Annotated in this window: 54 protein-coding genes (1 of these 54 only partly in view); 22 read left to right on the top strand and 32 right to left on the bottom strand. The window is 66.7% G+C overall.

The window, feature by feature from the left end:
- Positions 1-677, top strand: partial view of an SDR family NAD(P)-dependent oxidoreductase gene (locus tag ACNQVK_RS23100; protein ID WP_418031384.1) — the 3' portion only. Its footprint begins 127 nt before the window's first position; the window shows 677 of its 804 coding nt (coding positions 128-804); the start codon falls outside the window, past its left edge; the stop codon is at positions 675-677.
- A gap of 22 nt (positions 678-699) precedes the next feature.
- On the opposite strand, the gene ACNQVK_RS23095 is transcribed toward ACNQVK_RS23100, so the two are convergent.
- Complete coding sequence (locus tag ACNQVK_RS23095) at positions 700-1,512, bottom strand: SDR family NAD(P)-dependent oxidoreductase (RefSeq protein WP_418031383.1); 813 nt, start codon at positions 1,510-1,512, stop codon at positions 700-702.
- Positions 1,513-1,604: 92 nt separating this feature from the next.
- On the opposite strand from ACNQVK_RS23095, the gene ACNQVK_RS23090 reads away from it, so the two are divergent.
- On the top strand, positions 1,605-2,765 hold the full coding sequence (locus tag ACNQVK_RS23090; RefSeq protein WP_418031382.1) for a cytochrome P450: 1,161 nt from the start codon (positions 1,605-1,607) through the stop codon (positions 2,763-2,765).
- A gap of 6 nt (positions 2,766-2,771) precedes the next feature.
- Here the strand turns inward: ACNQVK_RS23090 and ACNQVK_RS23085 are convergent, their stop codons facing one another.
- From ACNQVK_RS23085 to ACNQVK_RS23070, 4 genes are read right to left on the bottom strand one after another with little or no spacing between them, the layout of a single operon-like run.
- On the bottom strand, positions 2,772-4,163 hold the full coding sequence (locus ACNQVK_RS23085) for a lipocalin-like domain-containing protein (protein ID WP_418031381.1): 1,392 nt from the start codon (positions 4,161-4,163) through the stop codon (positions 2,772-2,774).
- On the bottom strand, positions 4,160-5,272 hold the full coding sequence (locus tag ACNQVK_RS23080; protein ID WP_418031380.1) for a Zn-dependent alcohol dehydrogenase: 1,113 nt from the start codon (positions 5,270-5,272) through the stop codon (positions 4,160-4,162). The genes ACNQVK_RS23085 and ACNQVK_RS23080 overlap by 4 nt, the downstream gene beginning before the upstream one ends.
- Positions 5,273-5,325: 53 nt before the next feature.
- Positions 5,326-6,186 (bottom strand): mycofactocin-coupled SDR family oxidoreductase, encoded by an 861-nt coding sequence (locus ACNQVK_RS23075; protein WP_418031379.1) that lies wholly within the window; start codon positions 6,184-6,186, stop codon positions 5,326-5,328.
- Between the two features lie 47 nt (positions 6,187-6,233).
- Positions 6,234-7,769, bottom strand: a complete 1,536-nt coding sequence (locus ACNQVK_RS23070; RefSeq protein ID WP_418031378.1) for an aldehyde dehydrogenase family protein — start codon at positions 7,767-7,769, stop codon at positions 6,234-6,236.
- Between the two features lie 225 nt (positions 7,770-7,994).
- Here ACNQVK_RS23070 and ACNQVK_RS23065 point away from each other — a divergent pair, with 225 nt between their 5' ends.
- Positions 7,995-9,194, top strand: a complete 1,200-nt coding sequence (locus ACNQVK_RS23065; protein ID WP_418031377.1) for a cytochrome P450 — start codon at positions 7,995-7,997, stop codon at positions 9,192-9,194.
- Positions 9,195-9,211: 17 nt separating this feature from the next.
- On the opposite strand, the gene ACNQVK_RS23060 is transcribed toward ACNQVK_RS23065, so the two are convergent.
- The gene (locus ACNQVK_RS23060) at positions 9,212-9,961 is read right to left on the bottom strand and encodes a TetR family transcriptional regulator (RefSeq protein WP_418031376.1); all 750 of its coding nucleotides are present in this window, start codon (positions 9,959-9,961) and stop codon (positions 9,212-9,214) included.
- Between the two features lie 279 nt (positions 9,962-10,240).
- Here ACNQVK_RS23060 and ACNQVK_RS23055 point away from each other — a divergent pair, with 279 nt between their 5' ends.
- Genes ACNQVK_RS23055 through ACNQVK_RS23045 form a run of 3 tightly spaced genes read left to right on the top strand, consistent with a single transcriptional unit; the run spans position 10,241 to position 14,209 of the window.
- The gene (locus tag ACNQVK_RS23055; protein ID WP_418031375.1) at positions 10,241-11,887 is read left to right on the top strand and encodes an AMP-binding protein; all 1,647 of its coding nucleotides are present in this window, start codon (positions 10,241-10,243) and stop codon (positions 11,885-11,887) included.
- Positions 11,888-11,918: 31 nt separating this feature from the next.
- On the top strand, positions 11,919-12,740 hold the full coding sequence (locus ACNQVK_RS23050) for an enoyl-CoA hydratase-related protein (RefSeq protein WP_418031374.1): 822 nt from the start codon (positions 11,919-11,921) through the stop codon (positions 12,738-12,740).
- On the top strand, positions 12,725-14,209 hold the full coding sequence (locus tag ACNQVK_RS23045; protein ID WP_418031373.1) for an acetyl-CoA synthetase: 1,485 nt from the start codon (positions 12,725-12,727) through the stop codon (positions 14,207-14,209). The genes ACNQVK_RS23050 and ACNQVK_RS23045 overlap by 16 nt, the downstream gene beginning before the upstream one ends.
- A gap of 12 nt (positions 14,210-14,221) precedes the next feature.
- On the opposite strand, the gene ACNQVK_RS23040 is transcribed toward ACNQVK_RS23045, so the two are convergent.
- The gene (locus tag ACNQVK_RS23040) at positions 14,222-15,040 is read right to left on the bottom strand and encodes a hypothetical protein (RefSeq protein ID WP_418031372.1); all 819 of its coding nucleotides are present in this window, start codon (positions 15,038-15,040) and stop codon (positions 14,222-14,224) included.
- Positions 15,037-16,095, bottom strand: coding sequence for a phosphotransferase family protein (locus tag ACNQVK_RS23035; RefSeq protein WP_418031371.1), 1,059 nt, complete (start codon positions 16,093-16,095; stop codon positions 15,037-15,039). Before ACNQVK_RS23035 ends, ACNQVK_RS23040 begins: the two co-directional genes overlap by 4 nt.
- 112 nt (positions 16,096-16,207) lie before the next feature.
- Between ACNQVK_RS23035 and ACNQVK_RS23030 the strand changes: the two genes are divergently transcribed.
- A complete protein-coding gene (locus tag ACNQVK_RS23030; protein ID WP_418031369.1) occupies positions 16,208-17,050 on the top strand; it encodes an alpha/beta fold hydrolase in 843 nt (280 codons plus the stop codon).
- On the opposite strand, the gene ACNQVK_RS23025 is transcribed toward ACNQVK_RS23030, so the two are convergent.
- Complete coding sequence (locus ACNQVK_RS23025; RefSeq protein WP_409552210.1) at positions 17,047-17,598, bottom strand: TetR/AcrR family transcriptional regulator; 552 nt, start codon at positions 17,596-17,598, stop codon at positions 17,047-17,049. The two genes, ACNQVK_RS23030 and ACNQVK_RS23025, sit on opposite strands and share 4 nt — an antisense overlap.
- A 118-nt stretch (positions 17,599-17,716) precedes the next feature.
- Between ACNQVK_RS23025 and ACNQVK_RS23020 the strand changes: the two genes are divergently transcribed.
- From ACNQVK_RS23020 to ACNQVK_RS23010, 3 genes are read left to right on the top strand one after another with little or no spacing between them, the layout of a single operon-like run.
- Positions 17,717-18,658 carry a metal-dependent hydrolase gene (locus ACNQVK_RS23020; RefSeq protein ID WP_418031368.1) on the top strand — a complete coding sequence of 314 codons (942 nt, stop codon included), beginning with the start codon at positions 17,717-17,719 and terminating at the stop codon, positions 18,656-18,658.
- Between the two features lie 16 nt (positions 18,659-18,674).
- Positions 18,675-19,841, top strand: coding sequence for a hypothetical protein (locus ACNQVK_RS23015; RefSeq protein WP_418031367.1), 1,167 nt, complete (start codon positions 18,675-18,677; stop codon positions 19,839-19,841).
- On the top strand, positions 19,838-20,287 hold the full coding sequence (locus ACNQVK_RS23010) for a VOC family protein (protein ID WP_418031366.1): 450 nt from the start codon (positions 19,838-19,840) through the stop codon (positions 20,285-20,287). The genes ACNQVK_RS23015 and ACNQVK_RS23010 overlap by 4 nt, the downstream gene beginning before the upstream one ends.
- Positions 20,288-20,295: 8 nt before the next feature.
- Here the strand turns inward: ACNQVK_RS23010 and ACNQVK_RS23005 are convergent, their stop codons facing one another.
- Genes ACNQVK_RS23005 through ACNQVK_RS22995 form a run of 3 tightly spaced genes read right to left on the bottom strand, consistent with a single transcriptional unit; the run spans position 20,296 to position 23,385 of the window.
- Complete coding sequence (locus ACNQVK_RS23005) at positions 20,296-21,792, bottom strand: class I adenylate-forming enzyme family protein (RefSeq protein WP_418031365.1); 1,497 nt, start codon at positions 21,790-21,792, stop codon at positions 20,296-20,298.
- An 18-nt stretch (positions 21,793-21,810) separates the two neighbouring features.
- Complete coding sequence (locus ACNQVK_RS23000; protein WP_418031364.1) at positions 21,811-22,548, bottom strand: SDR family oxidoreductase; 738 nt, start codon at positions 22,546-22,548, stop codon at positions 21,811-21,813.
- A gap of 18 nt (positions 22,549-22,566) precedes the next feature.
- Positions 22,567-23,385, bottom strand: a complete 819-nt coding sequence (locus tag ACNQVK_RS22995; protein ID WP_418031363.1) for a FadR/GntR family transcriptional regulator — start codon at positions 23,383-23,385, stop codon at positions 22,567-22,569.
- A 114-nt stretch (positions 23,386-23,499) separates the two neighbouring features.
- Between ACNQVK_RS22995 and ACNQVK_RS22990 the strand changes: the two genes are divergently transcribed.
- Together ACNQVK_RS22990 and ACNQVK_RS22985 are read left to right on the top strand one after the other, a co-directional pair.
- Complete coding sequence (locus ACNQVK_RS22990) at positions 23,500-24,495, top strand: Rieske 2Fe-2S domain-containing protein (RefSeq protein WP_418031362.1); 996 nt, start codon at positions 23,500-23,502, stop codon at positions 24,493-24,495.
- Between the two features lie 10 nt (positions 24,496-24,505).
- On the top strand, positions 24,506-25,960 hold the full coding sequence (locus tag ACNQVK_RS22985) for an aldehyde dehydrogenase (RefSeq protein ID WP_418031361.1): 1,455 nt from the start codon (positions 24,506-24,508) through the stop codon (positions 25,958-25,960).
- Here ACNQVK_RS22985 and ACNQVK_RS22980 read toward each other — a convergent pair.
- From ACNQVK_RS22980 to ACNQVK_RS22970, 3 genes are read right to left on the bottom strand one after another with little or no spacing between them, the layout of a single operon-like run.
- Positions 25,957-26,835 (bottom strand): amidohydrolase family protein, encoded by an 879-nt coding sequence (locus tag ACNQVK_RS22980; RefSeq protein WP_418031360.1) that lies wholly within the window; start codon positions 26,833-26,835, stop codon positions 25,957-25,959. The genes ACNQVK_RS22985 and ACNQVK_RS22980 overlap by 4 nt on opposite strands.
- Positions 26,832-28,400 carry an SDR family NAD(P)-dependent oxidoreductase gene (locus tag ACNQVK_RS22975; protein WP_418031359.1) on the bottom strand — a complete coding sequence of 523 codons (1,569 nt, stop codon included), beginning with the start codon at positions 28,398-28,400 and terminating at the stop codon, positions 26,832-26,834. The genes ACNQVK_RS22980 and ACNQVK_RS22975 overlap by 4 nt, the downstream gene beginning before the upstream one ends.
- Complete coding sequence (locus ACNQVK_RS22970) at positions 28,397-30,181, bottom strand: flavin-containing monooxygenase (RefSeq protein WP_418031358.1); 1,785 nt, start codon at positions 30,179-30,181, stop codon at positions 28,397-28,399. The genes ACNQVK_RS22975 and ACNQVK_RS22970 overlap by 4 nt, the downstream gene beginning before the upstream one ends.
- A 416-nt stretch (positions 30,182-30,597) precedes the next feature.
- Between ACNQVK_RS22970 and ACNQVK_RS22965 the strand changes: the two genes are divergently transcribed.
- The 3 genes from ACNQVK_RS22965 to ACNQVK_RS22955 all read left to right on the top strand — a co-directional run bounded on the left by ACNQVK_RS22965 (position 30,598) and on the right by ACNQVK_RS22955 (position 32,754).
- The gene (locus ACNQVK_RS22965) at positions 30,598-31,335 is read left to right on the top strand and encodes an SGNH/GDSL hydrolase family protein (protein WP_418031357.1); all 738 of its coding nucleotides are present in this window, start codon (positions 30,598-30,600) and stop codon (positions 31,333-31,335) included.
- A gap of 8 nt (positions 31,336-31,343) precedes the next feature.
- Positions 31,344-32,093, top strand: coding sequence for a helix-turn-helix transcriptional regulator (locus tag ACNQVK_RS22960; RefSeq protein ID WP_418031356.1), 750 nt, complete (start codon positions 31,344-31,346; stop codon positions 32,091-32,093).
- 88 nt (positions 32,094-32,181) lie between these two features.
- Positions 32,182-32,754, top strand: coding sequence for a class I SAM-dependent methyltransferase (locus tag ACNQVK_RS22955; RefSeq protein ID WP_418031355.1), 573 nt, complete (start codon positions 32,182-32,184; stop codon positions 32,752-32,754).
- Here the strand turns inward: ACNQVK_RS22955 and aftC are convergent.
- Genes aftC through ACNQVK_RS22940 form a run of 3 tightly spaced genes read right to left on the bottom strand, consistent with a single transcriptional unit; the run spans position 32,746 to position 36,436 of the window.
- Positions 32,746-34,026: an arabinofuranan 3-O-arabinosyltransferase gene (gene aftC / locus ACNQVK_RS22950; RefSeq protein WP_418034272.1), complete on the bottom strand. Its 1,281-nt coding sequence runs from the start codon at positions 34,024-34,026 to the stop codon at positions 32,746-32,748. The genes ACNQVK_RS22955 and aftC overlap by 9 nt on opposite strands.
- A 33-nt stretch (positions 34,027-34,059) precedes the next feature.
- Positions 34,060-35,637: an alpha/beta hydrolase gene (locus tag ACNQVK_RS22945; protein ID WP_418031354.1), complete on the bottom strand. Its 1,578-nt coding sequence runs from the start codon at positions 35,635-35,637 to the stop codon at positions 34,060-34,062.
- A gap of 28 nt (positions 35,638-35,665) precedes the next feature.
- Positions 35,666-36,436 (bottom strand): pyrimidine reductase family protein, encoded by a 771-nt coding sequence (locus tag ACNQVK_RS22940; protein ID WP_418031353.1) that lies wholly within the window; start codon positions 36,434-36,436, stop codon positions 35,666-35,668.
- Between the two features lie 34 nt (positions 36,437-36,470).
- Between ACNQVK_RS22940 and zapE the strand changes: the two genes are divergently transcribed.
- Complete coding sequence (gene zapE, locus ACNQVK_RS22935) at positions 36,471-37,511, top strand: cell division protein ZapE (protein ID WP_418031352.1); 1,041 nt, start codon at positions 36,471-36,473, stop codon at positions 37,509-37,511.
- On the opposite strand, the gene ACNQVK_RS22930 is transcribed toward zapE, so the two are convergent.
- Genes ACNQVK_RS22930 through ACNQVK_RS22915 form a run of 4 tightly spaced genes read right to left on the bottom strand, consistent with a single transcriptional unit; the run spans position 37,508 to position 39,813 of the window.
- Positions 37,508-38,059, bottom strand: coding sequence for a GNAT family N-acetyltransferase (locus tag ACNQVK_RS22930; protein ID WP_418031351.1), 552 nt, complete (start codon positions 38,057-38,059; stop codon positions 37,508-37,510). The genes zapE and ACNQVK_RS22930 overlap by 4 nt on opposite strands.
- Complete coding sequence (locus ACNQVK_RS22925) at positions 38,023-38,556, bottom strand: hypothetical protein (protein WP_418031350.1); 534 nt, start codon at positions 38,554-38,556, stop codon at positions 38,023-38,025. Before ACNQVK_RS22925 ends, ACNQVK_RS22930 begins: the two co-directional genes overlap by 37 nt.
- A 45-nt stretch (positions 38,557-38,601) precedes the next feature.
- On the bottom strand, positions 38,602-39,027 hold the full coding sequence (locus ACNQVK_RS22920; RefSeq protein WP_418031349.1) for a PPOX class F420-dependent oxidoreductase: 426 nt from the start codon (positions 39,025-39,027) through the stop codon (positions 38,602-38,604).
- A gap of 39 nt (positions 39,028-39,066) precedes the next feature.
- Positions 39,067-39,813: a Clp protease N-terminal domain-containing protein gene (locus ACNQVK_RS22915; RefSeq protein ID WP_418031348.1), complete on the bottom strand. Its 747-nt coding sequence runs from the start codon at positions 39,811-39,813 to the stop codon at positions 39,067-39,069.
- Between the two features lie 128 nt (positions 39,814-39,941).
- Here ACNQVK_RS22915 and ACNQVK_RS22910 point away from each other — a divergent pair, with 128 nt between their 5' ends.
- The gene (locus ACNQVK_RS22910; protein WP_418034270.1) at positions 39,942-41,285 is read left to right on the top strand and encodes a sensor histidine kinase; all 1,344 of its coding nucleotides are present in this window, start codon (positions 39,942-39,944) and stop codon (positions 41,283-41,285) included.
- 2 nt (positions 41,286-41,287) lie between these two features.
- Here ACNQVK_RS22910 and ACNQVK_RS22905 read toward each other — a convergent pair whose 3' ends face one another.
- Genes ACNQVK_RS22905 through ACNQVK_RS22895 form a run of 3 tightly spaced genes read right to left on the bottom strand, consistent with a single transcriptional unit; the run spans position 41,288 to position 43,655 of the window.
- A complete protein-coding gene (locus ACNQVK_RS22905) occupies positions 41,288-41,659 on the bottom strand; it encodes an ArsR/SmtB family transcription factor (protein ID WP_418031347.1) in 372 nt (123 codons plus the stop codon).
- Positions 41,604-42,878 carry an MFS transporter gene (locus ACNQVK_RS22900; protein WP_418031346.1) on the bottom strand — a complete coding sequence of 425 codons (1,275 nt, stop codon included), beginning with the start codon at positions 42,876-42,878 and terminating at the stop codon, positions 41,604-41,606. The genes ACNQVK_RS22905 and ACNQVK_RS22900 overlap by 56 nt, the downstream gene beginning before the upstream one ends.
- 42 nt (positions 42,879-42,920) lie before the next feature.
- Complete coding sequence (locus ACNQVK_RS22895) at positions 42,921-43,655, bottom strand: SDR family oxidoreductase (RefSeq protein WP_418031345.1); 735 nt, start codon at positions 43,653-43,655, stop codon at positions 42,921-42,923.
- Positions 43,656-43,701: 46 nt separating this feature from the next.
- Here ACNQVK_RS22895 and ACNQVK_RS22890 point away from each other — a divergent pair, with 46 nt between their 5' ends.
- Positions 43,702-44,046 (top strand): winged helix-turn-helix transcriptional regulator, encoded by a 345-nt coding sequence (locus ACNQVK_RS22890; RefSeq protein WP_418031344.1) that lies wholly within the window; start codon positions 43,702-43,704, stop codon positions 44,044-44,046.
- On the opposite strand, the gene ACNQVK_RS22885 is transcribed toward ACNQVK_RS22890, so the two are convergent.
- On the bottom strand, positions 44,034-44,696 hold the full coding sequence (locus ACNQVK_RS22885; protein ID WP_418031343.1) for a FadR/GntR family transcriptional regulator: 663 nt from the start codon (positions 44,694-44,696) through the stop codon (positions 44,034-44,036). The genes ACNQVK_RS22890 and ACNQVK_RS22885 overlap by 13 nt on opposite strands.
- A 140-nt stretch (positions 44,697-44,836) precedes the next feature.
- Here ACNQVK_RS22885 and ACNQVK_RS22880 point away from each other — a divergent pair, with 140 nt between their 5' ends.
- Both ACNQVK_RS22880 and ACNQVK_RS22875 read left to right on the top strand, forming a co-directional pair.
- The gene (locus ACNQVK_RS22880; protein ID WP_418034268.1) at positions 44,837-45,997 is read left to right on the top strand and encodes a CynX/NimT family MFS transporter; all 1,161 of its coding nucleotides are present in this window, start codon (positions 44,837-44,839) and stop codon (positions 45,995-45,997) included.
- A gap of 76 nt (positions 45,998-46,073) precedes the next feature.
- Positions 46,074-47,210, top strand: coding sequence for a TDT family transporter (locus ACNQVK_RS22875; RefSeq protein ID WP_418031342.1), 1,137 nt, complete (start codon positions 46,074-46,076; stop codon positions 47,208-47,210).
- Positions 47,211-47,225: 15 nt separating this feature from the next.
- Here the strand turns inward: ACNQVK_RS22875 and ACNQVK_RS22870 are convergent, their stop codons facing one another.
- Positions 47,226-48,173, bottom strand: a complete 948-nt coding sequence (locus ACNQVK_RS22870) for a LysR family transcriptional regulator (protein ID WP_418031341.1) — start codon at positions 48,171-48,173, stop codon at positions 47,226-47,228.
- 269 nt (positions 48,174-48,442) lie between these two features.
- On the opposite strand from ACNQVK_RS22870, the gene ACNQVK_RS22865 reads away from it, so the two are divergent.
- Positions 48,443-49,501, top strand: coding sequence for a 3-deoxy-7-phosphoheptulonate synthase (locus tag ACNQVK_RS22865; protein ID WP_418031340.1), 1,059 nt, complete (start codon positions 48,443-48,445; stop codon positions 49,499-49,501).
- Here the strand turns inward: ACNQVK_RS22865 and ACNQVK_RS22860 are convergent.
- From ACNQVK_RS22860 to ACNQVK_RS22845, 4 genes are all read right to left on the bottom strand, one after another.
- On the bottom strand, positions 49,498-50,310 hold the full coding sequence (locus ACNQVK_RS22860) for a hypothetical protein (RefSeq protein WP_418031339.1): 813 nt from the start codon (positions 50,308-50,310) through the stop codon (positions 49,498-49,500). The genes ACNQVK_RS22865 and ACNQVK_RS22860 overlap by 4 nt on opposite strands.
- 117 nt (positions 50,311-50,427) lie before the next feature.
- Positions 50,428-52,026 (bottom strand): PPE family protein, encoded by a 1,599-nt coding sequence (locus ACNQVK_RS22855; RefSeq protein ID WP_418031338.1) that lies wholly within the window; start codon positions 52,024-52,026, stop codon positions 50,428-50,430.
- 238 nt (positions 52,027-52,264) lie between these two features.
- Entirely contained in the window at positions 52,265-52,921 is a 657-nt protein-coding gene (locus ACNQVK_RS22850) for a heme oxygenase (biliverdin-producing) (protein ID WP_418031337.1), read from the bottom strand.
- Between the two features lie 138 nt (positions 52,922-53,059).
- Positions 53,060-53,626 carry a TetR/AcrR family transcriptional regulator gene (locus tag ACNQVK_RS22845; RefSeq protein WP_409552181.1) on the bottom strand — a complete coding sequence of 189 codons (567 nt, stop codon included), beginning with the start codon at positions 53,624-53,626 and terminating at the stop codon, positions 53,060-53,062.
- A gap of 117 nt (positions 53,627-53,743) precedes the next feature.
- Here ACNQVK_RS22845 and ACNQVK_RS22840 point away from each other — a divergent pair, with 117 nt between their 5' ends.
- The gene (locus ACNQVK_RS22840; RefSeq protein ID WP_418031336.1) at positions 53,744-55,411 is read left to right on the top strand and encodes an alpha/beta hydrolase; all 1,668 of its coding nucleotides are present in this window, start codon (positions 53,744-53,746) and stop codon (positions 55,409-55,411) included.
- A gap of 17 nt (positions 55,412-55,428) precedes the next feature.
- Here the strand turns inward: ACNQVK_RS22840 and ACNQVK_RS22835 are convergent, their stop codons facing one another.
- Positions 55,429-56,037: a TetR/AcrR family transcriptional regulator gene (locus tag ACNQVK_RS22835; RefSeq protein WP_418031335.1), complete on the bottom strand. Its 609-nt coding sequence runs from the start codon at positions 56,035-56,037 to the stop codon at positions 55,429-55,431.
- Between the last annotated feature and the right edge of the window lie 27 nt (positions 56,038-56,064).

The following is a 56,064-nucleotide window of genomic DNA, read 5'->3' as shown; positions in this document are numbered from 1 at the left end:
CTCTCGACGCGGCCGCGGAATCCTGTCTGGCGGCCGGTGCGCCGGACGCCGTCGGTATCAGCGTCGATATGACCGACGCTGATTCGATCGCGGCCGGCTTCGCGACTGTGCGCAAACGGTGGGGTGTGCTGAACAGCTTGGTGCACACCATCGGGCCCGGGGACGGCTATTTCGAGGAGATGGACGACGCCGAGTGGGACGCCGCGTTCGCGCTCGGCACCATGTCCGGGGTGCGTTCGATCCGGGCCGCGCTGCCGATGCTGCGAACCGCAGACTGGGCCCGCATCGTCACGCTGTCCGCTCATTCCATCCAACGGCAGAACCCACGGATCGTCGCCTACACCGCCTCGAAGGCCGCTCTGAGCAGCGTCACCAAGAACCTCTCGAAAAGCCTTGCCAAGGATGGAATTCTGGTGAACTGCGTATGCCCGGGGACGATCGTCACCGCCAGCTTCACCGAGAACCTCAAAGACATCCTGGCCGCCGACGGCCTGGACGCGACCGACCCGGTCGATGTGATGACGTGGATCGACGACAACTTTCACCAGCCGTGCGACCTCGGCCGCGCCGGGCTGCCGGAGGAGATCGCGTCGATCACCACCTACCTGGCATCGCAACGCAACGGCTACGTCACCGGGGCCACCATCAATGTGGATGGCGGTTCGGACTTCATCTGAGGCCGGGAGGCGGAGGCCGCCGTCAGATCTTGGTCGCGCCGAGAATGTACTCGCCGGTGTCGGGATGGTGGTACCAGCCGCTGGAGGCTTGGGTGCCGCCGTCCACGTGGATCGTCTGACCCGTGATGTAACTCGACATGTCAGAGGCGAGAAACACTGCGGCGGCGGCCATCTCCTCGACATGTCCGGGCCGCCCCATCGGAATCATCAACCTGGCCCGCTCTTCGGTGCCGGGCGGTGAGATCGATCTGATGCCTTCGGTCATGGTCAGGTCGGGGGCCAGGGCGTTGACGCGGATGCCATGCAGTGCGAGTTCCAGTGCCGCGGTCTTGGTGTAGTTGATGACGCCGGCCTTGGCGGCGGCGTAGGCGGCATAACCCGGTGCGGCGCGGACGCCCTCGATGGACGTGACGTTGATGATGCTGCCCGGCAGTTCCAGCTCGACGAGTTCGGCCGCCACCCGTTGAGTGCACAGGTAGACATGGCGCAGGTTGGATCTGTACAGCGTGTCCCAGCCGTTTTCGGTGGTGTCGAGGATGCCCGACCGGAAGACGCCCCCGGCGTTGTTGACGAGGATGGTGACCGGGCCCAGTTCGGCAACGGTCTGCGCCAGCGCAGCATCGACGGCGGAGCTGTCCCGGACATCGGTGGGGATGCCGAGCGCGCCGATATCGTCGGCGGCCGCCGCACAGGATTCGGGAGCCCGTTCCCAGATCGCCACCTTGGCCCCGAAGGCTTTCAGTCCCGCCGCGATGCCGCGACCGATACCTGCGCCGCCTCCGGTGACGACCGCGACGCGGTCCGTCAGAAGAATGCTCGAAGCATCGAGAGTCATGCCGTCTCCTGGGTCTCGTCAAAGCAGTACACAATGCTTACCGTAAGGTATACCGTTGAGCCTGACAGTGGCGTCCAGGAAGGGGCTGCACGTTGGTTCCGAATGTCCATGACCCGGAGTTCTGGCAGTACGGACCCGACCGCGAACTCGCGGAGCTGCGCCGGGGTTGCCCCGTCGCGCGGCACCCGGAGGCCGGCTTCTGGACAGTCGCCGGACATGAACAGATCGTCGCGATCAGCAAGAATCCTGCGACCTACAGTTCGTCCAAGGGCGTCCTGATCGGCGATCTCAAGCGCACCGTGACCGGTACGGAGTCCATTCTCTACGTCGATCCGCCACGGCACGTCGCGATGCGGCGCATCGTCAACAAGGGCTTCACCGTCCGCAGAGTTGCCGAACTCGCACCGATCGTCGAGCGCATCACGTCCGAGGTGCTCGATGCGATCGATCCGATGGTGCCGATCGATGCCGTGGACGCGATCAGCGCACCGGTGCCGATCCTGGTGATCGCTCACCTGCTGGGGGTCCCGGCCGAGGACCTCCCCACATTCCGCACGTGGTCGGATGCGATCGCGATTGCCGCGACGGACCCGACCGATCCGCGGGCGATGGCGGCGGTCGACTTCTTCGTCTACTTCAACACCAAGCTCGATGAGCGTGCGACAGAGGTGGATCCGCCGGAGGACCTGCTCACGGCGATCACCGTGGACGCCGAACTCGACAGGGCCGAGCAACTCGGGTTCTGCATGAGCCTGCTGGTCGCGGGCAACGAGACGACCCGACACCTCATCAGTGGGGGACTGGTCGCCCTGGCCCACCATCCCGAGCAGCGGGCCACACTCGCCGCGGACGACTCCCGGATCCCGACCGCGGTCGAGGAGATGTTGCGTTGGGTCACACCGATTGTGGCGATGGCGCGGACCACGACATGCCCGGTGACATTGGGTGGCGTCGATGTCGGCAGCGACGAGTATCTGGTGATGCTGTACGCCGCCGCGAACCGGGATGAAGGTGTGTTCGGTGCGGATGCAGCAGAATTCGACGTGACCCGGTCACCCAACCCGCATCTGGCATTCGGAATAGGCGAGCACTTCTGCCTCGGCGCCCAGCTGGCCCGGCTGGAGGCCAAGATCGTGTTCACCGAGGTGTTGCGGCGCTGGCCGGACTACCAGGTGCTCGATGGCGTGCAGATGGGTGCGTCGACACTCCTACGGGAAACGACCAAACTGCCCATGCTGCTGCAGGCCGATTGACATCGGCTATCGCACGTCGTTTTCCACGGCCTCGGCGAGCGCGTCGAGGACCTCGATCGGGTCGCCGGACACGTCATCCGGCAGCGCGGTGAGCAGGGGGCGCAACCGGCTGTCCAGGCACTCCAACGTGGCCGGCTTGTCGCGCTGCGCGAGACGTGAACGCACCTCGCCGATGGCACCCGTCAAATCGGCGGATTCGATACCGGCAGAAGAGATCTGGGACGCCAGGACATCGACGAGTTCCCAGTCCCGATACATCGCATCGGAGGACTCGAAGAGCGCGAACCCGGTGACGGGCGTGCCCGCCATCGTCCCTTGGTAGCGGTACGGGCCTTCGAGGTACTCGACCGGCAACGCGTGCGCGGGAGCCTGCACCAGTGGCTCACCCGTCAACTCCAGATCGAGCTTCGCCGATCTGATGGTGTGCCGCCCGGGCATATACCGGTGCGGCGACGGTGGTCGCACGAGGCTGCGAATCCTGTTGGGCCAGCGCACAAAACTGGTTGTGGTCACGTCGAGGTCCTCGACACACTCCGGTGCCGTGCCGTCGTCGTAGGTGGCCGTGATTCCGGTGAACGGCACCAGCGCGTTGCCGAGACGCCGGTCGAACTGTCGCCACACACTGAGGTCGACACCGTTGTCCAGGCTGATGGTGTGCCATTGGTGGCCCTGGCCGCGGATGTCGCCTGCGGTGGCACCGCCGCCGGCGTAGCTCGGGAACCACTGCCGGTCGATGTGGCCGGACGGGCCCGCGACCTCCTCGGTGAATGCGCCCCAGCGCAGTGTCCCGGTCATTCGCACACCGGTCTGGAAGTACGAGTAGGTGTCGTCCTGCAGGCTCGCGACGATCTTGCCGTTGTAGACCGACGCTCCGACCGGCACCGGCGGTCGGGTGGGCGTCAGGTGCAGCCGCAATTCCATTGCGGCGTCGTCGATGTCACGGCCGAATGCGGCGAAGTCATAGGTGTACGGGATGGGTGCTCCGCTGCCGTCACGGCACGCCGCCCAGGTGGATGTGCCTGCGCTGCTGTCGAAGCGCAGATCCAGGTATCCCTCGGCGCTGTCGAGTTTGTGCACGGTGCCGGGCTCCATGTTGCGCGGCGGCATGTCGTAGTCGGTGAAGGTGCCGTAACTGCCGTGATCGAGATCGAACAGCGCAAAGGTGTGGAAGTCGGCGACCACTTCACCGCCGGGGCGGTTCCTGTTGTAGATGGTGATGAAGGCGAACCGCCGACCGGATTCCTGGCCCGTGAGATAGCCTGCGAGGTACCAGGTGTCGGACTGGTACTCAGGATGGGTGCCCTCGGCGGCGGGGAAATCGAGCTGGGGATCGCCGGGCACCAGGTGAAACGGGTACCGCCGCCAATCGGACTGTGTCGATGCATCGGTCGTGCTCATGGTGGCCCGCCCTCCTCCTGCTCATTGACTATGACGGATCTGATGCCGGTACCACTGCGCAGATCGTCGAACGCGCCGTTCACCTCGTCGAGCGTGACCCGGCCGGTGATCAAGCGTTCCAGCGGAAGCCGCCCAGTTCGCCACAGGTTCAACAACATCGGGAAATCTCGCCCGGGTACCACTGACCCGTACTGGCACCCGACCAGGGTCTTGGCATGCATGTAGAGGTCATAGGCCGAAAGGGAGACGCGTTCGTCCAGCGGTGCGGCGCCGACGATGCACGTGGTGCCGCCGCGCCGGGTCGCCTCGATCGCCGACTCGATGGTGGCTCGGCGCCCGACCGCTTCGAATACGTAGTCCGCGCCGCGCCGTCCGGTGATCGACCGGACCTGCTTGACGACATCACCATCGGCCGGGTTCACGGCGTGGGTGGCGCCCAGCGAGATCGCGGTCTCGCGGCGTGACGCCACCGGGTCGATCGCGATGATCTCCGCGGCGCCACGGACTTTCGCGGCCATCAGCGACGCGAGGCCGACGCCGCCGAGCCCGATGACCGCGACGGCGCTGCCGTGCTCGACCGGCGCGGTGTTGAGTGCAGCCCCCGCGCCGGTGGCGACACCACAGCCGATCAGTGACGCGATGTCCAACGGGATGTCCGTGTCGATCGGGACCACAGCGCGCGCCAGGCAGTTGGTGGCGGTCGCGAAGCTGGATACCCCCATCGAGGTGAACAGGGCGCTGCCTCCGGCGTCGGTGGCATACGGCATCGAATAAGTGTCGCGGATCGCGTTGCGGCACAGATGGACTTCTCCGCGCAGGCAGAACCAACAATGACCGCAGGCGGCCACCCAGGCGATCACCACGTGATCGCCGGGCTTCACATGGTGCACCTCGGAGCCCACCGACTCGATGACGCCGGCGCCCTCATGCCCCAGGACGCACGGTGTGCCGGCCGGCAGTGCTCCGGTGGCCTGCGACAGGTCGGAATGGCACACACCGCTGGCAACTATGCGCACTCGGACCTGGTCGGGGGCAAGGGGTGCGAGCGTGATCTCGTCGACTTCGAGCGGTTTGCCGATGGTGCGGAGAATCGCGCCGCGTTCGCTCATCGCTGGTTCCTCTGGCTCGTCCGGATGCCCGGCTTCACGTCACTGGCCGCTGACTATCCTGACCACGGTATGGCCTTGACCGCGCCACCCGCATCGATACGCAATTGCTGGCCGGTCACGTAACGGGCAGCGTCGGAGGCGAGGTAGAGCACCGCTTCGCTGACGTCCTCGGGTTCGACATAGGGGACTGGCATGGCGTTCATCAAGGGGAACGTCAACTCGGCGTCCTCGCGCGTCGGGTTTTCCAGATCCGGCCGGAACGCCCGGTACATCGGCGAGCTGTGGAGCATGTCCGTGTTGACGTTGGTCGGGTGGACAGCATTGACCCTGATGAACTCAGGGGCCAGTTGCAGGGCGAGATTGTTGACGTAGTGCGACACCACCTGTTTGGCGAAACCGTAGCCGGCGCCGCCCGGGCCCGCGTCCATACCGCTGGTGTTCCCTGACGACAGTGACGCGGCCAGTGAACCGGTCGCGATGATCGAGGCGCCGGCCTTGAGATGCTTCAGGCTGGAGTGCACCAGATTGAGCACGCCGACCAGGTCGACGTCCACCGCGTCGACGAAGGCCTGTTGCGGACCGCCTTTGGTGAGCGGCGCGATACCGGCATTGGCCAACACGATGTCGAGTTTCCCGAACTCGGCCACCCCGGCGTCCACAGCGGCCGACAGGGCGGTGCGATCGCGGACGTCCGCGATGACGGTGTAGGCCTTGCGGCCTTCCTTCTCGATCAATCGGGCGGTCTCGTCGAGGTCTTCAGGCCGGGCCAACGGGTAGTCGTTCGTCGCGATGTCCTGGCACAGATCGATCGCGATGATGTCGGCGCCCTCGGCGGCCAGCAATCTGGCATGAGACCGCCCCTGCCCGCGCGCCGCTCCACTGATGACGGCCACCTTGCCCTCAACTCTGCCCACTGCCTGACTCCCTTGTCGCGTTGTCGCCGGTGAATTCGGCTGCCGGCTCACAGATAGCCGATGGTCTTGGTCTCCAGATACTGCTCGAATCCCTCGATGCCGTTCTGCCGTCCGACACCACTGGCCCGGTATCCGCCGTAGGGTGCGTCGGCACCGTAGAACAGTCCGCCGTTGACGCTGAACGAGCCGGCGCGGACCCGGTTCGCGAAGCCCATCGCGCGCTCGGGAGAACCGGAGAACACCGACCCGGACAGGCCGTATTCGCTGTCATTGGCCATCGCGAGTGCCTCGGTATCATCGGAGTACGGCATCACCACCATCACCGGACCGAACACCTCCTCGCGTGCGATCTCGAATGAGTTATCCACGCCTGCAACAAGTGTCGGCTTCAGGTAGTAACCACCGGCGAGCTCGGGGTGCAGCCCCGCGGGCTTGTCGCCGCCGGTCAGGACCTCGGCGCCGGAGGCTTCGGCGCGTTCCACGAAGCCGAGGATCCGGTCCTGTTGCCTGGCGCTGATCACAGGTCCCAGCACGGTGTCCTGACGGGCCGGGTCACCGGGCGGCAGCATCGAGAACAGCTCGACGACCTTGTTGACGATGGTGTCGTACATCGTGGCCGGAACCAGCAGCCGGGTGTTGACCGCGCAGCCCTGACCCGCGTGGAAACACACCTGGGCGGTGTTCGGCAGCGCCGCATCCACGTCGGCGTCGTCGAGGATCACCATCGCCGACTTGCCGCCGAGTTCGAGGAACACCCGCTTGAGCGTGTCGGCTCCCTTGCGGGCGATCAGCCTTCCGACATGCGTCGACCCGGTGAATGACACCAGGTCCACCCGAGGGTCGGTGACGAGCAACTCGGCCACCGCGTTGTCCGGCGTGGCCACCACATTCACCACCCCGGCCGGGATATCGGTGTGCTCGGCGATCAGCCGGCCTATCCGGGTGGACGTCCACGGTGTATTCGGGTCCGGTTTGAGCACAACGGTATTGCCGGTCGCCAAGGCCTGCCCGAGCTTGTTGGCCACGATCTCGAACGGATAGTTCCACGGGGCTATCGCGGCGACGACACCGACGGGCTCCTTGACCACGCGGCGCTGACCGTCACCGGCCTTGCCCACACCGAGCTCGCGTTCCCAGGTGAAGGAGTCGATCAATTCGGTCGGGTAGGGCAGCGCGTCGTCGAGGGGCCAATCGACCTGCGCCATGACGGTGGTCATCCAGGGAGCGCCGGCCTCGGCGATGACCTCCTCGCGCAGTTCTTCGCGCTCGGCCTCCAGTGCCGCCTGCAGCTGGAGCAGGCAGCGTTTGCGCAGTTCCCGGTTGACGCTCCAGTCGGTCTCGTCGAACGCGCGGCGGGCCGCGCCGATCGCGGCATCCATGTCCTCGGCGCCGGCGGCGGTGGCGCTGCCGATCACCTTGCCGGTCGCCGGGCTGATGTTGTCGAACCGCCTGCCGGATCGCGCTTCGCGCAGTTCGCCGTCGATCAGCAGGCGGCTTTCGGCCCGGGCTGCGACGCGCGCGTTGAGCGCGGCGGATCCGCTGGGTTCCAGCTGCACCGAAGCTGTGGAGGATGTTGTTGTCATACACGCTCCCAGTTGACAATTCGGCTGGTGGAGTTCGCCTGGTCGGCTACCGGCGACGCGGGTTACGGTCCGTGCGCAGTTGATCCTGCGGCGATCGTGAAACGTATTTTGTGAAGATTACGGTATGTCCTACGGTAACGTTGTGTCAACGGTGCTCCGACGGTCGTCGGAGGTTCGCGCCCGAGTTCGGGATCGGTCCCGTCGCGCGAGGTACAGGAGGAAGCAGTGACCCAATCGAAAGTGGTGTTCGACCCGTTTTCCGACGACTTCTTCAACGCGCCATTCGACACCTACCGCCGTCTGCGCGACGAGGCCCCGGTCTACTACAACGAGAAATACGACTTCTATGCGTTGACCCGCCATGCCGATGTGTCGGTCGCCTTGAAGGACTTCGAAACCTACTCGTCGTCCCGCGGTGTCGACTTGCAGATGGTGCAGTCCGATGACCCCGTGCCGCCGCTGATCATCATGATGGATCCACCCGACCACCGCCGGATGCGAAGCCTGGTCAACAAGGTGTTCACACCGCGCGCCATCGAGCAGCAGCGCCAGACGGTGTCCGATCAGATCGACAGGTTCCTGAACGCCGCGAACCCGACGGAATTCGATGTTGTGCAGGACTTCTCGGCGTTGTTCCCGGTCGAGGTCATCACCCACATGCTCGGGGTCCCGATCGAGTTGCGCCAGAAGGTCCGTCTGCTGCTCGACAAACAACTGGAACGCGAATACGGCAAGGTCGAGATGCCCGAGGAAGGTATCGCGGCCGGTATCGAGACCGGCCTCATGTACTACGAGATCATTCAGCAGCGTCGGGCCGACCCCCGGGACGACATGATCAGCGATCTGATCGCCGTCGAACTCGATCGTGACGGCGAGATGTCCAAACTCGACGACGTCGAGATCGCCGGCTTCGCCTCGATGCTCGGGGGAGCGGGTGCCGAGACCGTGACCAAGCTGGTCGGCAACGCCGTGGTGACCTTCGCCGAGCACCCCGAGCAGTGGGAGACGTTGCGCGCGGACCGCAGCAAGATCCCGGCCGCGGTAGAGGAGTTGCTGCGCTGGGAAGCTCCGGCCCAGTACCTGGTGCGCTACAGCATGCGGGACATCGAGCTGCACGGCAGCACCATCCCGGCCGGCAATCCCGTTCTGCTGTGCGTCGGTTCGGCCAACCGCGACGAGCGTGCCTTCACCGACGCGGACACCTTCGACATCGATCGGGATCGCAGCGAGGCGCAGAACGTCGGGCTCGGCTACGGCGTGCACAGCTGTCTCGGCGCCGCACTCGCCCGCATGGAGAGCGTGATCGCGATCGACAAGCTGCTGGACTTCATGCCGCGATTCGAGGTCGATCGCGGCGGACTCAAGCGGGTGGCGATGACCAATGTGGTGGGCTGGCATAACGTTCCGGTGCGGGTCGTGCCGTGACGTTCGAAGTCCGAGAGTCAGCGTCTGGCGGTCCTCTTCGGTTTCGTGGACTTCGTGCCCCTGGGGTTCGCCAGGAGTGCTTCGGCGCGGTTGATGATCGCTTCCAGCGTGAAATCGAATTCGAGGGCGTCGATCTTGTGCCCCTTGTACTCGAGCTCGTTCAGTAACGGATGCTCGGCCGTCACCCCGGTGGCACGGGGGCCACCGTTCTGTGCCTGAGCGGTGTTGAGATGCTCGATCATCGACGTACCCCGGCTGTGCGCGGACAACGCCATGTAGACCGTCAGCGCTTCGTCCGGGTTGAACCCGGCGTCGACCATGGTGCGGATGACCGTCTCCAGGTTGTCGACCGAGACTTGAGTCGCCTGCGCGCTGAGTTCGCCCGTGCGCATCAGGATGAGTTCGCACAGCACAGGGTTCTCGCGGAAAACCACGTGCATCTTGCGGAAGTGGTTGCGCAGTCCTTCTTGCCAGGTGCCACCGTCCACGAACGGGTTACTGAAGTGGTACTGCTGGATGGCCCTGGCCGTCATGGCATCGAGCAACTGCTCCTTCTTGCGGAAGTGCCAGTAGATGCTGGTGATCGGAACGTCCAGGTGTTTGGCCAACTCCGGCATGCTCAGGCCGGCGATCGAAACCTCTTCGGCCAATTCGAATGCGCCGGAGATGATCTCCTCGATATCAAGCGATCCCCGGGGACGCCGTTTGGGCCTGGCGCTGCGCGCCCTGGCCGTACTCGGCTTCATGGCCGCGTTGGAATCTGCCATCGACCCTCCTGGGTTCCGGTCGCGTACACAGGCACGAGACGTGCTGCGACATAAGGTAACTGTACGCTTTGCTCACCGCGTACGGTTATCGTTACCGTAAACCTACCGGCGATGTGTCCATCAGGGCTGCGCCTGCATCTCGCAACAGGTACGGTAATTACAACGATAAGGATTACCGCAATTGTCGTGGAGGGAAGTTGAGAGTTTCACCGTGTGCGCCACGGCCGTCGATCAGAATCGTCGAGTGGGTGTGACAATGCAGATTCGGACCGTACCCGCGTGACGGCATTAGCCGGCGGGCGTGCCGAGACGGTTGCGGCGCTGGTCCGGGCCCGTGCCGACGACGACAACGTCGGTCTGGTCCATGGCGAGCGGTCCTGGACATGGCGTGAGGTGGTCGCCGAGTCCGCGGTGCGGGCGGCCTGGATGCGCGCAACGCTGGATCCCGATCGTCCGCCGCACGTGGGCGTCCTACTACCGACAGTGCCCGAGTACGTGTTCCAGATTTTCGGTGCGGCATTGGCCGGGGCCTGCGTCGTCGGGGTGAACTCGACCCGCCGCGGCGCGGAACTGGCCCGCGACATCGACCACACGGCATGCCAGCTCGTACTTGCCGATCACGCCTTCGCCGATCTCGTCGATAATCCGGTGCGGGTCGAAGACGCGCCATGGGCCGGCTACGCGGATGCCGGCCTGCCGGAGCGAGATCCAGCGCCATCCTCACTGCTGTTCCTGTTGTTCACCTCCGGTTCGACATCGGCACCCAAGGCCACGAAATGCAGTCAGGCCCGACTGGCGCGGACGGCGGCCGGAATGGGATTCCGGCCCGACGCGGTCCTGTACTGCCCGCTGACGCTCGCGCACGGGAACGCGTTGAACGCCACGCTGTTTCCCGCGCTGGCGAGCGGGTGCCGGCTGGTGCTGCGCGATCGTTTCTCGGCCGGTGCATGGCTCGACGATGTCCGGTCCCACGGCGTGACCTTCACCAGCACGGTCGGTCGGGCGCTCGGTTACATCCTGGCCACCCCGGCGACCCCGAACGACCGGGACCACCGGTTGCGGGCGGTACTTGCGCCGGAGGCTTCTCCGCGGGATACCGCGGAGTTCAAAGAGCGCTTCGGGGTCACTGTGCTCAGCGGCTACGGCTCCAGCGAGGGCGGCATCGCGCTCATGCCGTCGGGCAAGCCCGGATCGCTCGGAACCGCTCCGCCCGGCGCCGACATCGCAGTCGTCACCGAGGCCCGCGTGGAATGCGAGACGGCCCGCTTCGATCCCGACGGCAAGATGTCCAATGCCGCTGCGGCGATCGGTGAGTTGGTGCGCCGCGATACCGCCGGAGGATTCGAGGGCTATTGGAACAACCCGGAAGCCCAGTCGGATCGGCTGCGCGGCGGCTGGTTCTGGTCTGGCGACCTGGCTTATCGCGACGCCGACGGTGTGTTCTGGTTCGCCGGACGGGTGGGCGACTGGCTCCGGATCGATTCGGAGAACTTCGCGGCCAGCCCGGTGGAGCGGATCATCGGACGATTCACCGAAGCGGCCGCGGTTGCCGTCGTCGGCGTGCCCGATCCGCTTGCCGGGGACCAGATTCTGGTGGCGATCGAGCTGAGGGCGGGCCGGTCGTTCGATCCGAAGTCGTTTGCCTCCTTTCTGGATGCCCAGCCCGATCTCGGGACCAAATGGGCGCCCCGCTTCGTCCGCATCACACCCGAGCTTCCGGTGATCGGTCAGAGCAAGATCGACAAGAAGCCGCTGCGGTCCGAGGCCTGGCTGTGCCGGGACCCGGTCTGGTGGAGGCCGCCCAGGGGCACCGCCTACACGCTCATGACGGATAACGACCGCGAGACGTTGCGCGAGGAGTTCCTCGCCCACGGGAGGATGGACGCGTATCCGGACTCCGCGCCCTTCGTATCTGAAAGGCATTGACAGCAAAGGAAATCAGCAGAAGGGAGGACCCGTGCCGGTTCACTATGAACTCGGGGCGCGCCCCGACCTGGAGCACGTCGTGCTCATCACTCTCGATCGACCGGAGGCCAAGAATGCCTGCGACCTCGAGCACTTTCACCAGTTGGCCCAGGCGTGGAAGCGTTTTGAGTCCGATGGGGAGGCCTGGGTGGCGATCTTCACCGGGGTCGGCCGCTCCTTCATGTCGGGCGCCGACCTGAAGACGTACGTTCCGGAGATCACCGCCCTGGCAAAGGAACTCCAGGACGGCACGGCAACGTCGGTGAACGGGTATGCGTTGTCCGACGGCACCGATGCGGTGCTGCGTGGTACCAAGATCTACAAGCCGATCATCGCTGCGATCAATGGTCCGTGCGTGGCCGGCGGCATGGAGATGCTCGGCGGCGTCGACATCCGGATCGCGGCCGAACACGCCACTTTCGGGGTCCTGGAACCCGCGCGGGGTCTGTTCGCGGGCGGCGGCACGACGGTACGGCTGCCGAGGCAGATCCCCTTCGCCCAGGCCATGGAGTTCCTGTTGTGTGCCGATCAGATCGACGCGCAGCGGGCACTTCAGATGGGCTTGCTCAACGCGGTGGTTTCCGAGGAGACATTGCTGGACAGGGCATTTGAATATGCCGCTCGCATCACGAAGAATGCGCCGCTGGCGATACAGGCGACCAAGCGCAGCGTGCTGGAGGGACTGAAGCTCGACATGCGCGAGGCCTACCGCAACGAGGCCCGGATATCTCGGGAGGTCTTCGCCACCGAAGACGCCAAAGAGGGCCCGCGGGCCTTCGCCGAGAAACGTCCGCCGCGGTGGTCCGGGTCGTGATGGCGGCACATCGCGACGACCGCAGGCTGTGCGTCATCGGCGCAGCCCAGCACACCGTCCGGGACGGACACGCGCCAGAACCGCTGCTGAGCTGGGAGGCGCGAGCGCGCGAGGCGGCGGTCGGGCTCGAATCCGTGCTGCCGCAGATCGATTCCCTCCAGATCGTGTACTGCCAGAGTTGGCCCTACGACGACCCCGTGGGTCGTCTGGCGACCGCGCTTGGCGCCTCGCCGCGGCATCGTCTCTATTCGGGTATCGGTGGCACGACACCGCAGGACCTGATCAATCGCACGGCGGATTCGATGCGGCGAGGCGAGCTGGACATCGCGCTGATCTGCAGTGCGGAGGCGCTCGCCACCGTGAGGAGGGCGAAGAAGGCCGGTGAGCGGCTGCCGTGGAGCCATCGCAGATCTTCACCATTCCCCTGGGAACCACCGCACCCATCCGAACTGGCCCACGAGGTGATGCAGGCATGGGAGACGTTTCCGCTCTGGGACACCGCACGCCGGGCCAAGAGTGGCGTTTCCCTGGCAGACGACGCCGCGGAGGCCGCGGCCATGATGGCTGCGATGAGCGTTGTCGCCGCCGGTAATCCACACGCGTGGCGGCCCACGGCACTCGATGCTGCAGCAGTCGGCACCGCCACCGCGGACAACCGCTATGTCGGTTGGCCGTACACCAAGCACGAGGTGGCGGTGATGGACGTCGATATGTCCGCCGCGGTGCTGCTGGCGACTCGCGAGAAGGCTGATGCCTTGGGAGTCGGTGAAGATCGGAGGCTCTACCTGAGTGGCTGGGCATACGCCGAAGATCCGGCGAGTATCGCCGAGCGCGACGACATGTCGAGGTCTGTCGCGATGTCGGTCGCAGGCAGGCATGCCTTGAACCACGCGGGCATCGGATTGGACGAGATCGACCTGTTCGATCTGTACTCGTGCTTCCCGTCTTCGCTCCGGTTGGCCTGTGACGCTCTGGGTCTCGCCCTCGACGACTCGCGTGGACTCACTGTCACCGGAGGGCTCCCATACGCCGGCGGACCGGCAAGCGGCTACCAGATGCACGCCATCGCCAGTGCCTACGATCGCCTGTGCCAAGGCCCCGGTCGCGCGCTGATCACGGGTGTCGGCATGCATCTGGCCAAGCATGTGGCAGGCATTTGGTCGTCGAGGCCGGAGCCTACGGGTGCATCCCCGGATCCGGTGAGTGTGCAGGCCGAGGTCGATGCGCGGCAACCGCGGCGCGAGCTGCTCACGACCTGGGCAGGTCCCGCGACGGTATGCGCCTACACCGTGGCCCATGGTCGGGACGGTGCTGCCGAGCGCGGATTGGTGGTGTTGGATACCGAGGCGGGGCGCGCACTGGCTCGTGTACACGAGCCCGGTCTACTTGCCGACGCCGAATCGCGTGAGCTCGTCGGGCAGGTGGTGACGGTGACCACCGACGGCAAGTGCAACGAAGCGCGCTGGTAGGGGACCGGCCCGCTACGCGGCATCAGCCGGGCGCATCCCGCGTGCGAGCGCGATGAGCGCGGCATTGAACGCCTGCGCGGCGACGATCTCGCTCTCGATCGTCGAGAGGATTCTGCCCAGCTGTGCCTCGAGAACATCCAGTACCGGATGTTCGATGTCGCCGGAATATTCGACGGTGTCCAGGAAGTCGTGGACGTGACAGGTCAGCAGATACAGGGGATCGGCAGATATCGACATCGGCTCGGCATCCAGTCGGTCGAACCGGCCCAGCAGTGCGTTGGTGTCCAGGTACTCCGGATCCGGAATCGCGACCCGATGTGTCATGAGCCAGTCAACCGTCGCAACGTTGGTTTCGCGGATCCGCTGCAGCAACTCGGCAGCGCTCGTCCGGAACGGTTCGAGGGCAGGCTGAGGCTGTCTTGCCCCCGGCGGATCCAGAAGCTCCATGGAGGTGAGGAGGTCGGGCAACTGGATGAGACGCCGGATGCGCCCACCCTTGATCACGTAATTGCCCAGAAGCCAGCGCAAATCGTCGAGGCGGACAAAGGTCTCCTCGGCGGCCTCCTGCTCGTGTGCGGCCAGTTCCGTCATTCCGTAAAGATGATCAGCCAGTGGGGTGAGCTCGTCCACTTCCCGACGGAGCATGGTTATGCAGTCTTCCGGTGTCAGCTGCTGCGTCGGCCGACCATTCGTGAGAGTCCTTGGTCCATAACATAGTTCGATGTTGATCTGCAGTGTTTCGGTTTTGGGGGCGGGAGGCGCAGCGGGACGGCGTCGGGTGCGCAAGACCGCCGCGACGGCTGCGGCGAAGCGCTTCCAGTTCCTGGTCATCCGCGGATCGTCTCCACTGCCCAGGAGGGCATGACAGGTGCGCGCAAGAAGCCGTGGTCGGTCAGGCCGAGGCTGCGCAACAACACATGGGTACGCAGGATGCAGCAGGCCATCCTGGCCATCGAGAACATCTCGAACCAGTCCAGGTGCTGCAGCTCTCTGCCGAGCATGTCCTGATAGCGGTCGACCACCTGCTCACGGCTGTCGAAGCCGGGCAACTCGGGGTCGGCTCGAACTCTCTGCACTTCCAGGGTTTGCCGGCGGGTGGCCAGCCACCAGCAGAGATCAGCCTCGGCTGGGCAGATGCAGGCCTGTTCCCAGTCGATCGCGGCGATGATCATGCCGGTGTCGTCGCTGATGGTGTTCGACAGACGGGCGTCACCCCAGCTGATCGCGGCCGGGAGATCTTCGGTCGGTTGGTGACGTTCCAGCCACGAGAAGGCTTGGACCATGAGTTCGGGGACGTCGTTGTCGGTGGCCCAGTGGAGATAGTCGTTCCACCAGGCGATTTCGGGTCCGACGCCGAAACCGGTGGGCCGCCGCAGCCATGGCGCCTCGTCGACGGGAACTCGTTGCACGGCGATCAACGTGTCCAGAAACGAATCATGGAGTCGCCGTTGCACATCGGAGCCGGCGTCGTGCAGCCACCCACGTGTCGCGTACGACGTGTCCGACGGTGTGTGCCCGACGATGCGCGGCATCACCATGAAGCGCGAACCGATCCAGCTCTCGTCCGGTTCGTAGTAGACGGGTGTCGGGGTCGTGACTCCGTGGCGTCGCATCAGCTCCTGTGTGCGGGTCTGCCCGGCGAAGTCGTAGTCCGCGAACATTCCGCCACCCGTCGGCGGGATCCGGATGACGTAATCGCGAGACTCCGCGCCGTTTTCGCCCGCGTGGACCGAGAAGGCCAAGGTTTCACTGGACCATCCGGCAGCGCGATTGGCCGCAGTCAACTCGGAGACGGTGGCACCCGAGCCGAATCGGCGTTCGACCCAGCCGCACAGCTGCTCCCGGGTTTCGGCGAGGTCTCGCGGTGCGAGGGTCAGGCCGGCCATTCCGATACTGTTACACAGGACCACTTTGATGTAAAGCATTCTTGATTTACGCGCCGGACGCTTCTTGTAATATCGGTTGGACCCGACGAAACGCCGTACGAGGGGGCTGCCGATGTCGTCCGGACCTGCTGGGCTCACCTTCGGGGCGATCGACGACGAATCCTTGCCGCTGGCGGTGCTGGTGCACGGCTTTCCGGACACGCCGCACACGTGGCGGCACCTCGGCCCGCAAATGGCCGAGCACGGCTACCGGGTGGTGGCTCCGTGGCTGCCGGGGTACGCGGCACCGGCCTCGCATCCGGTGTCCGTCGGTACCTATGTCCGTCACATTCTCGAGGTTCGCGCCGCCCATCGAGGTGACGAGCGCGCGGTCCTGATCGGGCATGACTGGGGTGCGAACGCGGGCTATGGGGCGATCAGCTTTGCGCCGTCGGCATTTTCGAAGTTCGTGTCCCTGGCCATTCCGCCGACCGCCGCCTTGGGTGCGGGACTGTTCAGCTACCCGCAACTCAAGCGGTCTTTCTACGTCTGGTTCATCCAGCAGGCCGGTTTGGCAGAGCCCGTCCTGCTCGAGGACGGGTTCTGGGAGGGGCTCTGGGCGGACTGGTCGCCCGGGTATGACGCGGCAGCCGATATCGCCGAGTTTCGCCGCTGGGTCGGAGCCGAGACGATCGCCGGCGTCGTCAACCCGTACCGGGCTTCCTTCAATGCTGAGGTTGCCGAGCCCGACACGGAGGCAGAGGCGGCCGCGTCGATGTGCCTTCCGCCGATCCCCACGCTCTACCTCCATGGATCAACCGACGGCGCGATCGGAGCGGAGCTCCTCACCGACGTCGCCGGCTGTCTTCCGGCGGACGGGTCGGCCTTCGAGCTGCTCGACGGGGTCGGGCATTTCCTGCACCTGGAGACGCCGGACGAGGTGTGGCGGCGGATCGGCGGCTGGCTGGCCGACTAACCGGCAGCAGCTCTGGGCAGGCGTCGGCGACGGGGCTCCAGCCCCGCGGCGTGGCGCAGCTCGGCCAGGAACTGGTCCGGCGAGCCCCCCTGGACCAGGTAGTGGCACACGGCGATTCGGACGACCGCCGCCGCGGCGATATCGGCCCGGTCGCCGGGGATGACGTGGCGCAGCCGGGAATGCATGGCCGGCAGCAGCCGGCGCATCTCCGCGAGCACATGCCCGGGTTCGATGTCGACGACGGCTCGTGCCGAGAACGAGTTCTGAAACTCGACGATGAACTGCAGGGCGGCGTCCAACCGGTCTTCCCCGCTGAGGCCGGCCATCGCCGCGGCGATACCGGCGTCGAAGTTGTCCTGTTCGTAGAGACTGAATGCCTCCAGCAAACCTTCCCGCGATCCGAAGTAGCGGTACAGGGTGGGCCGTGACACGCCGGCCTCGGCGGCGACTTCCGACAGTTGCAGTTTCTCGTGACCGCTTCGGGACAGCACGACATGGACCGCGTCGAGGATGCGCCTCCGCATCGACGGTTCGGTGTCCGGAGCCATCTGTACCACCGTCCATTCCCTTTACATCAAATGCCCATAGTGTCACACTGGGGCGGGCCTGTCAGATGTTTGGCAGGCAGGGGAATGTTACTCGTGTGATGCACGAAGGAGACGATCGATGACGGACTTGGTCGTCCGCAAGATCGCGTGGGGGTTCGACGGAAGCGTTCCGTTCAGGTGGCAGCCGGAGAACCCGAACTTCGGGATCTTCTGCAACGCCTTCACATTCATCGCTGTCCCGTTCGAGAAGTACATCATCAGTTCATTGAGGCAGGCACAGGACAGGCTCGACCAAGACCCGGACGTCGCGGCCGAAGCCGAAGCGTTCCTGCGCCAGGAAGCCCAACACGCCGCGGCGCACCGCAAGCACATGCTGGCCCTCATCGAGCGGTATCCGGGGTTGGAGCAGTGCTACCGGGACACCGTCAAGTCCTATGACGACCTGATCAAGAGTCGGCCTGTCGAATTTCATGCCGCCTACATCGCCAACCTCGAAGCGACTTTCACCCCGCTGTTCAAGGTCATCCTCGACAATCGAGAGGCGCTGTTCGGCGGCGGCGACCAGCGGGTCGCCTCGCTGATGATGTGGCATTTCGTGGAAGAGATCGAACACCGCAGCTCGGGGCTGATCCTGTACCGCCACCTGGTGCCCAGCCGGTGGTACCGCGTCAAGCACTTCCGGGAAACGTTCCGGCACACCAGTGAAGTCGCAGCCAACATCGCCGCCGCGTTCGACGAGCAGATCCCGTTCGAGGAGCGGGGCGCGTCGGCTCGTGAGTTGATGTCCCCGGCATTGCTGGTCGACGAGTTCAAGTTCCGCGGTCCGGGCGGGGCCCGCCGACGTTCCCGACAGGCCGGAGCACCCACCCTCTTCAATGCCGTTCCGACCGGCCACTTGGCGAGAATGGCGTGGCGCCTGGCGCTTTCACAGACGCCGAATCACGACCCGGCCGATCAACCGCTTCCGGACTGGGCCGACACCTGGATGCGCGAGTACGAACGAGGCACCGACATGACGGCGTTCTTCGGAGCCCCTCCTGACGCCGGAAACCAACGCTGAGAGGACAAATCGGTACGTGTTGTCGACGAACTACGGGGACCTGCTCCCCGAGGACGAGATGCTGACCCATCAGATCGTGGACACGTTCGCGACGGTGAACCAGTCCGATCCGTCCTGGACAGAGAAGATCTGGACCATGGCGCACGCACGGGACAACTCGCTCCAGATCGTGCTCGGAGTGGGGAAGTACACCAACCGGGGAGTTTTCGACGGCGCCGCCGGGGTATGCCGTGGTACGGAGCAGTGGACCGTGCGAGCCGGGCGGCGATTGGCATCCGACCCGTCCAACACCGTCGTGGGCCCCGTGCGGTACGAGGTAATCGAACCGCTGAAGTCGATTCGGGTGAGCCTCGAGCCGAACGAGCATGCGCCGATCTCATTCGACGTACTGATGGAGGGTGAATTCACACCTGGACTCGAGGATCCCTGGCCGGATCGCAGCCCAGACGGCTATCGAGTCACCCATAATGTGCTGCGCTACCACCAGATCGGTGTTGCATCGGGCTGGGTCGACGTCGCGGGTGAGCGTACCGACTTCGGCCGGGATGAGTGGATCTCGATACGGGATCATTCCTGGGGCCTGCGTCCCGGCGTCGGCAAACCGATCCCCGGATTGCCCCGACGCGGACGCCACCGGATCAACCAGATGTTCATGACATGGTTTCCGATGATGCTGACCCGTCCGGACGGCTCGAAATACTCCCTGTTCGTCTTCTACCAGGAGGAGCGAGGCGACGGATTCAGTCAAACCCGTTGTCAGGCAGAACAACAGAATGACGATGGTTCGTCGAGTCGGTTCGCATCGGTGGAGCAACAGCTGAACTTCGAGGACGGCAACCGACGCTTCACCCACGGCACCATCACCTTGATCGACAGCGACGGTACAAAGCGCCCGATCACCGTGACGGCGGCGGGTCCGACCGGTTACCACCTCGGTCCGGCCGGCTACTACGGATGGAACGACTGGGTGTACGGCGAGTGGGTCGGCGAGCTCCGCGTCGAAGGTAATCACATCACCGACTGCGACAAGCCGGAGATTGCGCGCCAAGTTCATCAGTTGCGCGATCTTCTTGTGCGCGTCGAAGATCCGGTAGGCGGTGGTGTCGGACTGGGGGATCTTGAGTCCTTCGCCCTCGGGGCGTTCCCGGAGATGGGGTTGACGGCGGAGAACTCATTCCTGTGACCACCGTGCATCACGCCGGCCTGTGCGTCCGGAACATGGAGGAGTCGCTGCGGTTCTACCGTGACTGCGTCGGGCTCGCCGTGCTCGCGGACAAGGTGCTCCATGCCGACCTCGAATCACTCCTAGGGGCCGCGACCGAGACAGTGCGAACGGTGTTCCTCGGCGACACCGAACACCCGGACTCCGGGATCGTCGAACTACTCGACCTCGGCCTACGGACAATCGACGAGGCCGAGCCCCAGCCGGGCCTTCCCACCCGCGGAGTGTTCTTGCTGTCCTTCCAGGTCGACGTACCGGCGACGCTGTCCCGACTCGAGGCGAGCGGACTCGGCGGCACGCCACGCACGATGACCACACCGGGCGGCGGAATCGCTGCCACCGTGACCGACCCGGATGGCGTGATGGTGGAACTGCTCTCACTCGGCGAGCTTTCAGTCATGAAATAGCCCGGCGCTCAGCGTTCGCGCGCCTGCACCATGGCCGAACGGTTGACCTTCGTAGCAGCCGTCCGCGGCATCTCATCGATGAATTCGACTGTCTTGGGCACCTTGTAGCCGGCCAGCCGGTCCTTCGCAAAACGGATCACCTCCTCGACAGCGGGTGGGCGCGTCGGATCGAGCGGCTGGATCACCGCATGTACCCGCCGGCCCCACTGCGGATCCGAGATGCCGATCACCACGACATCGGCGATCTCGGGATGATCGATGAGGGCCGACTCCACCTCGGCGGGAAAGACATTGGCGCCCCCGGTGACGATCATGTCGGTGCGGCGGTCGGCGATGTACAGATAGCCGTCGTCGTCCAGATGGCCGATGTCCCCGGCCGATGTGAAGCCGTCCGCCGTAGTCGGGAGCGGCGGCGCCCCACCGATGTAGCGGTACTGATCGTTCATCGGCGCACGCAGGTATATCTCGCCGAGCACACCGGGTGCCGCGATGTTTCCCTGCTCGTCGACCACGCGGATGTCGGTGTCGCGGAAGCCCCGTCCGACACTGCCGGCGTGATTCAGCCACTCGTCGCCGCGAAGTGCGGTCAGTCCGAGGTTCTCCGTCATCCCGTAGGCCATCACGACCTGTTCGGGGCTGAGCAACTCGAACCACCGGCGCAACAGGCTGGGTGGCATCACGGCGGCACCCTGGAGGATCCATGCGATGCTGGAAAGGTCGCGGTCCTCGACGCCGGGCAGATCGGCGATGCGCGCCAGCATCGTCGGAGTAGCCGTGAAATTCGTGATGCGATGACGCTCGACGACGTCGAGAACCAATGCGGCGTCGAACTTTTCCAGGACCACCAGGCGGTCGCCGCCGAGCAGGTAGTTCAGGGTGTTGAACCCGTTGGTGTGATACATGGGCCCGGGCACGAGGATGGTCTGGGGCCGGCTGACCGGTGCCCACTGCATCATGAAGGGAATACTGGTCTCTGGAGTCCACACGGCCGGTGCGGTGTTCAGGATGATCTTCGGCAAACCGGTCGACCCGGAACTGCAGATGCCGTTGAGAGCCGGCGCAATGCACTCTGGCAGCGGGGTATCGGCCTCGCCGTGTGCGATCTCGGACAACCCGTGCAGGTTGTCCTCACTGAGCGCCAGGGCCGGGTCGATGACGTCCAGCAGTCGTTGGTGCTCCCAGTCCGGCAGGTCCCAGCGCATCGGTATGGGAATGGCGCCGAGCTTCCAGGTGGCCAGGGCGGCGACGACGAGTTCGACCGAGTTGGGGATCGACAACGCGACCATCGCACCCGGGACGGCCCCGGACGATTGCAGTGCGCGCGCCCACCGATTGGCCGTGCTTTCCAGGCCGGCCCAGGTCATGGCCGTCTCGGAGCCGCCTTTCGCGATGACGACGAGCGCGACTCCGTCCGGATCCGCCTCCGCTCGCACAGTGAGCTGGCGGCCGTACGGCACGGCCTCGTCGGCGACGGCGGCAGTGGGGGACTGCTGGGCTTCAGGCATCAACAGGTTGTCCAATACTCAGGTGTTGAGGGCTCGTCGCTGGACTTCCAACGGAACGACAGGTGGCCGTGCCGACGGTCCGCGAGTGATCGCGTTGAGCCGGATCTCGGGCAGGTCGACCGATCCGGGGACGGTGTCCACCCAAGCGACGGCCTGGGCTACATCGTGCGCTGTGATGGCATGCATTTCGAACGGAACATCCTGCAGCATCTCGGTTTCCACCGGTCCGGGGGTGACGATGTTGACATTGATGCCATCGCGGTCGACTTCGAGGGCCAGCGCCCTGGCAAAGGCGTTCATACCGGCCTTTGACGCAGAGTATGCGGTGCGACCCGGCATCGGTTCGTGTGCGGCCGAAGACGAGACGAACACGAATCGGGAGCCCGGGCCCATCTTGGGCAACACCGCCTGGGTCACCACGAAGCACGAGTCCAGATTGGCGGACATGGTTGTTCGCCATTGTTCGAAGGACTGTTTGCGGGCGTAGGTGCCGCCGAGCACCCCGGCGGCGTGCACGAGGAGGTCCACCCGGTCCAGAGTGGCCACTGCGCCGGCGAATCCGGCCGGATCCGATGCGTCAGCGGCTATCCATCTGGCTCCGATGTCTTCAGCGGCCGCGCGTAGCGGGGCTTCGCGGCGTGCCGTGAGGACAACGTCATAGCCGCGGTCGGCAAGTGCTCGACCGCAGGTCTTTCCGATTCCACCGCTGCCGCCGGTGACTACGGCAATTCGGGCATCGTGCCCAGGTGAGGCCATGTACCCATCCCTGCCTTGCTAGGGGCGCCAGTCGCGGGCGCGCACCGAATCGTGTGTCGAGGTGGCGACGATCCGTTCGGCGGCGTCTCCAGACAACACGTAGGTCTGGGCGTCAGCGAGGTGGCGCGCGGCAGTGCGTCGTGCACGTTCCGGATCGCCGGCTTCGATCGCGTCGGTCAACGCCACGTGGGTCTTCAACACGGCCTTGCGTTCGGCGGTTCTCGGGTACTCGCCCGACGCCGCGCTCCGCTTGGCCCATCGCCGCTCATGGCTGCCCCAGAGCGCCTCCAGGCTGCCGACGACGGCCTTCACTGTCGAGTTGCCGCAACCACGCACGATCGCGTCGTGAAACTGCCGTCCCAGATCGGTGAAAGCCGTTCCCTCGCCCAGATTTTCCGACATGGCGGTGGTAAGTCGCCGTAATTCGGGCACGATCGTCTCTGCCCGGTCGGACCGCTGTGCGGCCAGTGCGGCGCACGTGGGCTCCAGATCCCGCAAGGCCGACCCGAGATCATCGAGCAGCACATGTTCGCTCTGTAGCACCAGACCGAGCATGTAGGCCGCGCTGGCCTTGGTGGGGGCGTGCACGATGGCGCCGCCCTGGTTGCCCCGCCGCACCGATACCAGGCCCTCGGTCTCCAGGATTCGCATCGCTTCTCGCAGGGACACGAGGCTGACATTGAACCGCTCCACGAGGACGGCTTGCGGGGGAAGGAGATCGCCGTCTGCCAATTCGCCGTCCACGATCTGGCGGCGAAGTTCGTCGGCGACGGTCTCGGCGATACGGGGAGATGTCAGTCGGCGACGGTTCTCTCGGCCTACACCAAGGGTTGTCATGGGATGTCCACCTAATGGCCGTCCGGGAACTGCGTTACAAAATCGGTCTGATTTGTCTTTCATTGCTATGTTAGCATCATTGCCATCTTGGTCTCGGGATTGAGAGGTGGTGCGATGCCGGCGGTGGCGCAACGCTTCCCGTTCGCGGACTATCCCAAGGGCTGGTTTCAGGTCGCATACAGCCGCGACATCGCCGTGGGCGATGTCGCTTCGCTCCACTACTTCGGTAGTCGGTTGATCTGCTACCGGGGCGAATCCGGCGCCGTCCATGTGCTCGACGCGTACTGCCCCCACCTCGGTGCGGACATCGCTGTCGGAGGGACGGTGCACGAGGACTGCGTGGTGTGTCCGTTCCACGGCTGGAAGTTCAACGGGCAGGGCGCGAACGTCGAGATCCCTTATACCCGGGCGCCAAACCGGGTCGCGAAGTTACGGTCCTGGCCCACGGTCGAGCGGGCCGGCATCGTATTCGTCTGGTACGCGCCTGATGGCACCGCGCCGGAGTGGGAATTGCCCGAGATTCCGGAAGCCGAGGATGCCGCGTTTGCGTTCCACGCGCCAGAGGCGGCGCGCTGGACGTTCCGGTCCCACCCTCAGGAAGTCTTCGAAAATACGGTCGACATAGCGCATTTCGCGACCGTGCATGGCGTTTCGGCGTTCGGTGCGCTCGATGTCGAGCGCAACGGCCATCAGTTCCGTGCGGTGGCCGAGATCAATTTCGAGACACCGCGGGGCCCGGTGTCCGGGGCGGTGGACTCGGAGTTGCACGGCATGGGCATCGACGTGGTGCGGCACCGCGGCCTGGGTAGGTCCTGCACGCTGCTGACGGTGACGCCGATCGACGGCGAATACGTCGAGGCGCGGTACACGTTCTTCGTCGCACTCGATCCGGAGACCGGCGAAAAGACCCGGATGGGGCTGGGTTTCGCGCGCGATTTCTGCAAACAGATCGAGCAGGACATCCCGATCTGGGAAGCCAAGATCTATCGGAACAGACCCGCCCTCGCCCGGGGCGAGTCCGCGATCACCGAGTTCCGGCACTGGGCGGAACTGTCCTACGGCGAGCCGGCGGAGAGCACCGCGTGGTACGTGGTCGGGCCGAATGGTTGAAAGGCGATTCATGAAAGTTCGGTCATACGAGCAGCTGTTCATCGGTGGGCGCTGGCAGGACCCGACGGGCGCCGGCCGCATCGATGTCGTGTCCCCGCATACCGAAGAAGTCATCGCGCACGCCGCTGCCGGGTCGGCCGAAGATGTCGACGCGGCGGTCCGGGCCGCACGCCTGGCATTCGACCAGGGGCCATGGCCGCACCTGAGCCACGCCGAGCGGATCGCGGCCGTGGAGAGGTTCGCCGCCGTGTACGCCGCGCACGTCGATGACATGGCCGACCTGATCACCGCCGAGATGGGTTCGCCCGCCAGTTTCAGCCGTCTGGGTCAGGCCGCCGGTGCGGCTTCGATGATGCACCTCGCGGTTCAGGCGGCGAACGCGTTCCCGTGGGAAGAGCGTCGCAACGGGGTTTTCGGCGAGGTGCATCTGCGCCGGCAGCCAGTCGGCACGGTGGGCATCATCATTCCCTGGAACGTGCCGCAGAACTTGTTGATGCCCAAGCTCATTCCCGCGCTCATCGCCGGATGCACGGTGGTGGTCAAGCCCGCACCGGAGACACCACTGGACTCACTGTGGGTGGCAGAGATGATCGAGCAGATCGGCCTGCCCGAGGGAGTGGTGTCGGTCGTGCCCGGTGGCCGCGAGGTGGGCGAGGAACTGGTACGTCATCCCGGCGTCGACAAGATCGCGTTCACCGGCAGCTCTGCGACCGGGCGCCACATCGCTTCCCTGTGTGGTGAGCAGCTCAAGCGCTACAGCCTGGAACTCGGCGGCAAGTCCGCCGCGATCGTGCTCGACGACGCACACATCGGCAAGACAGTTGCCGGCCTGAAGATGGCCGGTCTGATGAACAACGGCCAAGCGTGTGTGGCCCAGACCCGCATCCTGGTCAGCGCGCGGAGGCACGACGAATTCGTCGATGCGCTCGCCGAGATGATGACGGGTCTGGTCGTCGGAGATCCGGCTGACCCGGACACTGATATCGGACCGTTGGCTTCCCGACGCCAGCAGCACCGGGTGCAGGACTACATCCGTTCCGGTGTCGCCGAGGGAGCCAAAATGGTGCTCGGTGGCGATGATTCGCCCATGGATCGTGGTTGGTATGTACGGCCGACGCTGTTCGCCGACGCCGCCAACGACATGACGATCGCGCGTGAGGAGATCTTCGGTCCGGTGCTGACGGTGATCAAGTACACCGACGAACGCGACGCCATCCGGATCGCCAATGACAGCGACTACGGCTTGGCCGGTTCAGTGTGGACCAAGGACGTCGCGCACGGCTTGGAAGTTTCGGGCCAGGTCCGTACCGGCACCTACGGCATCAACATGTACATGCTCGACATCTCGGCCCCCTTCGGCGGGTTCAAGCAGTCCGGTATCGGACGCGAGTTCGCCGGGGAAGGCCTGGCCGAGTACACCGAGCTGCAGTCGGTGGTCAGCGCGGGGAGGCTGCCCGACCGCTAACAGCGATAGACGCGTTCGGCGTTGGCGGCGAAGAGTTTGTCGCGGGCGTCCGGATCGACGCCCGCGACAACGCTCGAGTACGAGGAAAACAACTCATCGAGCGTCCCGTGGATCCCGTCGACCGGGAAGTTGCTGGCGAACATGCATCGGTCGACGCCGAAGGCGTCGATGGTGTGCTCGAGCCACGGGGCCAGCGCATCGGCCGCCATCGAACCCATGGGACCGGCCAGGCCGGAGAGCTTGCACAGCACGTTGTCGCCCAGGCCGCCGAGGGCATTGATCCCCTCGGCCCAGAGGGCTCGCTCTTCGTCGGATCCGTTGCGCGGCCACCCGGTGTGCTCGATGACCACAACCAGGGAGTCGTCGTTCTCCATCCTGCGGGCCGTGGCCAACAGCTGATCAGGATGGATCATCGCCTCCACCAAGAGATCTCGCTCTTGCAATGCGTCCAGCACCTCGTCACCGGGAAGCGGTCCCTCGCTCGCGCCCATCGGGCGGACCCCGCGAAACCGGCGTGCCGCCAGCTGCCGGTCGAGTGCGGCCACGGTCGCGGCCACCGAGTCGGTAGGCGGCAAGCCGCCGATGATGGCGGCGGGGTGGCCGTCGATGTCTGCTCGCCGGTCGAGCTCGAGTGCCTCGTCGATCGAGTTCCACCCGGTGGCGGCGGCGACGTTGACGAACTTCTCCACGTTCCACCCGGCGGCCTCGGTGAAGTAGGTGGGGGCATCGAAGCGACGCGACATCCTCGACACGTCACCCATGTCCAGCTCCTGTCGTCCCGAAAGATAGGGGTACCAATCGGTGCGGGCCGGGTCCCACAGGTGCACGTGGGCGTCGACGATCCGGGCCGGCTTTTCTATCGGCGACGTGGTCATCGTGGCTGCACTACCTCTCGGAGCGTGTCGTCGAACCAGGGAGGCACCTCGGGGCCGCCGAAGCTGATGGCACTGATGGGCCGCGGGTGGCTTCGGAGGCCGAACCAGCCCGCACCCGACACCAATTCGGCACCGGCCAGCCCGGCGGCGACCGCGCTGCACGCCAGGTGGGCGCCGAGTCCGGCGGCATCGTCTGCGCCACCGGCCTCCACGCTGACGGCGAAGGGCAGGACCAGTTCGCCGGTGGCCGTCCGGCCGGCTCGCGCCAGTTGTGCGGAGGCCTGAGCGCGACTGCGACCGCCGGCCGTGGTGGCGTCGGTGAGGGTCACCAGCCGGATGGGGCGACCCGCTGCTGTTGCCACGTCAGCCACGGCACGGGGCCACCGGGCGTCGGCCTGGATCTGCCCGACGAGTCCGTCGTGCTCGTCGAGTACGCGTTCCCAGGCGGTGGTCGCACCGGTCGCGGCGGGTGTGCCGGTCACGGCGACCACTACCGCGTCGACCGCGTCGAGGCCGGCCAGCGACGCGGGGTCGTCGACGGGATGGCACACCACGCCCCACGGCTTGAGAGCCTCGGCCAGGGCCAGCGACATCTCGGGCCGATCTGCGGCGATTGCGCAGCAACGTGTCTCGGTGGTCAAGGGATCGCCGCCGTCGGGCTTGTCGAACACCGCGCCGAAGCGGGCGTTGCTGCCGCCCCCGCTCGCCTGGTTGGCCTCGGCCGGCGCCAGTGCCACGGTGGTCGCGGCCTCCAGCAGTCGAATGTCGTTGCGCACCACCTCGATCAGCCGGGGCTCGTCGATCACCGCCACCTCGGATCCGGCGGTGAAGATGACCTGACCCCGGCACGCGGCAAACCCGTCGCTCACGAGGTGGGCACCGAGCGGCCCGAGGTGTTCGGGCTGAGGCATCGAGCTCAGTGACAGCCCACCTGTGGTTTGCGTGCGGCCCAGCGCTGCGGCCACCATGCGGGTGGCGGCGATCGGCGAGATGGCGTTGACCACAACACCATCTGGAGCCTGCCGGCCCAGCTGCCAGGTCAGCGCGGCTACGGCGCGCTTGGCGCAGCCGTAGGCACCCGCATCGGCCGACCGCCAGCCCGATCCGGAAGTGACACCGAGGATGTGACCTCGGCCGGCCGCCGCCATCAGCGGCAGGGCGGCGCGCAGCACGTTGCGATAGCCGTCGAGGTGTACCGAGAGCACGCCGAACCAGTCGTCGTCACTGCCGGTGGCGAATCCGGTAGGACGGCTGATGCCGGCCACATTGACCACGGCGTCCAGGCCGCCGAACTCATCGGCCAGCTCGCCGAACAACTGACGTAAACCCGATTCATCGGTGACCGACACACCCGACGCACGTGCGGCTCCGCCCGCGGAGACGATGCGACCGGCCGTGGTCAGTGTGTCTTTCTCGGGCCGGGGGAGTTGCTCGGAGCCGTCGACGGACACCAGGGGGTCCACGGTGACGACAAAAGCGCCGGTACGAGATATTGATTCAGCGATGGCGGCGCCGATTCCACCGCCACCCCCGGTCACGACGGCCACCCGCTGCCGCCCGGTCACGCCAGCTCCAGACCATCGAATTCGCCGACCGCAAGCCATGTTTCGAGAAGTTCGCGGTAGGCGAAGAAGTCGCCGAATCCTCGGCCGAAATTGGTGTCGCGCGGCCTGATGGCGCCGGGGTCGCCCTCGTTGTTGAGCCGCGACGGCGTACACGCCGACATGACGCCGCTGGGATCGACGTACGTATCCACGATCTGCCGTATCCAGTCCGCCTCGGCGTCTGCGCTCACGTCGAACACCTCGACGCCCTGCTTACCGAGCAATTCCACGGTGCCGGCGACGAACTCGGCCCCGAACACGGCGAGCTGGGTGTAGTTGACCGTGACCACGGACTGCTGGCCCGGTGCCGGCATGACGAACATGTTCGGGAAACCGCGGCTCATCATTCCGTACAGGCTCGCGGCACCGTCGGCCCACTTCTCGGCGAGCGAGATGCCGCCCCGGCCGACGATGTCGTGGCCGATACGCCGGGGGAGCGGCGTGACCTCGGCCTCGAATCCCGTGCCGTAGATGATGCCGTCGACTTCATACTGGTGTCCTCCGACGACCGGGCCGCGCCGGGTGATCCGCTCGATGCCGGCAGGACAGTCGATCAGGGTCACGTTGTCGCGGTTGTACGCGTCGAAGTACTCGTCGTGGAAGCAGGGTCGCTTGCAGAGGTAGCGGTAGTACGGCTTGAGCGCGGCCGCAACTTCAGGCTTCTTGACGAGCCCGTCGATCCGTCGACGGTGCTCCTCCATGATCGCGAAGTCGAGCTGTTCTGCGGTCCGCATGAACTCTTCGGCGCTCATTCCCTTGCGTCGTGGCGGATTCTGGACGGCGGCGTAGTGATGGGTCCATCCGTCGTCGGTGAGGTCGGCCTCGACTGGCCGGCCGAGCATGATCGACTGGAAATTGTCCATCCGGGCTTTCTGCCAGCCCGGCTTCAGATCCGCCGCGAACGAAGGGTCGGTGGGGCGGTTGCCGCGTACCCCGATCGCCGACGGGGTGCGCTGGAACACGTAGACGTGCTTGGCCGCCTCGGCGAGCGGCGGCAGGCACTGCAGTCCGCTTGCCCCCGTCCCGATCAGGGCGATGACCTTGTCGCCGAGATCGGTGAGCGCTTCGCCGGGCCGGCCCCCGGTGAAGCCGTAGTCCCACCGCGCTGTGTGGAACGCGCGCCCGGCGAAGTCGTCCATCCCCGGGATGGCCGGCAGTTTCATGAGATTGAGGATTCCGACGGCCAGTACGTAGAAGCGGCAAGATAGCTCGTCGCCCCGATTGGTGTGGACGTTCCAGCGGCCGGCATCGTCGTCCCACTCGGTTTCTGTGACGCCGGTGTGGAACAGGGCGTCGGGGACCAAGTCGAAACGGTCTGCGATCGCCTGCAGATGCAGGCGAATTTCCTCGCCGAAGGCGTAGCGCCGGCTGGGGATGTAGTCGAGTTCCTCGAGCATGGGCAGGTATTGATACGACTCGACGTCGCACATCACCCCCGGATACCGATTCCAATACCACGTGCCCCCGACGCCCCCGGCCTGGTCGACGATCCTGATGCGCTCGACGCCCGCCTTGCGCAGATGCGCACCCGCGAGAATTCCGGCGATACCACCGCCGACGATGACCACGTCGGGGTCGTCGATGATCGGCTCACGCTCGATGTAGGGGGTGAAGGGATCGGCCCGGTAGCCGGCCGCGTGCTCATCTCCGGCCAGATCGCGGATGGCGGTGCGGCCGGGAACGAGGCGCTTGTCGCGCTCCGCCAGGTACTTCGCATGCACGACGTCGGGGTCGAAGCCCATGTGGTCTCCCTTTCGGCAGCAATTCTGCCTATGTTACAAACTAAGTGACGAATGTAAAACGATATGCCGATCCGGTGATGTTGGGGCCGGAATTCTCTGTTGCGTCACCCGGGCTCGTGCTGCCGTCGGACCGATGCGCAGGATTGCCACGCTCGCCGCTGACGGGATGGTTAATCCATTGGCCAACAGCATTATCGATGCGTCGCGTGAAGTGGCGACCGGCTACGATCCATTGCCGGCGGCCGCTGAACGGGGCACGTTGGTGCGGGGTTCGAGCAGAAAGACCCCGTTGTTACATGTGGTATCGCCAGTGTTAGGTGTGCCGGACCGCGGCAGGTACGACGGATCCGTACAAGCCACCGCGGCTCGCCCGGGCCAGGCTGCTATCAGGCAGCCATCGAGGTGAGGGGCGGAAGATGACCAACCGGATTCGCGTCGTGTGCGCGGGCGACAGCATCACCCGGGGACGGCTGAGTGCCGACTACATCGCGATGCTGCGGCAACGGCCGGTCGGTGAGCGGGCGGAGTTCGTCCGGGCCGGGATCGACGGGGATCTCGCGCACAACCTGTTGCAGCGGCTGGATGCGGTGATCGCGGCTGCCCCGGATGTCGTGACGGTCCTGATCGGGACCAACGACGCGCGGGCCGGGATCTCCGCGGAGGCGGCCCGCCGGGCGGTGCGCCGCAAGAACCTACCGGTGTATCCGAGCATCGACACCTACCGCGATGACCTCGACATGATCGTGACCCGCCTGCGTGCGGAGTCCCGAGCCGACATCGCCCTGGCCTCGCTGCCGGTGCTGGGCCAGGATCTGCGGGCCGCGCCGGCGCGGGCCGCAGCCGAGTACAGCGAGGTCATCCGGACGACAGCCGCTGCGCACCGCGTCGCGTACCTGCCGCTGAACGAGCGGCAGACGGGATATCTGGTGGGCCGAAAATCCGATGCGGCAGTCGAATTCGACTCCGGAATGGGTCTTGTGTACCGGTCGGCGATGCGACATTTTCTGCTCGGCGACTCCTATCAGCGGATCGCGGCGTCGCGGGGCCTGATCCTCACCACCGATCACGTGCATCAGAATCCACACGGGGCGATGGTGATCGCCGATGTGATCGAGGAACACGTGGACATGGTTGCGCCGCTGCGGCCGCGGTAACCTGCGGTATGCGCGGCAGCTGGACCACCGGACCCGGCATGATGGCGGTGATGGGTTCGTTCGGTGACATCGAGTTGCACCACCATCCGGCGGTGCAGCTCGCGGTCGGCATCGATGGCGCGCTGGCATTGGTGGCCGGAGACGGCACCGAGCAGCGCTGCTCCATCGCCGCGGTTGCCGGCGGGACCCGGCATGCGATGCGGCCCGACGGCGCGCGCGCGGCGCTGTCGATCTATCTCGGGCCTGAAACAGACTCGGCCACAACGCTCAACGCCACGATCCAGGCGCACGCCCGCCATCCCGGCCTGTGGGCGGTGGACGGTGCCGAGCCGCTGGCCACGGCGGTGGCGGCCGCAGCGCGGGCCGGGGATCTCTCCGGTGCGGCGGACATGGTGGTCGACGCCCTGCTCGGCAGGGACGATGTCCCTGCCGGGGCGGCGGTGCACCCGCAGGTGCGTCAGGCGATCGAACTCGTCACCGCCCGGATACCGAGTCGTGCCGATCTCGGTTCGGTTGCCGGTGAGGTGGCGATGTCGGCGGACTACCTGGGCCGGCTCTTCCGTAAGCAGACCGGTACCTCGTTCGCGGCGACGGCGCGGTGGACACGACTGCTGGCCGCGTTGGAGCACCTGAGCGCGGGCACGTCGATCACCGATGCGGCGCACATGGCAGGATTCGCCGACGGCGCGCACGCCACCAGGGTGTGCCGCGAACTGACCGGTATCGCACCCAGTGATGTCGCGCGGGCATTGAGCTGACCCGAAACCGGACGGATCGGTACAAGCGCCGAAGCACCCCGAGCGCGATGCTCGATGAAGGATCATCACATCGAGAAAGGGAGCTCACATGCCGGCAATGTCACGGATCGAGCGCGCATTCTGCAAGACGGCGCTGTGGCGCGGAGGAACCGGGGAGGCTGTCCTCGGCAGCATCCCGGTCGATCGGCTCGGCCACGATGTGCTCGAAATCGGCTCGGGCAGTGGCGATATCGCGGCCCGGCTACGCCAGTCCAACCCGGAGCTGGCCATCACCGCCACCGACTTCGATCCCGCCATGGTGCGCTCGGCGGCCAGGCGGTTGCAGGCGTTCGGCGATGTGACCGTGCGCGGGGCGGACGCCACCGATCTGCCCTTCGCCGACGACTCGTTCGATTCGGTGCTGAGCTGCCTGATGCTGCACCACATCGTGGAGTGGGAGAAGGCCGTCGCCGAGATCGCCCGGGTGCTGCGGCCCGGCGGTGTGTTCACCGGCTACGACCTGACCCGCACTCCGATGGCGACGGCGATCCACCGGCTCGACCGGTCACCGTTCCGGTTGGTCAATCCCGGCGAACTCGACGAGGTCTGCGGGCGGTACGGCCTGCAGATGCGGACCCAGACCCGGCTGGCGGGTCAGGTCATGCAGTTCACCTCAGACTGATTCGGCTTCCCGGGTACGGCTCAGCCACGGCGGGTCGATGCCGCCGTCGAGCCTGCCGTCCTGCTTGGCGTCGAGATACCGGAAGAGCAGCACACAGAACACCACGATCAGCATGAGCGACCAGCCGTAGGTGATCTTCATGTATTCGAGGTATCGCCCGGTGGTGGGCCAGCGCCACATCAGCCAACGGTCCATCGTCATGAATCCGTATACGGCCAGCCAGGCCGGCCAGTTGCGCAGGACGGAGTTGGGCAGCACCACGGTCATCAGGAACGGGAACAGCATCATCGAGTAGTAGCCCTGGGCCAGCGACAGCACCAGCCACGAGGTGATCAGCAGCACGCCCGACGAGGTGAGCATCCAGAACAGTTGGTCGCGCTCGTGGTAATAGCGGTACAGCAGCCACAGGCTGACCACGGCCAGGATCACGAATCCGATGCGCAACAACAGGATCAGCCACTCCGGCAACCCGTAGTACACGCCGTTGCCGATGATCGAGCTGTTGAAGTAGTCGCGCGTTTCGAACATGTAGGGCACCGTGTTGCGCACGAAGCCCATCGGGTCGGCCGACATGGGCCAGGCCACAGCGTTGAACACCAGCGGGACGGCAAAGGCCGTCACCAATGCCCGCCACTGCCGGTTCAGCAGCGGCAACAGCAGCAGCACGGCCAGCACGGGTTTGACCGTCAGGGTCAACCCGATGGCCGCGCCGGCCCACCACTGGTGCCCCACCTTGCCCGACAGCAGCCAGGTGAAGAACAGCACCTCGGCCAGCAGCACACAGCCGTTGATATTGGTGAAAACGAGGGTGTTGGTGACTGATTCGGTGCAGAACATGGCCAGCAGCAGGGCAGGCAGGGCCACCGAGGTCAGCGAGAACTTGAACAGCCGTACCAGAAGAGCGGCGGCGATGATGATCGCCACGGAATTGATCGCCACGAACCAGAACCGGGACGCGAACTCCGGCAGGAAGCCGAACGGCGCCAGGAGCAGCGTGCCACCGGGTGGGTACAGGTAGTGCGGGTCGACATAGCTGAAGTGCTCGTTGTAGATGGCCCAGTGCCGCCGGAAGTTCGACACCGCGCGATACACCGGACCGAAGTCGTCGGTGATGTAGCCGTTGGTGGCCAGCACGTAGCTGCGATGGATGATCGACAGGATCGCCAGCGGCCACAGCACCGAGCGCAGCACCGTGGCGGTGCTCGGCGCGGAGGTGCGGGGACGGAATGCGTTCACGAAACCGGAGATGATGGAATCTGCTGCCGCCACCAGCGAACCTTATACCGACGCCGATCGGGCTCCGCGTCAGGCGGGACAGTACGTGTCGGTCTCAGGCAGTTTGCCGCTGTTGAGGTAGCCCGTCAGCGGGGGCAGCGCACACGGGGTGTAGATGCTGGCGCCGTGGCCGATGCCCTGCCACATCACCCGGCGGTTGTTGGCGCCGGCGTTGATGATGGTCGCGGCGACGGCGGCGACGCCCTCGTTGCCGACGATCGGGTCGTTGTGCACACCGAGGAGCAGCACCGGAATCTTGAGGTTCTGCGGATCTTTGGGTGCGGTGCCGCTGGGCCAGTTGAGGCATTTGACGAGGTTCAGCGCGCCGACGGCGCCGAACTGCGGGTAGAGCTTGCCCCAGGCGACCACCAGTTCCCGGACGCGGTCCGGGGTGGGCCGGTTGAGTGCGTCGCTGCAGGAGTTGACGAACTGTCCGTCGGTCTGGCGCAGGTTGTCGGCCTGGGTGATCAAACCCGAGATCGGTCCGGCATCGCCTGCGCGGGCCGCGGCCAGGGCGCCGGCCAGGTTGTTGGTGGCGGCCACCCGGTCGCCTTGGGGGAAGCCCAACCCGGTGGCGATCGCGTCGGCCAGCGTGGCGACCGAGGCTCCGCCGGGTCCGCGGCCGGCGCGGGCGTCGGCCAGCAGGGCGTCGACGGCGCCCTTCGGATCGGGGGCCAGCGGGCAGTTGGTGGCCACGCACTGCGCGGCGAATGCGTCCAGGGCGGCCTGCTGGCCCTTGACCCGCTGTTCGGCCGCGGCCTCGGCACCGACCGCCAGCGGCAGCGGGGAGTCCAGGATCAGCCGCGACACCTTGTTGGGGTGTGAGCCTGCGTAGGCGAGCGCCACCTGGGCCCCGTTGCCGACGCCGAGCAGAGCCAGGGAGGGCACATCCCAGGTGCTGCGCAGCCGTTCCAGATCTTCGGCGGCGTGCGCGTTGTCGTAGGACGAGTCGCCCGGGGCGATCGTGTCGGTGCAACTGGTGGTCGCGGTCATGGTGACCGCACCGAGGTTGGCCACCGGATCGTCACCGGCCTGGAACTGCGTCTGGTCCTGCATCTCCTGGCGGTCGTAGACGTCGCGGCAATCCAGCGCGCCGGACATACCGATTCCACGCCGGTCCACCGCGACGATCGGGTGGGTCTTGAGAATGTCGGTTCCCGAGCGCGCCAACCACGTCGGCAGCTGTATCGAGGTGGGGATGTCGGATCCGGTGGTCATCACCAGGGGGCCGGCGTCGGCCGGGGTCTGCGATGACCGGGCCCGCACCACGCCGATGCTCACGGTTCCGGTGGCCCCGTTGATCGAGTCGAGATCGGCGTCGTAGGTGGCACAGTCCAGCGTCACGTCGGGAGTCGGCTGGACGCCGGCGTCGCTGAACACGCGCGGGGTGCAGTCCCGCCAGGACAGGTCATTCTTGGGCGCGTCGATGCCGGGGGCACTGGGTGGGCCCGCCGAGGTGGTCACGGGCTGTCCCTGCGGGTGGGCGCCGGAATCGGTGGCATAGCGCGGATCTGCGGCGAACAGCGGTGCGCAGGCAGTGAGCCCCAGTGACAGGACGGGCACGGCGACCGCCGACCTTCGCAGGGCTTTCACCAGCTGATGACGCATGCTGACCACAGTAGCGACAGCTTTCCCACTACCCGCGGACGTAGCGCGTGTACAGGTAGCCCTCGTCGTCGGTGAGCAGGTGCGAGGGCCGCATCCGGGTGTGGGCCTGGCCCGGACCGGTGGCGATGCGCCGGGCCACGCCGCCGACCAGGATCGGTGCCACGGTCAGGCACAACTCGTCGAGCAGGTCGTTCTCGATGAGTGTGCTCAGCAACGACGGGCCGCCCTCGGTGAGCACCCGGAAGAGCTTGCGTTCGGCGAGGATTCGCAGCGCCACCGCCGGGTCGACGCGGGTGGGGTCCGCACCGGAGGCGTCGAGTACCTCGGCGAGAGCGCCCAGCCGGTGCCGTGCGTCGGCGACGGTGTCGGTGGCGGTGAGGATCAGCGGTGCGACCTCGGTGCGGGTGAAGAACTTGGAGTTGTGGTCGAACTCGGCCGATGCGGTGATGACGGCGATCGGCGGCACCTCGGCCTGGCCACGGCGCTGGCGCTCCTGCCGCTGGGCGACCGACAGCTGCACGCCCGAGTAGTTCTCGATCCGCACTGTCGCCGCGCCCATCAGGATGACGTCGGCCGTCTGGCGCATGAGATTGAACACAGCCCGGTCACCCGGACCGGCCAGGCCGCCGGACTTGCCGTCCTCGGTGGCGCCTCCGTCCAGGCTGCTGATCATGTTGCCCCGCACCCAACATCGCTGCAGGTCATCGGGGTAGGCATAGTAGTCGGCCAGCTGGCCGTCGGCGATCTTGTCGACGTTTCCCAGCACGGTCAGGTCGGTCCCGGCGGTGTCATCGGACATGAACTGAATTGGAGCACGTCGCTACGCTGCCTCCATGCACGGGTCCAGCGGCGTCGCTCACCTCGCCGATCGTCATCCCACCGTCACGCCGGAGCGGCTGGTCGCACAGCTGGTTCCGCCGCCGACGTTCGCCGACGTCAGCTACGACAGCTACCGCCCGGACCCCGCCGAACCATCCCAGGCCGCGGCGGTGCAGTCCTGCCGCAGTTTCTGCGAACAGGCCGCGCTTCGACGGGCCGGCAAGAAGAAGTTGTTCGGCAAGCGTGAGGTCCTGCCCGGGGTCGGGCTGTACCTGGACGGCGGGTTCGGCGTCGGCAAGACCCACCTGCTGGCCTCGACCTATTACACGCTGTCTCAGGGCGAGGCGCCGACGGCGTTCGCCACGTTCGGTGAGCTGACCCAGCTCGCCGGCGTGTTCGGCTACAACGAGTGCATCGACCTGCTCTCGGAGTATGTCGTGGTGTGCATCGACGAGTTCGAACTCGACGACCCGGGCAACACGACCCTGATCTCCCGGCTGCTCTCGGCTCTGGTGGAGCGCGGGGTGTCGATCGCGGCCACCTCGAACACCCTGCCCGAACAGTTGGGTGAGGGCCGGTTCGCCGCCCAGGACTTCCTGCGTGAGATCAACACGCTGGCGCAGATCTTCACCACGGTGCGCATCGAGGGGCCCGACTACCGGCATCGTGACCTGCCGCCCGCCCCCGAGCCGCTGTCCGATGACGAGGTGGCGCAGCGCGCCGAGGGAGTCCCCGGCGCGACCCTCGACGACTTCGACGCGCTGTGTGCGCATCTGGCCACCATGCACCCGTCGCGCTATCACGCGTTGATCGAAGGCGTCACCGAGGTATTCATCACCGGGGTGCACCCGATCGAGGATCAGAGCGTGGCGCTGCGGCTGGTGGCGCTCACCGACCGGCTCTACGACGCGGGTGTCCCGGTGCTGGCATCGGGGACCAAGCTGGACACCATCTTCAGCCCGGAGATGATGGCCGGTGGGTTCCGGAAGAAGTACCTGCGGGCCACGTCGCGCCTGCTGGCCCTGACCGCCGCCGCGCAGCAGAAGACCGTCTAGACCGGGCGGACCATCACGTAGTCGTTCTCGATGCGGGTCCCGAGCCGGAAGGTCTTGGTGCCGCTGACGGTGAAACCGTTCTTGGCGTAGAAGCGCTGGGCGCGCCGGTTCTGCTGGTTGACCCCCAGCCACACGCAGCCGACACCGGATTCGGCCGCGCTGCCCAGGGCAGCGGACATCAGCGCCTGGGCCACGCCGCCCCCGTGCCGGCCGGGCAGCACATAGATCTTCGACAGCTCCAGTGCGGGCCGCTGCGGCACCGCCCGCTGGACGTCACTGTTGTCGGGGACTCCGTGAATCAGCATGGCGTAACCCGTTATCGAGTCCTCCCGCGCCACCAGCACGATCCGGTTCGGATCGGTGAGGTACTCGCCGAAGCGCTCCTCGGAAAGGGTCTCGGCGATGAAGGCGGCGATGTTGTCCGGTGTTACCGACGGGGGACAGGCCAGGGGAAAGGTGGCCGCCGCGACCGCCGCAAGTTCCGGAAGATCAGCCTCCGTGGCGAGGCGGATCAAGGCAGGGGCGCGCCCGGCTGCCACAGATTCCACTGCGCCAGGTGCTTGCCCGACTTGGTGTCGGTCAACACCACGTTGGTGACCAGTGCGCGGTAGACGTCCCAGTAGACATCGCCGTTGACGGTGGCTCCCGGGGGCGCGTTTCGCAGCGCAGCCTCGAGCCGGTTGGGCGCATCGGTGTGCTTGGGTGCGTACGCGTCGGCGTACGGGGTGACGCCGTTGAAGGTGAAGGCCAGCGCCATCGCGTACGGGCTGGGTGCCTGGATGGCGGTCACCGTGATCGGGACCCGCCACGGCCCGCCCTGGGCGCGCCATCGGGGCGAGCCGTTCCAGCCCCAGCCGGGCGGAACGTCGCTGGCGAGCACGTCGTGCACGGTGACATCGGCGACGATGCCGTTGTCGGTCTGGACGCGCAGCGTGTCACCGATGTTGCCGATCGGGGCGCTTTCGGCCGAGGCCGCCGGCGGGGCGACCAGGGCGGTAACCGCCACCACCATGGCCGTGAACATGAACGCAAACCAGCGAGGCATGCCAGGCATGATCGCACAGAGTGAAACGTGTTACAGCCGGATGGGTCAGGACACCCAGGGCCCGACGCCACCCACCTTGTCGATCCGGATGCGGGTCAACCACCCGGGCGGCGCATCCTTCGGCGGAAACGGAGCGTCGGGAGCGGCCAGCGTCTGCGCCAGCTCCTTGAGGAGTTCTGGTGCGCCGCCCTCGACGATGCGCGCGGTGCCGGTGATCGCCAGGTACGGCCGCATCACCTCGCCGACCCGCCCCGGATCGACGATCGTCACCGCGACCCGGGGGTCGCGGCGGACGTTCCGGACCTTCTTGTGCTCGGACAGATGGGCGGTGACGAGTTCGTCACCGTCGGGGGTGGACTGCAATGCCACCCAGACCAGGGTGACCTGTGGACTACCGTCAGGATTCAGCGTGACGAGCGTGGCGTCGGCGCCCGCGCCGATCAACTCGCGTGCGGCGTCATTGAGTAACACATCAGGTTCTACGGTTGCGCCGGCGCTTTCATTCCCGGTTCATTCCTCTTCGGTGTCCTGGCCTTTGGCGGTGAACGGGGCCAGGGCGGCGGCCAGTTCGGTCTCGAAACGCTGCGGGTCGGCGCCGAGCCGGTGCAGCGGTCCGTCCTCGCCTTCGGCCTCGGCCAGGGCGAGCAGGATGTGCTCGGTGCCGATGTAGTTGTGGCCGAGCCGAAGTGCTTGGCGGAAGGTCAGTTCCAGCGCCTTCTTGGCGCCCCCGTTGAACGGGATCAGTGCCGGGACCTGCTCGCTGGGCGGCGGCAGGGTGATGGCGGCCCGGGCGGTCTCGGCGGTGATGCCTTGACTCGCAAGGAGTTTGGCTGCGATTCCGTCGGGTTCGGCGAACAGTGCCAGCAACAGGTGTTCAGGGGTGATCTCGGCGTTGCCGGCCGCGTGCGCGGTGTTCTGCGAGACGACGACGACGTTGCGGGCCCGCGGGGTGAAGCGGCCGAATCCGGCGTTGGGATCGAGCGCGGCCGGGTCGAATGCGGGAACTTTCGGCACAAAGCGCTTCTGGGCGGCCTGTTTGGTGACTCCCATGGCCGTGCCGATGTCGGTCCAGGAAGCGCCCGAGCGCCGGGCCTGGTCCACGAAGTGTCCGATGAGGTGGTCGGCGATCTCGCCGAGGGCGTCCGCGGCGATCACGGCGTCGATCAACTGTTCAAGAGGTTCGGTGTGAGCCTTCTTGATCGCGCCGATGAGGTCGTCGAGACGGACGGGGTTGGTGATGGTGACGGGTTGGCTCATGCGTCAACTCTAGGTTGACGATCTGATGTCGTCAACCGCAAGTTGACGGCGATCGATCGGGCAAGATAACGCCGGTGAATCTCGAAGAGCGCGTGCTGAACCTGTTGCGGCCCGTGCTGCGGCCGGTGATGCGGGTGCTGTCGCTGCGCACCATCGTCATCGTCGGTGCGCTGTCGGTGGTCGTCACGGTCATCACGCTCGGGACCTGGGTGTGGATCGGCGTCACCAACGACCAGTACAGCCAGCTGGACCGGCGGCTGGATTCGTTGAGCAGCCTTGGTGACGTGAGCACGCTGCTCACAGCCACGAAGCAGGGTTCGGCCGACAAGCCCATGCCCGACGACGGTGGGCTGGTCCGCACCGCCCACATCGGGGGCGTCAGCGTCTCGGTGCCCAGTGACATCGTCCTGCCGCGCCTGGAGAACGGCTACGCCAACACCACGATCGACGGCGTCGAGTACCGCGTGCGGACGTTCACCGCGGGTCCGGCCAGCATCGCGCTCGGGGCGCCCTTGGCGGAGACGCAGCGCCGGATCGACGAGCTGCACCTGCGGGTCCTGCTGATCTGCGGCGGAGTCATCGGCAGCACCGTCGTGGTGGGCTGGGTGATCTCTCTGGTGATGATCACCCCGTTCCGCCTGCTGGCCCAGCAGGCCCGCGCGATCAACGCCCAGTCCAAGCCCGACGAGGTGCAGGTGCGCGGTGTGCGCGAGGCCGTGCAGATCGCCGAGGCGGTCGAGGGCATGCTCGCGCGCATCGGTAACGAGCAGGAGCGCACCAAGGCCGCGCTGGAGTCGGCCCGCGATTTCGCCGCGGTGGCCTCCCACGAACTGCGCACCCCGCTGACGGCGATGCGTACCAACCTGGAAGTGCTGTCCACCCTGGACATGACCGCCGAGCAGCGCCAGGAGGTGATCGGGGACGTACTGCGCACGCAGAGCCGCATCGAGGGCACCCTGACCGCCCTGGAACGGTTGGCTCAGGGGGAGTTGACCACGGTCGAGGATTTCGTGCCGATGGATGTCACCGAGTTGCTCGATCGCGCCGCACACGACGCGCTGCGCACGTACCCGGGCCTGCGGGCCACCCTGATGCCCTCGCCGACGGTGTTGATGCTGGGCATGCCCGCGGGTCTCCGTCTGGTGATCGACAACGCCATCGCCAACGCCGTCAAACACGGTGGCGCCACCGAGATCCGGCTCAGTGCAGTCAGTTCGGCCGACGACGTGCAGATCGTGGTCGACGACAACGGCTCCGGGGTGCCGGAGGCGGAACGGGCCGAGGTGTTCGAGCGGTTCGCCCGCGGCACCACCGCGTCGCGGTCGGGATCCGGCCTTGGCCTGGCCCTGGTCGCCCAGCAGGCCGAATTGCACGGCGGCACAGCGGCTTTGCTGGAGAGCCCGCTGGGCGGTGCGCGGCTGCTGCTACGGCTGCCGCTGACCCGGGCGCGCATGGAGGACGCCCCGTTCTAGGTTCAGGGGTGCGCGGGTTCTCCGGTGACGCGGTGATCGGCGTGGTTGAGCCCTTCCTGGACCAGGCGGCTCAAGTGTCCGTCGCGCAGCCGGTAGAAGACCCGCCGCCCGTCCTTGCGGGTTTCGACCATGCGGGCGAAACGGAGTTTTGCCAGGTGTTGACTGATCGAGGTGCGAGAGGCCCCGGTGGCCTCGGCAAGTGCGGTCACGTCGGCCTCGCCCTGGGTCAGAAGCCACAACAGGTGCAACCGGGTTCGGTCCGCCAGCATTCGGAACGTTTCGCTGGCTACGTCGAGGCGTTCGTCGTTGGGCGCGCCCTCATGGACCAGGCTGTCCTGCGGCCGAGACGACGGATTCCTGGGCTGCGCTGCCATGGAACTCCCTCCCGCGACGCGGCCAGATCACGGCCGATGCCAGTGTCGCGAGTGTAGCCAGTACGGCCAGTAGCAGGGCGGCAACAGCCTGGTTGAGCGTGGCGCCGACCCAGCCGGCTACCGGGTAGGTGAGCAGGAAACCGGCGTGCGACAGCGAGAACTGCGCGGTGAAGACCTCGGTGCGGTTCTGGACGGTCGAGTTGCGGCGCAGCAGGCGGGCTGACGGTGTGTTGACCATCGAGGTGCCTGCGCCAGTGATCGCCCACAGCGTGCACAGGGCGATCCACCCCGCGGCTCCGGACGGTCCGGCGAGGATGAATAGGGTTGTCGCGCTCAGCGCTCCGGCACAAACCGCGGCCCCGACGAGCATGGTCGTGCGGTCGGAGATCAGATTGAGCAGGCGCGGCACGGTCAATGCGACGAGCATCGAACCACCGCCGAAACACGCCAGTGCGACCGCGAGGCCGCTGTCCTGACCGTCGAGCAGGGTTCGCACGTAGATCACGGTGTTGACCACCACCAGCCCGGTGGCCGCTGCGACGACGATGTTGAGCGCCAGCAGGGCGCGCAGCTCTGGAGATGACCGCATGATGTGCGTACCGCTCAGCAGGCGGTCCCGAAAATCAGCCGGGCGCGGGGCGTGTGGATTGTCGGGGACTCGAGCCAACGAGACTGCGGTGGCCGACGACAGGAATCCGGCGACCGTGCCAAGGAACAGGGTCGGGTAGTCGACCACGGTCAGCAAGATCGCCGCGAGGACCGGACTAGCCAGAGATTCCAGGTCGTAGGCGAGACGGGACAACGACAGTGCCCTCGTGTAGGTGTGTTCTTCCGCCAGGGCTGATGCGATCACCGCCTGATACGCCGGCGTGAACGTGGCCGATGCCGCCTGTAGCAGAAATACCAGAAGGTATATCTGCCAGACGGATTCGACGAACGGTAGGCAGAGTGCGACCGCAGCTCGCAGTACATCGGTCGCGATGAGAACTGACCGTGGACGTAGTCGCGCGGTGGCGGCGGCCGTCAGGGGAGCGACGAAGACGTAGGCGGTCATCTTGATCGCCAGCGCGGTTCCCAGCACGGCTCCGGCGTTGTCGGCGGCGACGTCGAAGGCCAGCAACCCAAGGGCGACGGTCAGCAGGCCGGTGCCCAGTAGTGCCACGACCTGTGCCGCGTACAGGCGCCGGAACAGCGGAATGCGCAAGGGGTTGCTCGCCACCCCGTCAGTATGTCAATATGTGCGCATTTGCGCACCTATTGCTCAGTTGTGGGCGGCGGCGACGTAGTCGGCACCGCCGACATAGACCGTGCTGCCCGAGGGTGCCGGCTCGAGTCCGGCGCCCACGATCGCCGCGGCGAACTCCTCGATCGTGGGCAAGGTGCCGTGAATCTTCCTGGCCGACACGGCATCAGGGTCGCGACGGGCCAGTAACCGCACGATGATCGTGCCGTCGATCATGTCGCCGGACACCACGACGAACGGCACCCCGGCGTCGTCGAAACGGGGTTGCATCGCGCGCAGTGCGTCCTCGCCGGCGCGCTTGCTCGCGGCGATGGGCAGGTAGTCGGCGGGAACCGGCTGTTGTCCGTGGAAGTGTGCCTGGTGGCTGGTGACGAACACGATGCGGCCGCCCGGGCTGAGCAGTGGCAGTGTCAGCTCGGCCAGGCGGACCTGGGCATCGCGGTTGATCCGCATCGGGTAGCCGGCGTCCGCGCCGCGCTCGAGCCCGCCGGAAGCGTTGAGCACCAACAGGTCAATGCGGCCGAACGTCTGCCCGATGTGGGTGATCAGGTCGGCGGTCGCATCGGGATCGCAGAGGTCGGCGCCCGCGACGGAGCCCCGGCCGCCCGCTGCGGTGATGGCATCCACGATCGCGTTGGCCCGCTTGGCCTTCTCTCGGTAGTTGACGATCACGTGCACGCCGGCCGCGCCGAGTTGGTGGGCCACTTCGGCGCCGATCCCACGTGATGCGCCGGTGACGAGCGCGACTTTCATGACTTGCCTCCGTGCTTCTGATTTAGAACCAATATGATAGTTCTAAATGAGAAGCGCAAGTGGGCCCGAGTTTGTTCGCCGTGGTGAAGACCCGGCGAATGCGCCGATGCTGGCGGCCATGGAGCTGCTGGGTCAGCGTTGGGTGTTGCGGGTGATCTGGGAGCTCGAACCGGGGTCTCTGGGCTTCCTTGAACTACGCCGTCACATGGGCAATTGCTCGTCGAGCATGCTCTCGGAGCGGCTGCAACAACTCGTTGCCGCCGGACTGGTCGTCAAGAACGAAACCGGGGCATGGGAACTGACGGTCGCCGGTGCGGGACTGGGGGCGGCGCTGTCGGGATTGTGGGACTGGTCGGAGTCCTGGAAAGCCGGGAAGCCTCAGCAGCTCTGAGTCGGGGACCGCTCCAGGAGTTCGTCGAGGAAGCCCGCGGCCTCCCGTCCGGCGCGCTCCACGTCGCCTGCCGCGATGGCCTCCACCAACCCGTCGTGCGGAAACATTCCGCCGGGACCTGCGCTGGTCGTCGCGACGCTGGCGGTGATGGCCTCCAGCAGCCCGCGGTAGAGCTCGACGAGTACCGGATTGTGCGACGCACGCACCACGGCCAGGTGGAACTCGGTGTCGGTTCGCGTGAACTCCGCGTGGTCGGTGGTATCGGTGTGGGCCAGGTGGGCGCGTAGCTCCACCAGGTCGTCGTCGGTGCGCGCGACGGCGGCCAGGCGGGCGCCCTCCACCTCGAGGCAGCGCCGGACCTGAAGGACATCGCGCAGTTCGGATCCGCACAGCCGACGCAGGGCTGCCGATACCTCGCTCGTGGCGCGCACGTAGGTGCCGTCGCCCTGTCGTACTTCGAAGATGCCGTTGTGCGCCAGGGCCCGGATCGCCTCGCGCACGGTGTTGCGCCCGACGCCGAGCGCCTCGACCAGTTCGGGCTCGGTGGGAATCCGGCTGTCGACCGGCCATTCGCCGGAGGTGACCAGGGTGCGCAGTTGCTCGATGACCTGGTCGACCAGGCCCGTGCGTCGCGTTGTGGCGAGCGGCACTGGAAAGTCCTTTCATCCAATCATGGGATGTATGGCATCATAACCGGGTGAGTAGGACCCTGCGCAACGAATCCCGTAACGGTTACGAGCACGATCTGGAGCTCGAGCTGGACGGTGCCGTAGAGGTCCGCCCCGGGACGATGGCAGCGGGCGGAGTCCTGCTCGTCGTGGCGGTGATCTTGACCGCGCTGAACCTGCGCCCCGCCATCACCAGCATCGGACCGGTTCTCGGGGAGATGCGGGAATCGCTCGGTGCCTCGGCGGTTTGGGCCGGCGTGCTGACCACCCTGCCGGGCCTGTGCTTCGCGGCAGCCGGACTGACCGCACCGTGGTTGGCCCGCCGGATCGGGCTGGGGCGGGCGATCTCGGTCGCCCTGGTGATCCTCAGCATCGGCCTGGTCGTCCGCGTGCTGGACGGCCCGTACGTGGTGATCGGCGGAACGCTGGTGGCCACCGGAGGTATCGCGCTGGTCAACGTGCTCATCCCCGTCGTGATCAAGGGATCGTTCCCCGCCCAGATCGGCCTGATGACCGGTATCTACACCGCGGCCCTGCAGGGCGGCGGGGCGCTGGGATCTGCGGTCACCCCGCCGCTGGAGCCCCTGCTGGGCGGCTGGCGTGGGGCGCTGGGCTCCTGGGCCCTCGTGGCTGTCGTCGCGCTGCTGTTCTGGCTCGTCGGTGCCCGCGGCATCAGCCAGGCCCGCACCGAGAAAGCTGCCCCGGGTGGTTCCACGCGGTCCCTGCTGCGCAGCCCACTGGCCTGGACCATCACGTTGTTCTTCGGCTGCCAGTCGTTCCTGGCCTACATCATGATGGGCTGGCTGCCCGAGGTGTTCATCGACAACGGGGTCAGCAAGTCAGATGCCGGGCTCCTGCTCGGCCTGGTGTCGATCCTCGCGGTACCGATCAGCCTGATCGTTCCGCCGCTGGCGGCCAAGCAGAAGAACCAGAGCGGCTGGATCGTGGGGCTCGGCGTGATCGGCATGATCGGCATGATCGGCCTGCTCGTCGATCCCGGCGCGGCGCCGCTGCTGTGGAGCTTCTTCGTGGGCATCGGGATGAGCGTGTTCTCGTTGGCGCTCACCGTGATTGCGCTGCGTGCCCGCAATGCCGAGGACACCGCGCGGCTCTCCGGGATGGCGCAGGGCTTCGGCTATCTGCTGGCCGGCGTGGGGCCGTTCACGTTCGGACTGCTCCACGACATGACCGCGGGCTGGACCGCGCCGTTCGTCATGGTGCTGGCGGTCTACCTGGTGCAGATGGTGGCGGGTGCACTCGCCGGCCGTAACCGCTACGTCTGAGCCACAAGCCCGGTTTGTGACGCCACAACATTGTGGCGCCTACCGGTGATCGATCGTCGCCGCCAACATTGTTGACGTGACCACCTACGCAGCCGCCTATACAGCCGAGAGGCCGTTCCATACCGCTCTGCTGGCTGAATTGGACAGTGCGGGTTCGGCGTTCCGGCACATCACGCCGAACTGGTTCGCCTCGGTGATGGGCACCGGAATCGTCGCGACAGCCGCGGCCACCCTGCCGCTGCACGTGCCGGGTCTGCACGAATTCGCCACTGCGGTATGGATTCTCGCCGGCACCATACTGGTGGTGCTGACCGCGGCCTTCGCCACGCACTGGATCCGGCACCGCGAGCAGGCGAAAGCCTATGCCGCGCATCACGTGGTCGGCCAGTTCTACGGTGCACCGGCCATGGCGCTGCTCACCGTCGGGGCGGGGGCGCTGCTGCTGGGCCCGGCGATCATCGGGCGGTCCGCGGCGCTGGCCCTGGACGTGGTGCTGTGGACCGCCGGCACAGCATTGGGATTGGTTGTTGCTCTGTGGCTTCCGTTCACGATGATCACCCGGGAGGACCACACCGACGTGGAGGCGGTCCCGGCCTGGATGATGCCGGTGGTTTCGCCCATGGTGTCGGCCTCCACCGGCGCCTTGCTGCTGTCCCACCTCGGCCCGGGACAGGCCGGTATGACCCTTCTGGTGGCCTGCTATGCCATGTTCGGCTTGAGCCTGCTGGCCGGTCTCATCACCACGACCATGGTGTATTCGCGGCTCATGCACGGCGGCTTCAGCCAGGTGCAGGCAATTCCCACGGTGTGGATCGTGCTCGGTGTTGTCGGCCAGTCGATCACCGCGGCCAACCTGCTGGCCGCCCATGCCGGATCGGTGCTCACCGACGCGGCCACGGTCTCGGCGCTGCATGCCTTCGGCATCGTGTACGGCCTGGTGATGGGTGGATTCGGAGCGTTCGTGTTCTGCCTGGCGACCGCGCTCACGGTGCACGCCGCACGGCGCGGGTTGTCCTTCAGCCTGACCTGGTGGAGCTTCACCTTCCCGGTGGGCACCTGCGTGACGGGCGCGACCGCACTGGGCGCCGCCACCGGTGCGGTCGCCATCTCCTGGCTTGCCGTCGCGCTGTACGTGCTGCTGCTCGGCGCGTGGGCGACCGTTGCCACCAACACGGTGCGCGGGGTGCGAACCGGGCGACTGCTGCGCGGCTGACGTTGGGCGGTTGCGTCACTCGCGGCGGTGTTGATGTGAAGCGATGTGACTGAGCAGATCGCGCACCGCCCCGGCCGGCGGGGTGCGGCCTCCCGACCAGATGGCGCGCAACTCGCGACGTAGATCCAGGCCGGCGATGGACACCTCGCGCAGTCGGCCGAGCGTGAGATCGTCATCGACGGCCAACCGGCTCATCACCGCCGGACCGGCACCGGCCAGCACCGCGGCGCGCATCGCCGCCGCCGAGGACAATTCGATCGCGGGATCGGCCTGCCGGCTCGACGGGCCCAACGCCGAGCGCAGCGCGGAACTGAGCGCTTCCCTCGTGCCCGAACCGGTTTCCCGGGACACCAGCGCCGTGTCGTTGAGTTCGGTCGGCCTGACCGGGGCTGATCGGCGGGCCCACTTGTGATCCGGCGGTACCACGGCGACCAGCTCGTCATGGGCGATCACCCGGCTGCGCAAACCGGCCGGTGTGCCCGGGGATTCGATGAAGCCGAGGTCGGCCGAACCGTCGTGCACCGCGGCGATCACCTGGTCGCTGTTGGCCGCGGTGAGGATGACCTGCGGTGCCGCCGCGTTGCGGCGCGCGGCATCGGCCTGTAGCGACACCAACCAGCGCGGCATGAGTTGCTCGGCGATGGTCAGGCTGGCCGCGACGGTGATCCGGCTGTGGCTTTCGCTGCGCATCGCGGCCAACCCGGCGTCCACGCGCCCGGCGACGTCGAGCAACTGGTCGGCCCACTCGGCGACCACCGCGCCGGCCGCGGTCAGCCGCGATCCACGGGGGCTGCGCTGCACCAACCTCACCCCGGTCTGGCCCTCGATGGAGGCCAGGCGGGCGGATACCGCCTGCTGGGTGAGACCCAGTTCACGCCCGGCGGCTCCGAGGCTGCCGGTGCGCGCGATCGCCAGCAGCACTTCGAACGCTGCCAGCTCGGGCATCCGGGCGCTGAGCGGCATGCTCAGGATCGTAGGTCGTAGTCACAAATCACGGTTGTGAACGCACCGGTTGTGGCCCTGCTCGGGCGGTGGTGTAGCCTGGCCGACGTGACTATCGGTGTGTGTGCCAGCTATTGGCGCTTTATCGAGGCTCCGGGCGGAGCCGATAAAGCGCAGCACTAAGCACGCATCCACCCGGAGCCCAGGCAGTGACCATCGGTCGCTGCCTTTCGTCGTTACAGGGCGCCGGATCCTTTGCCAGGTGCCCACCACCAGGAAGGCACCTGAAAATGAACTTGGCGCAGATCGCCAACGCCCCCACCACATCGGACCGACGGGTCCGTAGTTTCAGCGCGATTCCCAGCCCGCACGATGTGCTGACCGAGTTCCCGCTGGGGGAGCGCCGCGCCGAGCGGGTGGCCCGCGACCGCGACGAAATCGCCGACATCCTCGCCGGTCGCGACGACCGGCTGCTCGTGGTCGTCGGTCCGTGTTCGGTGCACGATCCCGCGGCCGCGCTGGAATACGCCAGCCGGTTGGTCAAGGTGGCCGACGAGCTCAAGGACCAGCTCAAGATCGTGATGCGGGTGTACTTCGAGAAGCCGCGCACCACCACCGGTTGGAAAGGTTTGATCAACGACCCGGGCATGGACGGCACCTACGATGTCGCGCGCGGCCTCCGGGTGGCCCGTCAGCTGCTGCTCGACATCATCGACATCGGCCTGCCCGTCGGGTGTGAGTTCCTGGAACCGACCAGCCCGCAGTACATCGCCGATGCCGTGGCGTGGGGCGCGATCGGCGCCAGGACCACCGAGTCGCAGGTGCACCGCCAGCTGGCGTCGGGACTGTCGATGCCGGTCGGGTTCAAGAACGGCACCGACGGCAACATCCAGGTGGCGGTCGACGGCGTGAAAGCCGCTGCCGCCGAGCATGTCTTCTTCGGTATGGACGATATGGGCCGCGGCGCGGTGGTGAGCACCGCAGGCAATGAGGACTGCCATGTGATCCTGCGCGGCGGGACCGACGGACCGAACTACGGCGCCGACGCGGTGGCCGACGCCGCAGCCAAGCTGACCGGGGCCGGGCTGCCCGCTCGTGTCGTGATCGATTGCAGCCACGCCAATTCCGGCAAGGACCATGTCCGCCAGGCATCGGTGGCCGCGGAGGTGGCCCAGTTGGTTCGGAACGGGCTGCCGATCAGCGGTGTGATGCTGGAGAGCTTCCTGGTCGCCGGTGCGCAGGCGCCCGAGGCGCGTCCGCTCACCTACGGACAGTCGGTCACCGACAAGTGCATGGATTGGGACGCAACCGATCTGGTGCTGCGGGAGCTCGCAACCCGCAACGGCTAATTCCCGCTCGGCTTGCGGTACCGGCCGCCGGGATCACGGTCGAACTGGGGCGGATTGGCGGGGTCGAGTTCGATCAGGACGTCGTCGCCCGTGTCGTGAGGCGCGGTGAAGACGACGACGGGTGACCCCGCCAGCGGAACCCGGGCGTGATCGGCGACCATGTTCGCCGTCACCACCCGGTGTCCGGTCGGACCCTCGAATGCGACCGTGACGGTGAACTGCGGGTCGTTCGCGGTCCAGCGTTTCAGGAATTTCACGTCGCGCAGCTGCCCCACAGAACGAACGCCGTGGCCCCGCAACGCCGTCAGCCGTTGCCGGCGCTGCCGGATGTACCTCGCTCCCCGCCATGCCGTGACTGTGGCGAGTACCGCGCCGGCCGAGCACACCACGCTGCCCAGCGCGATGACTCCGCTGCTGAAATCTCTGAACCAGACGGCGGCGCCGAGCAACCCGACTGCGACACCGGAAAATGCGGGTATCACTGCGATCCAATTGCCTGTCCTGCGTTGCCCGAACGTGTCGCGGGCCTCGTCGGCAACGATGGTCGCGAGGATGGCGGGCAGGAACGAACCCACGATCGTTGCGACACCCAACCAGGGCGACGGGTCGTGGGTCTGCATGCTGCGAAACCAGAAACCCGCTCCGACCGCGACCACCGCCCACAGCACGAAGCTGAGCCCGGCGAAGTACCACAGCGTTTCCGACGGCCGGCAGATCGGCACGGTGATGCCGCCGTGCTTCTCCACGGTCGAGAACTGGGGGAGCGTACTTTCCCAGCTGCCGGGCTGCTGCGCGGTGTCGCCGGTCATGCGGTGCCCCCTTAGCTCGGAGTCACCAGTATTGCCACGAGTTGCCGGGCACCGGGCGTCACGGACCGCCGATAGCTCCGGTTCTCACCAATTGTTCACGGCCTCAACACAGATCGGTTAGGCGCCGGCCTCGTTTTCGGGCCGCTCGTCTGCCCCGGGCTGCCAGCTGCCCGGCATCATCGGGGTGGTCGTGCCGCTGCCGAACGTGTCATCGTCCAGCATGGTCAGCCCGGCCGGACCGGCAGTGGTGGATTTCACCGAGGTGCCGGTGAATCCGAGATCTCCGGCACCGCTGCCGGATGCACTGGTGCTCGCGGGTTGCTCGGGCGTGGGCGCGGCGGCGGCGTCGCCGTCGGCCGTCAGGAACTCGTAGCGGTAACCGCGGTCCTTGGCCGTCCCGCCGCGACGCTTACGGGCCTGGGCCCGTCGCTTGTTGATTGCTGCCGCCGTCGCTGCGGCCGCGGCAGATGCGCCGACGGAGTCCGAAGCCTTGGCTGTGGCGCTGTATTTCGATGTCGAGCCGAAACCGAATCCTGAACCTCCGCCCGGTACCGCATAGAGGGCGTTCTCGGCCCCCGCCGGCATCGGAGCGGGAGTCGACGGTGCGGGGGCGGCGGGCGCGGAGGTGGGTGCCGTCGTGGGTGCGGCGCCCGCGGTCACCGATGCCGGCGCCGGGGAGCCGGGCAGCGCGGCGACCGCGGGCTGCTCGGCGCGCGGGGCGATCTCCTCGGCCGGCGCCTCGATCGGAATGTCGTAGGCATTCGCCATCCCGACGATCCCGAGCAGTCCGAGCATGGCCGGGGAGGCCGCAGCGACCGCCGCGGCGTACAACGGGGTGCCCAGCACCGCGAAGGTCGCCGCGTAGGCACCGAGGAAGAACACATTGATATAGGTGCTGAACAGCAACGACGGGTCGGCGATGATCTCACCGAGGATCTGCGGAATCTTCCAGGGCTCGAGAATGAATTCCCGGAGCTGGTCGTACATCCCGTAGAAGTGGTCGGACTGCCCTTTGATCCAATTCCCGATCGGATCGTTGGCCTCGATCCACGCGACGAACTCCTCGTACGAGCTGATCAAGTCGCTCAAGCTCAGGGACGAGCCCGATTCGCCGGCCCTGGCCACGGCCGCCGATTGCGCCATGGTGGCCGACGCGGCGCCCGCTTCCCCGACACCCGGGGCCAGCAGTATCGGCGCTGCGGTGGACGGCGGTGCGGCCGTCATCGCCACCTCGGAAGCCGCCTGATAGACGGTCATCGTGGTCGCCGCCTGAATCCACATGCGGACGTAGTCGGCCTCGTTGACCGCGATGGGGATGGTGTTGATCCCGAAGAAGTTGGTGGCCACCAACACGCCGAGGGTTGCCCGGTTGGCCGCCAGCTCGGCCAGCGACGGCATGGCCGCCAGGGCGGCGGTGTAGGACGCCGCCGCGGTCTCGATCTGGGTGGCCACCCCGGCGGTGCTCGCGCTCGTCTCGCTCAGCCACGCCAGGTAGGGAACATGTGCCGCCGTGTATCGCTCGGCGCTCGGACCCTCCCAGGCTCCGGCCTGCACGGTGCCCATCAGGGCGGTCAATTCGCTTGCCGCCGAGGAGTATTCGGTGCTCAGGGCGCTCCAGGCTCCGGCGGCTGCCAACAGCGGTCCGGCGCCGGGGCCGCTGCTGAGCAGGGCCGAGTGCACTTCGGGCGGGACGGCCATCCAGACCGGCGCGGTCATCGCAGACCGCCGGGCAGGGTGGGGGACGGGGTGGCGTCGCTATTTGCTGTTTTGGGGATGGGGGTGCAGATGCTCATCGGCGTTGTCCGGGGTGCAGTGCGTGCAGGCGGCCCGGCGTCTCCTTTCGATCGTTTGCTCCCCCATCAGACAAGTATGGTTAGCATAAGCTAACTTCAGTCGATTTGGGGTATGAACTTCCTATGTTTTGCCGGAATCGTCAATTTGGGTTGGGGCTGAACTAGCGGCGGTAGGCAGGCAGGTTCTCGGCCAGTTCGTCGAAGACGCGCTGGTTCAGGCTGAACGCCAGCTTCACCTCGTCGACCACGCGATCGATCTCATCCCCGTCGAGGCCCAGTCCGTCGAGGCGGTCGCGGTAGGCGTCCTTGTACGGCTTGGGCCGCATCGGGAAGTCGTAGAACGCCAGCCCTTCGCCGTCGAGGTCGAACGAGCGCCCCAGGATGCGACCGATGGCCTGGCCGCCGGAAAGATCGCCGAGGTAGCGGGTGTAGTGATGCGCCACCAGCGCCCCGCCCCAGGGGACATCGGCGAACCGGGCGCAGTAGGCGCGTACCGCGGGTGAGTCGACGACGCGATCCGCGCCGGGCGCCCAGTGGGCAAGGTCGGCATCGATGGCTTCCAGCCGCTCGAGTGCGGGGTCGTACACGGCGCCGACGAGGGGGTTGTCGCGGTGCTCCCGGACGGCGGTCTCCAGCGCGTCGTAGATCGCCCGCAACCGCAGCAGATAGTCCACGTAGCCCTGCTCGTTGACCCGGCCGCTCAGGAGTTCGGTGACAAACGGCGACTGCTCGGCGGCGTCGTGCTGGTCGGTCGAGTCCTGACGCATCGCCGCGGACAGCGAACGGACGGACTCGGTTACGACGGCGCTTGGCGGCATTCTCGGCTCCACTTGGTAGGGCTCAACTTTGACAGCTTGTCAGCATGATGCTGACAACCTGTCGGAAACCTAGCACGGCGCCGACCGGTTGGGGGAGCTACGGGTGTTCGGGAGGCCGCGTCGCGGCTAGAGCTGGAGCTAGAGCGTGGCGCCGAGTGCGCGCAGGACGAATCGTTCGATCGCCTCCACCGGAAGGTGGCGAGGCGCGAGGCACGCGTGGATCAACGACATCGTGGCGGGCTCGTCGTCCACGACGAACTGCCCGGTGGCCACACCCTGGGCCAGGATCTCGCGAAGCACGTCTTCGACGGCCACCACGTGGTCGCGGATGGCCAGCATGGTTTCGGTCGACAGTGCGCCGTAGAGCTGCATGCCCATGCCCATGTGGAATTCCTGCCCGGCCTCCAGCTGATGCCGGATATAGACACCCAGGCGTCTGACCGGATCGTCGACCTCGGACAGGGCGGCCCGCAACCCGTCGAGGTAGCGGGTCGTCTCGTGTGAGGCGAAGGCGATCACCACGGATTCCTTGTCCGGGAAGTGGTGATAGATCGCGGTCCGGCCGATCCCGGCCTCGGCCGCGAGCTTGGCCATCGTGATCGCGTCGAAGCTGTGCTCGGCCATGAGTGCGGCGAAAGCCTCGAAGATGCGCTGTTGGACCAGCTCGCGGTGTTCTTCGACCGATGAGGCGCTGATCCTGGGCACGCTCGACTCTAACGCCCGCCGCGAAATCCGAAGCTGTTAGTACAGCCTTAGCGATCGGCCGGTGATCGCGCGGTCCACTACAGTCTCGATACCCAACTGAATGAACGGTGGTACTTCGTGCTGCGTGCCTGGCGGGGCTCACCCATCCCTTCGCGTTTCGCCACTGTGGCGCGGACCCTGCATCCGGTCGGTTTGTCGGTGGCGCTGCTGTTCTTCGCCTGGTCGATGAGCCCGTCACTGCTGCCGCGCGCCTGGTACCTGCAAGGGGTCGCGACGGGTATCAGCATCGGGATCGGATATGGGCTGGGGTGCGCCGTCGCGTGGGTGGTGTGCCGCTGCGGGATCCGCCCGCAGTGGTCGTCGCGGACCCGCAGGATCGGGTGGTGGACCCTGTCCGGTGCCGCTGTCGTGGTCGTCCCGATGTTTCTGGTGCTGGGGTCATGGTGGCAGCAGATCCTGCGCGACCTGATCGGGATGCCGCGGACCGAGCGGTCCTTCTACATCCTGGTGTTGTTGATCGCGGTGGCCATCGCCGTGGCTTTGGTCGCCATCGGGCGTGGATTGCGTTGGGCCACCAATCGTTTGACTGATCTCGGCGGGCGGGTCGTGCCCGGCCCGGTGGCCCGGCTGGCCGCGGTGGTCATCGTCGTGGCCCTGGTGGTGATGGGGCTGGACGGCGCGCTGCATCGTGGACTGCTGAGCATGGCCGAACGTTCGGCGAAGGTGGCCGACAAGAGCACCGCCGAGGGCGTGACGCAACCGGGAGCACCGGAGCGTTCCGGTTCGCCGGCCTCCGCGCAGGCGTGGGACACCCTCGGGCGGGAGGGCCGCACGTTTGTGGCCGGCGGTCCGAGCGCCCAACAGATCTCGAAGGTGATGGGAGTCCCGGCACTCACCCCGATCCGGGTGTATGCCGGCCGCACCTCGGCCGACAGTGTCGAAGGCATCGCCGAGCAGGTGGTCGCCGAACTGCGCCGCACCCACGCCTTCGAGCGCAAGGTGCTGGCCGTCGTGACCACCACTGGCCGCGGTTGGGTGAACCCGAATGTCGCGTCCGCCCTCGAATACGTCAACGACGGGGACACCGCGATCGCGTCGATGCAGTATTCGTTCCTGCCCAGCGCGCTGTCCTTCATCGCCGACCGCGAGACCCCGCCGTTGGCCGGACAGGCGTTGTTCGAAGCGGTACACCGGGTTTGGGCCGCCCTGCCCGAAACCAAGCGGCCGAAACTCGTGGTGTTCGGGGAGAGCCTGGGTTCCTTCGGTGGGCAGTCCGCGTTCGCCTCCGGTGCGGACATCGTCGCCCGCACCGACGGTGCGCTGCTGGTCGGTACACCCAACTTCGCGCAGCCATGGGGGAGGATCACCGCCAACCGGGACCCTGGCTCGCTGGAACGCCTGCCGGTGGTCGGCGAGGGGCGCCACATCCGCTTCGCCTCCCGGACCTCCGATGTGAATCTGACCGGCCCGTGGGAGTTTCCGCGCGTGGTGTTCTGGCAGCACGCCAGCGACCCGATCACGTGGTGGTCGTTCGACCTGCTGTTGCACCGCCCGGACTGGTTGCGGGAACCGCTGGGTCCCGACGTGGACCCGGGGATGCGATGGCTGCCGTTCGTGACGTTCTGGCAGGTGACGCTGGACATGATCTTCTCCGCGGACGTGCCCTACGGGTACGGCCACGCCTTCGGCCCGGATGCCGCTGACCTGTGGGTCGACATCCTGGCTCCGCACGGTTGGGATCCCGCACTGGCCCAACGGATCCAGGATGCGATTGCCGCGGGCTGAGCTGCTCGGCGGTGCCGTCAGCGGGTAGAGGTGATCCGCGCGGCCAGAGTCGTGGTCCACTCGGTCAGGTAGTGGTCATCGGGCGGCGCGGTGGATCCGGTTTGGGTCTCGGCCCGGAAGAACATTTCGGTCGCGCGCCGACCCAGCAGCGCGTTGATGCCCAAGGTGGCGATGGCGCGGCTTTCGCCCGGATCGAGTGCGGGCACCCAGCCTTGGATCCAGTCGTCCAGTTCGGTGTAGAGCCCGTCGATGAGGGCGGCGTAGGCGTCGTTGAGTCGTGACGAGTGGTCCGACGGTGTGCGGGCGGCGATTTGCAGGAGCTGGCTCTCCTCGTCGATGACGTTGAGCAGATAGCGGCTGAGCAGGGTCAGCTCGGTGCGGAGGTCACCGAGGCCGGCGAAGAGCGACCTTATGTCGCGCATGGCGCGGCGGCGGTCCAGCTGGCGGTCGATGCCCGCTTCCAGGAGGGATTCCTTGGATTTGAAGTGGTGGTAGAGCGCACCCGAGCCGGCCGCGAGGCCCGCGGCCGCCTCGATCTGCGCGACGCTGGTCGCTCGGTAGCCCTGCTCGCTGAACAGTCGCATCGCCTCGGTGACCAGGCGGTCGCGTGTCGTCGTCTCCGTCATTGACCGTCCCAAAGTGTTCACTTAGTA

It is taken from the genome of Mycobacterium sp. 134 (assembly GCF_048282715.1).
In the GTDB taxonomy this organism is placed as follows: Bacteria; Actinomycetota; Actinomycetes; order Mycobacteriales; family Mycobacteriaceae; genus Mycobacterium; species Mycobacterium septicum.
Note: the sequence above shows the minus strand (reverse complement) of the source record. Positions and strands in the feature narration are given on the sequence as shown.

Bases quoted from the DNA above. Each gene is read 5' to 3' on its own strand.
- ACNQVK_RS22960 (WP_418031356.1), top strand. From the start codon at position 31,344: ATGCGCGGCAGCTGGACCACCGGACCCGGCATGATGGCGGTGATGGGT.
- ACNQVK_RS23025 (WP_409552210.1), bottom strand. From the start codon at position 17,598: ATGGCTCCGGACACCGAACCGTCGATGCGGAGGCGCATCCTCGACGCG.
- ACNQVK_RS22880 (WP_418034268.1), top strand. From the start codon at position 44,837: ATGGCAGCGGGCGGAGTCCTGCTCGTCGTGGCGGTGATCTTGACCGCG.
- ACNQVK_RS22860 (WP_418031339.1), bottom strand. From the start codon at position 50,310: ATGACCGGCGACACCGCGCAGCAGCCCGGCAGCTGGGAAAGTACGCTC.
- ACNQVK_RS23070 (WP_418031378.1), bottom strand. From the start codon at position 7,769: ATGACAACAACATCCTCCACAGCTTCGGTGCAGCTGGAACCCAGCGGA.
- ACNQVK_RS22915 (WP_418031348.1), bottom strand. From the start codon at position 39,813: ATGAGCCAACCCGTCACCATCACCAACCCCGTCCGTCTCGACGACCTC.
- ACNQVK_RS22850 (WP_418031337.1), bottom strand. From the start codon at position 52,921: ATGCCGCCAAGCGCCGTCGTAACCGAGTCCGTCCGTTCGCTGTCCGCG.
- ACNQVK_RS22945 (WP_418031354.1), bottom strand. From the start codon at position 35,637: ATGCGTCATCAGCTGGTGAAAGCCCTGCGAAGGTCGGCGGTCGCCGTG.
- ACNQVK_RS22895 (WP_418031345.1), bottom strand. From the start codon at position 43,655: ATGAAAGTCGCGCTCGTCACCGGCGCATCACGTGGGATCGGCGCCGAA.
- ACNQVK_RS22865 (WP_418031340.1), top strand. From the start codon at position 48,443: ATGAACTTGGCGCAGATCGCCAACGCCCCCACCACATCGGACCGACGG.
- ACNQVK_RS22855 (WP_418031338.1), bottom strand. From the start codon at position 52,026: ATGACCGCGCCGGTCTGGATGGCCGTCCCGCCCGAAGTGCACTCGGCC.
- ACNQVK_RS22925 (WP_418031350.1), bottom strand. From the start codon at position 38,556: ATGCCTCGCTGGTTTGCGTTCATGTTCACGGCCATGGTGGTGGCGGTT.
- ACNQVK_RS23095 (WP_418031383.1), bottom strand. From the start codon at position 1,512: ATGACTCTCGATGCTTCGAGCATTCTTCTGACGGACCGCGTCGCGGTC.
- ACNQVK_RS23020 (WP_418031368.1), top strand. From the start codon at position 17,717: ATGACGGACTTGGTCGTCCGCAAGATCGCGTGGGGGTTCGACGGAAGC.
- ACNQVK_RS22985 (WP_418031361.1), top strand. From the start codon at position 24,506: ATGAAAGTTCGGTCATACGAGCAGCTGTTCATCGGTGGGCGCTGGCAG.
- ACNQVK_RS22905 (WP_418031347.1), bottom strand. From the start codon at position 41,659: ATGGCAGCGCAGCCCAGGAATCCGTCGTCTCGGCCGCAGGACAGCCTG.
- zapE (WP_418031352.1), top strand. From the start codon at position 36,471: ATGCACGGGTCCAGCGGCGTCGCTCACCTCGCCGATCGTCATCCCACC.
- ACNQVK_RS23085 (WP_418031381.1), bottom strand. From the start codon at position 4,163: ATGAGCACGACCGATGCATCGACACAGTCCGATTGGCGGCGGTACCCG.
- ACNQVK_RS22890 (WP_418031344.1), top strand. From the start codon at position 43,702: ATGAGAAGCGCAAGTGGGCCCGAGTTTGTTCGCCGTGGTGAAGACCCG.
- ACNQVK_RS23080 (WP_418031380.1), bottom strand. From the start codon at position 5,272: ATGAGCGAACGCGGCGCGATTCTCCGCACCATCGGCAAACCGCTCGAA.
- ACNQVK_RS23035 (WP_418031371.1), bottom strand. From the start codon at position 16,095: ATGGCCGGCCTGACCCTCGCACCGCGAGACCTCGCCGAAACCCGGGAG.
- ACNQVK_RS22965 (WP_418031357.1), top strand. From the start codon at position 30,598: ATGACCAACCGGATTCGCGTCGTGTGCGCGGGCGACAGCATCACCCGG.
- ACNQVK_RS23005 (WP_418031365.1), bottom strand. From the start codon at position 21,792: ATGCCTGAAGCCCAGCAGTCCCCCACTGCCGCCGTCGCCGACGAGGCC.
- ACNQVK_RS23060 (WP_418031376.1), bottom strand. From the start codon at position 9,961: ATGGCAGATTCCAACGCGGCCATGAAGCCGAGTACGGCCAGGGCGCGC.
- ACNQVK_RS22835 (WP_418031335.1), bottom strand. From the start codon at position 56,037: ATGACGGAGACGACGACACGCGACCGCCTGGTCACCGAGGCGATGCGA.
- ACNQVK_RS22870 (WP_418031341.1), bottom strand. From the start codon at position 48,173: ATGCCGCTCAGCGCCCGGATGCCCGAGCTGGCAGCGTTCGAAGTGCTG.
- ACNQVK_RS22980 (WP_418031360.1), bottom strand. From the start codon at position 26,835: ATGACCACGTCGCCGATAGAAAAGCCGGCCCGGATCGTCGACGCCCAC.
- ACNQVK_RS22940 (WP_418031353.1), bottom strand. From the start codon at position 36,436: ATGTCCGATGACACCGCCGGGACCGACCTGACCGTGCTGGGAAACGTC.
- ACNQVK_RS22970 (WP_418031358.1), bottom strand. From the start codon at position 30,181: ATGGGCTTCGACCCCGACGTCGTGCATGCGAAGTACCTGGCGGAGCGC.
- ACNQVK_RS23030 (WP_418031369.1), top strand. From the start codon at position 16,208: ATGTCGTCCGGACCTGCTGGGCTCACCTTCGGGGCGATCGACGACGAA.
- ACNQVK_RS23000 (WP_418031364.1), bottom strand. From the start codon at position 22,548: ATGGCCTCACCTGGGCACGATGCCCGAATTGCCGTAGTCACCGGCGGC.
- ACNQVK_RS23040 (WP_418031372.1), bottom strand. From the start codon at position 15,040: ATGACCAGGAACTGGAAGCGCTTCGCCGCAGCCGTCGCGGCGGTCTTG.
- ACNQVK_RS22910 (WP_418034270.1), top strand. From the start codon at position 39,942: ATGCGGGTGCTGTCGCTGCGCACCATCGTCATCGTCGGTGCGCTGTCG.
- ACNQVK_RS22990 (WP_418031362.1), top strand. From the start codon at position 23,500: ATGCCGGCGGTGGCGCAACGCTTCCCGTTCGCGGACTATCCCAAGGGC.
- ACNQVK_RS22995 (WP_418031363.1), bottom strand. From the start codon at position 23,385: ATGACAACCCTTGGTGTAGGCCGAGAGAACCGTCGCCGACTGACATCT.
- ACNQVK_RS22955 (WP_418031355.1), top strand. From the start codon at position 32,182: ATGCCGGCAATGTCACGGATCGAGCGCGCATTCTGCAAGACGGCGCTG.